The sequence below is a fragment of the Mesorhizobium sp. B2-8-9 genome, assembly GCF_006439475.1.
Classification (GTDB): domain Bacteria; phylum Pseudomonadota; class Alphaproteobacteria; order Rhizobiales; family Rhizobiaceae; genus Mesorhizobium.
In genome coordinates this window covers 1-55,626 of the sequence record NZ_VFTQ01000032.1, presented here as the reverse complement: position 1 = coordinate 55,626, position 55,626 = coordinate 1, and the positions used below count along the sequence as shown (strand labels likewise).

At 63.4% G+C, this 55,626-nt stretch carries 53 protein-coding genes, 2 tRNA genes and 2 pseudogenes (1 of these 57 only partly in view); 23 read left to right on the top strand and 34 right to left on the bottom strand.

The genetic code is table 11. The annotated features are described in order from the left end of the window. Positions 1–57 carry the 3' portion of a cobyric acid synthase gene (locus FJ423_RS28090; protein ID WP_140846173.1) on the top strand. 1,419 nt of this gene lie to the left of the window's left edge, so 57 of the gene's 1,476 nt are visible here — the last part of the coding sequence; its start codon lies beyond the left edge, outside the window; it ends in the stop codon at positions 55–57. Positions 58–331: 274 nt separating this feature from the next. Here FJ423_RS28090 and FJ423_RS28085 read toward each other — a convergent pair whose 3' ends face one another. The 4 genes from FJ423_RS28085 to FJ423_RS28070 form a co-directional block, all read right to left on the bottom strand. Next, positions 332–751 (bottom strand): VOC family protein, encoded by a 420-nt coding sequence (locus FJ423_RS28085; protein ID WP_140846172.1) that lies wholly within the window; start codon positions 749–751, stop codon positions 332–334. An 83-nt stretch (positions 752–834) separates the two neighbouring features. Continuing rightward, on the bottom strand, positions 835–1,668 hold the full coding sequence (locus FJ423_RS28080; RefSeq protein ID WP_140846171.1) for an AraC family transcriptional regulator: 834 nt from the start codon (positions 1,666–1,668) through the stop codon (positions 835–837). Positions 1,669–1,753: 85 nt separating this feature from the next. Beyond that, positions 1,754–1,924, bottom strand: a complete 171-nt coding sequence (locus tag FJ423_RS28075; RefSeq protein ID WP_140846170.1) for a hypothetical protein — start codon at positions 1,922–1,924, stop codon at positions 1,754–1,756. Between the two features lie 52 nt (positions 1,925–1,976). Further along, the gene (locus FJ423_RS28070; protein ID WP_140846169.1) at positions 1,977–2,762 is read right to left on the bottom strand and encodes a TSUP family transporter; all 786 of its coding nucleotides are present in this window, start codon (positions 2,760–2,762) and stop codon (positions 1,977–1,979) included. A gap of 103 nt (positions 2,763–2,865) precedes the next feature. Between FJ423_RS28070 and FJ423_RS28065 the strand changes: the two genes are divergently transcribed. After that, entirely contained in the window at positions 2,866–3,297 is a 432-nt protein-coding gene (locus FJ423_RS28065) for a TerB family tellurite resistance protein (protein WP_140846168.1), read from the top strand. A gap of 87 nt (positions 3,298–3,384) precedes the next feature. On the opposite strand, the gene FJ423_RS28060 is transcribed toward FJ423_RS28065, so the two are convergent. From FJ423_RS28060 to FJ423_RS28040, 5 genes are all read right to left on the bottom strand, one after another. Beyond that, a complete protein-coding gene (locus FJ423_RS28060) occupies positions 3,385–5,007 on the bottom strand; it encodes a dipeptide ABC transporter ATP-binding protein (protein ID WP_140846167.1) in 1,623 nt (540 codons plus the stop codon). Beyond that, positions 5,004–5,873 (bottom strand): ABC transporter permease, encoded by an 870-nt coding sequence (locus FJ423_RS28055; RefSeq protein ID WP_140846166.1) that lies wholly within the window; start codon positions 5,871–5,873, stop codon positions 5,004–5,006. Before FJ423_RS28055 ends, FJ423_RS28060 begins: the two co-directional genes overlap by 4 nt. After that, complete coding sequence (locus FJ423_RS28050) at positions 5,870–6,919, bottom strand: ABC transporter permease (protein ID WP_246680332.1); 1,050 nt, start codon at positions 6,917–6,919, stop codon at positions 5,870–5,872. Before FJ423_RS28050 ends, FJ423_RS28055 begins: the two co-directional genes overlap by 4 nt. 28 nt (positions 6,920–6,947) lie before the next feature. Next, entirely contained in the window at positions 6,948–8,429 is a 1,482-nt protein-coding gene (locus FJ423_RS28045; protein ID WP_140846165.1) for an ABC transporter substrate-binding protein, read from the bottom strand. Positions 8,430–8,544: 115 nt separating this feature from the next. After that, complete coding sequence (locus FJ423_RS28040) at positions 8,545–9,822, bottom strand: acetylornithine deacetylase/succinyl-diaminopimelate desuccinylase family protein (RefSeq protein ID WP_140846164.1); 1,278 nt, start codon at positions 9,820–9,822, stop codon at positions 8,545–8,547. 261 nt (positions 9,823–10,083) lie between these two features. Between FJ423_RS28040 and FJ423_RS28035 the strand changes: the two genes are divergently transcribed. Further along, on the top strand, positions 10,084–10,515 hold the full coding sequence (locus FJ423_RS28035; protein ID WP_140846163.1) for a L,D-transpeptidase: 432 nt from the start codon (positions 10,084–10,086) through the stop codon (positions 10,513–10,515). 1 nt (position 10,516) lies between these two features. Here the strand turns inward: FJ423_RS28035 and FJ423_RS28030 are convergent, their stop codons facing one another. The 9 genes from FJ423_RS28030 to FJ423_RS27990 all read right to left on the bottom strand — a co-directional run bounded on the left by FJ423_RS28030 (position 10,517) and on the right by FJ423_RS27990 (position 18,093). Continuing rightward, a complete protein-coding gene (locus tag FJ423_RS28030; RefSeq protein WP_140846162.1) occupies positions 10,517–11,509 on the bottom strand; it encodes a lipid A biosynthesis lauroyl acyltransferase in 993 nt (330 codons plus the stop codon). A 6-nt stretch (positions 11,510–11,515) separates the two neighbouring features. After that, positions 11,516–12,544: a zinc-binding dehydrogenase gene (locus FJ423_RS28025; protein ID WP_140846161.1), complete on the bottom strand. Its 1,029-nt coding sequence runs from the start codon at positions 12,542–12,544 to the stop codon at positions 11,516–11,518. A 36-nt stretch (positions 12,545–12,580) separates the two neighbouring features. After that, positions 12,581–13,852 carry a beta-ketoacyl-ACP synthase gene (locus FJ423_RS28020; RefSeq protein ID WP_095764965.1) on the bottom strand — a complete coding sequence of 424 codons (1,272 nt, stop codon included), beginning with the start codon at positions 13,850–13,852 and terminating at the stop codon, positions 12,581–12,583. A 78-nt stretch (positions 13,853–13,930) separates the two neighbouring features. Continuing rightward, complete coding sequence (locus FJ423_RS28015; RefSeq protein ID WP_140846160.1) at positions 13,931–15,118, bottom strand: beta-ketoacyl-ACP synthase; 1,188 nt, start codon at positions 15,116–15,118, stop codon at positions 13,931–13,933. Between the two features lie 55 nt (positions 15,119–15,173). Next, a complete protein-coding gene (locus FJ423_RS28010) occupies positions 15,174–15,455 on the bottom strand; it encodes an acyl carrier protein (RefSeq protein WP_140846159.1) in 282 nt (93 codons plus the stop codon). A gap of 229 nt (positions 15,456–15,684) precedes the next feature. Next, positions 15,685–16,827, bottom strand: a complete 1,143-nt coding sequence (locus tag FJ423_RS28005) for a slipin family protein (protein WP_140846158.1) — start codon at positions 16,825–16,827, stop codon at positions 15,685–15,687. Positions 16,828–17,188: 361 nt separating this feature from the next. After that, positions 17,189–17,256 (bottom strand) — tRNA-Thr (locus FJ423_RS28000). Position 17,257: 1 nt separating this feature from the next. Beyond that, positions 17,258–17,332, bottom strand: a tRNA-OTHER gene (locus FJ423_RS27995). Between the two features lie 212 nt (positions 17,333–17,544). Beyond that, on the bottom strand, positions 17,545–18,093 hold the full coding sequence (locus FJ423_RS27990) for a histidine phosphatase family protein (protein ID WP_095764970.1): 549 nt from the start codon (positions 18,091–18,093) through the stop codon (positions 17,545–17,547). 174 nt (positions 18,094–18,267) lie between these two features. Here FJ423_RS27990 and FJ423_RS27985 point away from each other — a divergent pair, with 174 nt between their 5' ends. From FJ423_RS27985 to FJ423_RS27975, 3 genes are all read left to right on the top strand, one after another. Beyond that, the gene (locus FJ423_RS27985) at positions 18,268–19,218 is read left to right on the top strand and encodes an AEC family transporter (RefSeq protein ID WP_140846157.1); all 951 of its coding nucleotides are present in this window, start codon (positions 18,268–18,270) and stop codon (positions 19,216–19,218) included. A 170-nt stretch (positions 19,219–19,388) separates the two neighbouring features. Continuing rightward, positions 19,389–20,846 carry an NAD-dependent succinate-semialdehyde dehydrogenase gene (locus tag FJ423_RS27980; RefSeq protein WP_140846156.1) on the top strand — a complete coding sequence of 486 codons (1,458 nt, stop codon included), beginning with the start codon at positions 19,389–19,391 and terminating at the stop codon, positions 20,844–20,846. A gap of 184 nt (positions 20,847–21,030) precedes the next feature. Then, on the top strand, positions 21,031–22,056 hold the full coding sequence (locus tag FJ423_RS27975; RefSeq protein WP_140846155.1) for an aldose epimerase family protein: 1,026 nt from the start codon (positions 21,031–21,033) through the stop codon (positions 22,054–22,056). Positions 22,057–22,186: 130 nt separating this feature from the next. Here the strand turns inward: FJ423_RS27975 and FJ423_RS27970 are convergent, their stop codons facing one another. Beyond that, a complete protein-coding gene (locus FJ423_RS27970) occupies positions 22,187–23,104 on the bottom strand; it encodes a sugar kinase (protein WP_140846154.1) in 918 nt (305 codons plus the stop codon). A 158-nt stretch (positions 23,105–23,262) separates the two neighbouring features. Between FJ423_RS27970 and FJ423_RS27965 the strand changes: the two genes are divergently transcribed. Both FJ423_RS27965 and FJ423_RS27960 read left to right on the top strand, forming a co-directional pair. Next, entirely contained in the window at positions 23,263–23,706 is a 444-nt protein-coding gene (locus FJ423_RS27965) for a FixH family protein (protein ID WP_140846153.1), read from the top strand. 7 nt (positions 23,707–23,713) lie between these two features. Beyond that, positions 23,714–24,919, top strand: a complete 1,206-nt coding sequence (locus FJ423_RS27960) for a cytochrome c peroxidase (RefSeq protein WP_140846152.1) — start codon at positions 23,714–23,716, stop codon at positions 24,917–24,919. Here FJ423_RS27960 and FJ423_RS27955 read toward each other — a convergent pair. Next, entirely contained in the window at positions 24,916–25,368 is a 453-nt protein-coding gene (locus FJ423_RS27955; RefSeq protein ID WP_040981793.1) for an Lrp/AsnC ligand binding domain-containing protein, read from the bottom strand. The genes FJ423_RS27960 and FJ423_RS27955 overlap by 4 nt on opposite strands. A gap of 165 nt (positions 25,369–25,533) precedes the next feature. On the opposite strand from FJ423_RS27955, the gene putA reads away from it, so the two are divergent. Then, the gene (gene putA / locus FJ423_RS27950; protein WP_140846151.1) at positions 25,534–29,142 is read left to right on the top strand and encodes a bifunctional proline dehydrogenase/L-glutamate gamma-semialdehyde dehydrogenase PutA; all 3,609 of its coding nucleotides are present in this window, start codon (positions 25,534–25,536) and stop codon (positions 29,140–29,142) included. A 36-nt stretch (positions 29,143–29,178) separates the two neighbouring features. On the opposite strand, the gene FJ423_RS27945 is transcribed toward putA, so the two are convergent. The 3 genes from FJ423_RS27945 to FJ423_RS27935 form a co-directional block, all read right to left on the bottom strand. Beyond that, positions 29,179–29,493 (bottom strand): antibiotic biosynthesis monooxygenase, encoded by a 315-nt coding sequence (locus FJ423_RS27945; protein ID WP_140846150.1) that lies wholly within the window; start codon positions 29,491–29,493, stop codon positions 29,179–29,181. A 44-nt stretch (positions 29,494–29,537) separates the two neighbouring features. Beyond that, on the bottom strand, positions 29,538–30,494 hold the full coding sequence (locus FJ423_RS27940) for a TonB family protein (RefSeq protein ID WP_140846149.1): 957 nt from the start codon (positions 30,492–30,494) through the stop codon (positions 29,538–29,540). 251 nt (positions 30,495–30,745) lie between these two features. After that, the gene (locus tag FJ423_RS27935) at positions 30,746–32,962 is read right to left on the bottom strand and encodes a TonB-dependent hemoglobin/transferrin/lactoferrin family receptor (protein ID WP_181174926.1); all 2,217 of its coding nucleotides are present in this window, start codon (positions 32,960–32,962) and stop codon (positions 30,746–30,748) included. A gap of 198 nt (positions 32,963–33,160) precedes the next feature. On the opposite strand from FJ423_RS27935, the gene hemP reads away from it, so the two are divergent. From hemP to FJ423_RS27910, 5 genes are read left to right on the top strand one after another with little or no spacing between them, the layout of a single operon-like run. Continuing rightward, positions 33,161–33,367, top strand: coding sequence for a hemin uptake protein HemP (gene hemP, locus FJ423_RS27930; RefSeq protein ID WP_095765558.1), 207 nt, complete (start codon positions 33,161–33,163; stop codon positions 33,365–33,367). A gap of 46 nt (positions 33,368–33,413) precedes the next feature. Next, positions 33,414–34,475, top strand: a complete 1,062-nt coding sequence (locus FJ423_RS27925) for a hemin-degrading factor (protein WP_140846147.1) — start codon at positions 33,414–33,416, stop codon at positions 34,473–34,475. A gap of 11 nt (positions 34,476–34,486) precedes the next feature. Next, positions 34,487–35,380, top strand: coding sequence for a hemin ABC transporter substrate-binding protein (locus FJ423_RS27920; protein ID WP_140846146.1), 894 nt, complete (start codon positions 34,487–34,489; stop codon positions 35,378–35,380). 6 nt (positions 35,381–35,386) lie between these two features. Next, positions 35,387–36,484: an iron ABC transporter permease gene (locus FJ423_RS27915; protein ID WP_140846145.1), complete on the top strand. Its 1,098-nt coding sequence runs from the start codon at positions 35,387–35,389 to the stop codon at positions 36,482–36,484. 7 nt (positions 36,485–36,491) lie between these two features. Continuing rightward, positions 36,492–37,280 (top strand): heme ABC transporter ATP-binding protein, encoded by a 789-nt coding sequence (locus FJ423_RS27910; RefSeq protein WP_140846144.1) that lies wholly within the window; start codon positions 36,492–36,494, stop codon positions 37,278–37,280. Between the two features lie 330 nt (positions 37,281–37,610). On the opposite strand, the gene rirA is transcribed toward FJ423_RS27910, so the two are convergent. Further along, positions 37,611–38,072 (bottom strand): iron-responsive transcriptional regulator RirA, encoded by a 462-nt coding sequence (gene rirA / locus FJ423_RS27905; RefSeq protein WP_140846143.1) that lies wholly within the window; start codon positions 38,070–38,072, stop codon positions 37,611–37,613. A 200-nt stretch (positions 38,073–38,272) separates the two neighbouring features. On the opposite strand from rirA, the gene FJ423_RS27900 reads away from it, so the two are divergent. Then, positions 38,273–39,562, top strand: coding sequence for a DUF445 domain-containing protein (locus tag FJ423_RS27900; RefSeq protein ID WP_140846142.1), 1,290 nt, complete (start codon positions 38,273–38,275; stop codon positions 39,560–39,562). A gap of 4 nt (positions 39,563–39,566) precedes the next feature. On the opposite strand, the gene FJ423_RS27895 is transcribed toward FJ423_RS27900, so the two are convergent. Both FJ423_RS27895 and FJ423_RS27890 read right to left on the bottom strand, forming a co-directional pair. Next, positions 39,567–39,962, bottom strand: a complete 396-nt coding sequence (locus FJ423_RS27895) for a hypothetical protein (protein ID WP_140846141.1) — start codon at positions 39,960–39,962, stop codon at positions 39,567–39,569. Positions 39,963–39,989: 27 nt separating this feature from the next. Continuing rightward, complete coding sequence (locus FJ423_RS27890; protein ID WP_140846140.1) at positions 39,990–40,880, bottom strand: helix-turn-helix domain-containing protein; 891 nt, start codon at positions 40,878–40,880, stop codon at positions 39,990–39,992. A 106-nt stretch (positions 40,881–40,986) separates the two neighbouring features. Here FJ423_RS27890 and FJ423_RS27885 point away from each other — a divergent pair, with 106 nt between their 5' ends. The 5 genes from FJ423_RS27885 (at position 40,987) to FJ423_RS27860 (ending at position 44,400) form a co-directional block, all read left to right on the top strand. Continuing rightward, positions 40,987–41,280, top strand: coding sequence for a type II toxin-antitoxin system RelE/ParE family toxin (locus FJ423_RS27885; RefSeq protein WP_140846139.1), 294 nt, complete (start codon positions 40,987–40,989; stop codon positions 41,278–41,280). 11 nt (positions 41,281–41,291) lie between these two features. Further along, positions 41,292–42,416, top strand: a complete 1,125-nt coding sequence (locus FJ423_RS27880) for a HigA family addiction module antitoxin (RefSeq protein ID WP_246680331.1) — start codon at positions 41,292–41,294, stop codon at positions 42,414–42,416. A gap of 3 nt (positions 42,417–42,419) precedes the next feature. Further along, positions 42,420–42,881: a hypothetical protein gene (locus FJ423_RS27875; RefSeq protein ID WP_127239597.1), complete on the top strand. Its 462-nt coding sequence runs from the start codon at positions 42,420–42,422 to the stop codon at positions 42,879–42,881. Between the two features lie 417 nt (positions 42,882–43,298). After that, entirely contained in the window at positions 43,299–43,727 is a 429-nt protein-coding gene (phaP, locus tag FJ423_RS27865; RefSeq protein ID WP_140846136.1) for a TIGR01841 family phasin, read from the top strand. A 178-nt stretch (positions 43,728–43,905) separates the two neighbouring features. Beyond that, entirely contained in the window at positions 43,906–44,400 is a 495-nt protein-coding gene (locus FJ423_RS27860; RefSeq protein ID WP_140846135.1) for a MaoC family dehydratase, read from the top strand. 173 nt (positions 44,401–44,573) lie between these two features. On the opposite strand, the gene FJ423_RS27855 is transcribed toward FJ423_RS27860, so the two are convergent. Continuing rightward, positions 44,574–45,995, bottom strand: coding sequence for a PLP-dependent aminotransferase family protein (locus FJ423_RS27855; protein WP_140846134.1), 1,422 nt, complete (start codon positions 45,993–45,995; stop codon positions 44,574–44,576). 102 nt (positions 45,996–46,097) lie between these two features. Between FJ423_RS27855 and FJ423_RS27850 the strand changes: the two are divergent. Next, positions 46,098–46,960: pseudogene (locus FJ423_RS27850) on the top strand (DMT family transporter). Positions 46,961–47,026: 66 nt separating this feature from the next. On the opposite strand, the gene FJ423_RS27845 reads toward FJ423_RS27850, so the two are convergent. From FJ423_RS27845 to FJ423_RS27835, 3 genes are read right to left on the bottom strand one after another with little or no spacing between them, the layout of a single operon-like run. Further along, positions 47,027–48,067: a zinc-dependent alcohol dehydrogenase family protein gene (locus FJ423_RS27845; RefSeq protein ID WP_140846133.1), complete on the bottom strand. Its 1,041-nt coding sequence runs from the start codon at positions 48,065–48,067 to the stop codon at positions 47,027–47,029. 18 nt (positions 48,068–48,085) lie between these two features. After that, positions 48,086–48,736 (bottom strand): maleylacetoacetate isomerase, encoded by a 651-nt coding sequence (gene maiA / locus FJ423_RS27840; protein ID WP_140846132.1) that lies wholly within the window; start codon positions 48,734–48,736, stop codon positions 48,086–48,088. After that, positions 48,733–49,431 (bottom strand): fumarylacetoacetate hydrolase family protein, encoded by a 699-nt coding sequence (locus FJ423_RS27835; protein ID WP_140846131.1) that lies wholly within the window; start codon positions 49,429–49,431, stop codon positions 48,733–48,735. Before FJ423_RS27835 ends, maiA begins: the two co-directional genes overlap by 4 nt. Positions 49,432–49,640: 209 nt before the next feature. Here FJ423_RS27835 and FJ423_RS27830 point away from each other — a divergent pair, with 209 nt between their 5' ends. Next, complete coding sequence (locus FJ423_RS27830) at positions 49,641–50,324, top strand: response regulator transcription factor (RefSeq protein WP_140846130.1); 684 nt, start codon at positions 49,641–49,643, stop codon at positions 50,322–50,324. 117 nt (positions 50,325–50,441) lie between these two features. Here FJ423_RS27830 and FJ423_RS27825 read toward each other — a convergent pair whose 3' ends face one another. Both FJ423_RS27825 and FJ423_RS27820 read right to left on the bottom strand, forming a co-directional pair. Further along, positions 50,442–50,786 (bottom strand): hypothetical protein, encoded by a 345-nt coding sequence (locus tag FJ423_RS27825; protein WP_140846129.1) that lies wholly within the window; start codon positions 50,784–50,786, stop codon positions 50,442–50,444. Further along, positions 50,776–52,014, bottom strand: a complete 1,239-nt coding sequence (locus FJ423_RS27820) for an RHS repeat-associated core domain-containing protein (RefSeq protein ID WP_140846128.1) — start codon at positions 52,012–52,014, stop codon at positions 50,776–50,778. Before FJ423_RS27820 ends, FJ423_RS27825 begins: the two co-directional genes overlap by 11 nt. 12 nt (positions 52,015–52,026) lie before the next feature. Here FJ423_RS27820 and FJ423_RS27815 point away from each other — a divergent pair. Continuing rightward, positions 52,027–52,398, top strand: a pseudogene (locus FJ423_RS27815) (response regulator transcription factor); the annotation flags it as partial. Positions 52,399–52,633: 235 nt separating this feature from the next. Here the strand turns inward: FJ423_RS27815 and FJ423_RS27810 are convergent. Continuing rightward, positions 52,634–53,098 (bottom strand): Imm26 family immunity protein, encoded by a 465-nt coding sequence (locus FJ423_RS27810; RefSeq protein ID WP_140846127.1) that lies wholly within the window; start codon positions 53,096–53,098, stop codon positions 52,634–52,636. A gap of 11 nt (positions 53,099–53,109) precedes the next feature. After that, positions 53,110–55,626: RHS repeat-associated core domain-containing protein (locus tag FJ423_RS27805; protein ID WP_140846126.1), on the bottom strand; the 2,517-nt coding region annotated here is incomplete at its 5' end.

Here is a 55,626-nt window from a genome sequence, read left to right as displayed (position 1 = left end):
GCGGCCGAGCTGGAGAGGCATCTCGACTGCGACGCGATTTTTTCGCTGGCGCGCTAGGTTCTCCTGCCGAACCGCACACGTTTGCGATTGGCGAAAACGTCCACCCAGTCGTCATCCACGGGCGGAGCAAGGAGCGAAGCGACGCGCGTAGACCCGAGGATCCATTCCGTGACGTTCAGGCGCTGCTACCGTGCAGAATTCTGCTCCGCTGCGCTCCTCGATCGAGGCCACGGAATGGATCCTCGGGTCTGCGCGTCCGCTTCGCTCCCGCTCCGCCCGTGGATGACGAAGTTCGGACGCATCGGCTAATCGCGAGCATCGGCAATGATTGCTACGCCTTTTCCCCCGCCTTCGGCCAATAGGTGCCGAACGACCAGACATTGCCTTCCGGGTCGAGGCAGATGAACTCGCGGCTGCCATAGTCGCGGTCGACCAGCTCCTGGATGATTTTCGCGCCTGCCTTCTTCGCCTTGGCATAGGCCGCGTCGGCGTCGTCGACGGCGATGTAGATGGACTTGCCGCCGCCACCGCCTGGATCACCGACCATCTTGCCGTAGTCGTCGTCGCGTGCTGTGCCCAGCATGATCATCGAGGATCCGAAGGCCATCTCGGCGTGGTGAACGATGTCGCCCTCGCCAAAGCGGGCGCGGACCTCGAAGCCGAAGGCCTCGCTGAGCCAGTCGATCATCTTGGCGGCGTTCCTGTAGCGCAGAGCCGGGTATAGACGGGGTGCTTCGTTTGCTGTCGGCATGACAATCTCCCTGGTCGGTTGATGAATGCCAGTCTGTGCAAAGGCGGTCTCGGCGTCTTGAAGAAATGTTACCTGGGTCAGGCCTACATCGACGCCGCGAGACCGGTCGGCGTTTCGCCGGCCAACTGACGGAACTCGCGCACCAGATGCGCCTGGTCGGCGTAGCCGCAATCGGCGGCGATGCCGGCCCAGTCATCGTCCTGCCGCTTCGACAGGGACAGCGCGCGATTGAAGCGTACGATGCGCGACAATGTCTTCGGGCCGATGCCGATCGCGTCGGTGAATCTCGCCGCCAGATGCTTGCGGCTCCAGCCGATCTCGCCGGCGAGCGTCGAAATGCGGGTGCGGCCGCCTGACGCAATGACCGCCCTGTAGGCCCAGGCGATTTCCGGTGAAAGCGCATTCGCCTCGACAAGGCGGCTGGTAATGAATCCCTCGGCAATGTCGAAGCGCGCGTTCCAATCCGATGCCTCGCCGAGCCGTTCGCGCAATGCGATGCCGTCAAAGCCCAGCGCATCGTCCAACCCGACCATGCGATCGCGCAACTCGCTCATCGGCAGGCCGAAGAACTGCCTGGCGCCAAGCGGGGTGAAATTGACCTGAACGCAGCAGGCGCCGCCAAAGGATTCGATCATGACCGGCCCGGCATAGAGGCCGGCGGCGAAGCTGGCGTAGCGATCGTTGTCGCCCGGGCTGTGGCCGAGCCCGATGGCGAAGGCTTCGGCGAAGCTGATCACCAGCGGCACGGTCAGCGAAGCATATTCGACGATGCGGAAATGGCCGGGACAGGTCTCGCGATAGCCGCAGGAATCCGTGACGACGCCCGCAAGCGAGGCGGCGGGCTTGCGCCGCACCATCTCGAAATGGAGGGCGGGAGAGCGATTATCCTGGCGATGGCGCTCTGGCTCGTCGGACATGACGCGAGCCTAGCAGAACAGGTTCGTAAAAATCAAAAGCGCCCGGCAGGGCCGGGCGCTCCGAGTTGCCTGAGATCTGCGAATTTCAAGCGCCCCGCATCAAACAGCCGGCGGCGAGCACGATGTAGGCGATAAGCATGATCCAAACGGACGCAAGCGGAATGAATGCGAGAACGCCAAGCGCGGCGAGAAGGCCGATGACGGCGATGACCAACGAAATAATAAACACAAGCTGGGTGGGTGCACTGAGATTCATTTCTGTCCCTCCAACATGATTCGCAACACCAGAACTCTAACAGGAGGGGGCCTCACATACCAACCAGTTGGCGTAAGGGATTGGCGGGGTCGGCCAAGAGCTTGATCGCGAGCGCCATGCACACGACCACCAGCAGCGGCTTGATCAGCTTCGCGCCGATGCGGATGGCCAGGCTTGCGCCGACGCGGGCGCCGATGAACTGCGCCACGCCCATCATCAGGCCGATCTTCCAGTCGATGACGCCGACGGCGGCGAAGACGACGAAGCCGCCGATGTTTGAGGCGAAATTGAGCAGCTTGGTGTGCGCCGTCGCCTTGAGCACGCCGTAGCCGGCAAGGGTGACGAAGGCGAGCATGTAGAAGGAACCGGCGCCCGGACCGAAGAGCCCGTCATAGAAGCCGATCAGCGGCGGGACGCTCAGTCCGAACAGGAAGGGCGACAGCCGCTCGGCGCGGTCGACGTCGCCCATGTTCGGCTTCAGTGCGAAATAGAGCGCGATGGCGATCAGCAGCAGCGGCAGCAGGGCACGCAGGAAATCGCCCGGCACGACGGTCGCCAAAAGCGCCCCGACCGCGCCGCCGACAAGCGCCAGCAGCGCCGACGGCAGCTGGCGGCGCAGGTCGACCTGGCCGTTGGCGGCATAATGAATGGTCGCCGAGCCGGAACCGAACATGCCTTGCAATTTGTTCGTGCCGAGGGCGGCGACCGGCGAGAAGCCGGCAAGCAGCAGCGCCGGGATCGTGATCAGCCCGCCGCCGCCGGCGATCGAGTCGACGAAGCCGGCGGCAAAGGCGGCAGCAATGAGGATGAGGACGGTCTGCAGGGTAAGCTCGATCATCGGGAAGAGCGCGGCGAGGGAATGCAGCTTCCATCACGCTCGCCCCGTTTGCGCAAGAGCGATTCCAAGCTAACAATCAGATCAGACTCGCAAAGGGAGCTTGGTGGCGATGGCGTTGCTCGACCAGATACGTTCGATCTTCGACGGTGACCCGGGTGTGCGCAAGGTGGCGGACGACCCTGTGCTGTCGGCGGAATTGCTGATGCTGTTCCGCATGATCCTGGCCGACGGCTCGGTCTCGGAGAGCGAGATGGTCGTCTTCCGGCATATCTGCAAGGAAGCCTTCGGCATTCCGGAGGCCAGCATCGACAGTGTCATCGAATATCTCAACGATTATGGCTACGAGACCAACGGCTCGCAGGCGATCGCGCTGTTCCGCGACCTCGATGTCGAGCGCCGGAAGCTGCTTGCGCGCCACATGGCTGAGATCGCCAAGGCCGATTCCAAGCTGGCGGAGAGCGAGGTGAAGCTTCTGCGCCGCACGCTCGACCTGCTCGACATCAGCCCCGTCGATTTGGTGAAGCCGGAGCGCTGAAGCAATTCCAGGAAAAGGGTGGCGCGTTTAGGCTCGGCGACTTCGCCATAGCCTTCGTCGGGAATTGCCTCAAGCAAGGAAGTTGGCTCACCCCTGTTCCTGCATTTTGCGCGCGATAGCGCGGTGAAGGTCGGGTGCCGCCGCGACCAGCGCCTGCGCCGCCTCTGAGCGCGGATGGTCGAGCACCTCGGCCGCCCGGCCGCGTTCGACGATCTTGCCTTCATGCATGACCAGCACCTCGTCCGCCATGGCGCGGGCGACCGTCAGGTCATGGGTGATGAAGAGATAGGCGATGCCGAGCTTCTGGTTGAGCTCGGCGAAAAGGTCGAGGATCTGGGCGCGGATCGAGACATCCAGTGCCGAGACCGGCTCGTCGGCGACCACCAGCTTCGGGCGGGTGATGATGGCGCGGGCGATCGACAGGCGCTGGCGCTGGCCGCCGGAGAATTCATGCGGGTATTTGTCCATGTCGCGCTGGCTAAGGCCGACTTCCTGCAGCGCATGCGAGACCATCTCGCGGCGCTCGGCTTTTGCCGGCTGCTTTTCCAGAAGATGCAGCGGCTCGGCCACCAGCTTCTCGACCTTCTGGCGCGGGTCGAAGGAACCGTAAGGATCCTGGAACACGACCTGCATGTCGCGTCGGGCCGGCTTCAGCGTCGACTCCGGCTTGCCGGTGATGGGCTCGCCGCGAAAGCGGATCGTGCCCGCCGTCGGCTTGTCCAAGGCGAGGATCATGCGGGCAAGCGTGGACTTGCCGCAGCCCGAGCGGCCGACGAGCGCCACCGATTGCGCGGGCTCGATGGTGAGCGAGACATCGTCGACGGCGCGGATCGGTTGCGCCGGCTGGAACAGCGATTTGCGCCGCCCCGGATAGTCCCGGCCGACGCCCTGGACTTCGAGCAAGGGTTTTGCCGATCCGGCAAGGTGCGGTTTCGGGCGCGCCGGCACGTGCGTGGAGGCCAGCGCCAGCTCGCGCGTGTAGGGATGCTGTTGCTCCGACAAGGTCCGGGCGGTGTCGCCGGCTTCCATCACTTCGCCGTTGCGCAGGATGATCAGGCGATCGGCCATCTCGGTCACCACGGCGAGGTCGTGCGAGATGAGCAGCAACCCCATGCGGTTCTCGCTGACCAGGTCGCGCAAAAGATCAAGAATCTGCGCCTGCAGCACCACGTCGAGCGCCGTCGTCGGCTCGTCGGCGATCAGCAGCTTCGGTTTCAGCGCGCAGGCGATGGCGATGACGACGCGCTGGCGCTGGCCGCCGGACAGTTCGTGCGGGTAGCGCGACAGCGGGAATTTGGCCTCGGGCAGGCCGACGCGGTCGAGGATTTTTCGCGCGCGCTCCTCGGCCTCGGCGCGGCTCGCTTTGGTGTGCCAGCGGATGCCTTCGGCGACCTGTTCGCCGATCGTCTTGACCGGGTTGAGCGCCGTCATCGGCTCCTGGAAGACCATGCCGATATCGTCGCCGCGCAAGGCGCACATCTGGTCCTCGCTCGCGCCGAGGATGTCGATGCCGTCGAAGGCGACGCGGCCCTCGGCGCGGGCCAGATGCGGCAGCAGCCGCATGATTGTCAGCGCCGTCATCGACTTGCCGGAGCCGGATTCGCCGACCAGGCCGACGACCTCGCCCGGTGCGATTGTCAGCTCGACGCCTTTCAGGATCGGCGTATCGCCGATCGAAAGCGACAGGTTTTCGATCTCGAGCAGGTTCATCTACGCCGCCGCGATTTCGGATCGAGGATGTCGGCAATGCCGTCGCCGAGCAGGTTCAGCCCAAGCACGGTGATCACGATCGCCATGCCGGGGAAGATCGCCATCCAGGGCGCGGTCACCATGCGCGTCTGCGCGTCAAACAGCATGCGGCCCCAGCTCGGCATCGGCGGCTGGGCGCCGAGGCCGACATAGGAAAGCCCGGCTTCGGCGAGGATGCCCAGCGCGAACTGGATCGTGCCCTGGACCAGCAGCAGCGTCGCGATGTTGGGCAGGATGTGCTCGACGGTGATCTGTGTCATGCCCTTGCCGGCGGCGCGCGCGGCAAGGATGAATTCGCGGGGCCAGATGGCCAGCGCGCCCGCGCGGGCGACACGCGCGAACACAGGTATGTTGAAGATGCCGATGGCGATGATGGCATTGACGGCGCCGGGACCGAAGATCGCGGTGATCATGATTGCCGAAAGCAGCGCCGGAAAGGCAAAGACGAGATCGTTGAGGCGCATCAGCGCCTCGTCGACTATGCCGCCGCGCGCCGCGGCGACGGCGCCGAGCGGCACGCCGATGCCCATGCCGATGCCTACCGCGACCAGCGCCACGGCGATCGAGTTGCGGGCGCCGACCATGACCATCGACAGGATGTCGCGGCCGAAATGATCGGTGCCGAACCAGTGTGTCCAGGAGGGCGCCTGCGTCTTGTCGGCGATCACCAGCCTGGTGACGTCGTAAGGCGTCCAGGCAAAGGAGAGGAGCGCGACGGCCACAACCAGCAGCGTGATGATCAAACCGATCAGGAAGGAGCGGTTGCCGAAGGCCTTGGCCAGCACGCCGGCAAGCGTTTCCTCGGGCAGGTCGACGCGCATGGTCATTGCCGGCCTCTCGAGCGGTTCCGCGTTTCGCGGAATCGCTGAACCGCTCTCAGTATTTGTTTTGGCGCAATTCCGGACGGAAAACCGCTACGCACTTTTCCTGGAATTGCTCTTAGGCGCGGGTCGACGAGGGCGTAGGAGAAATCGACGAGGAGGTTGATGAGGATCACGGCGGCGACCAGCAGCATGACGATGCTCTCGACCACGATCAGGTCGCGCTGGGTGATCGCCTGAAAGATCAGCCGGCCGAGACCAGGCAGGTAGAAGACATTCTCGATGATGATGGTGCCGGCAAGCAGGAAGGCGAATTGCAGGCCGAGGATGGTGAGCACCGGGATCATGACGTTGCGCAGCGCGTGGCGCCAGAGCACGGCGCGGTAGGGCAGGCCCTTGGCGCGCGCGGTGCGGATATAGTCCTCGTTGAGCACCTCGATCAGCGCGGAGCGGGCGACGCGCGCCAGGATCGCCGCCTGCGGCAGCGCAAGAGCGATGGCCGGCAGGATCAGGGATTTCAGCGCCGGCCAGATACCGGCCCCCCAGCCCGGAAAGCCGCCGGCCGGCACCAGCCGGAGCCAGACGGCAAACAGGTAGATCAGCATCAGCGCGAACCAGAAATTCGGCACCGCGACGCCGAGCTGGGCCGCGCCCATGACGAGCGTGTCGCCCGCGCGGCCCTGACGGCTGGCCGAGAACACGCCGACCGGAATGGCGATGATGGTCGAGAGCGCCAGCGCGATCAGCGCCAGCGGCAGGGAGACGACGACGCGTTCGCGCACCAGGTCGATGACGGACACCGAATAGGTGTAGGAGCGGCCGAAATCGAGGCTGAGCAAGCCTGCCGCCCAGTGGAGATAGCGCAGCACCAGCGGCGCGTTCAGCCCCATCTGGTTGCGCAGCACCTCGACCTGATCGGCGCTGGCATTGAGGCCCAGCATCAGGCGCGCCGGGTCGCCGGGCAGGATCTCCATGACCGCGAACACCACGATCGAGGCCAGCACCAGGGTGAGGGCGGCGATGATGATGCGTTTCAGGAGATAGGCGGTCATGGGAGGCGATCGGGCGATCGCGCCGGCCTCAATCCGTCCACTTCACCTTGGTCAGATCGTCAGCCTCGATCGGCCAGTTCGTCCACATGCCCTGCAGCTTGGCATCCCAGACGCCAATCTTGGGCAGCTCGAACAGGTAGACGGCGGGCACGTCGTGCGCGAGAATCTTCTGCGCCTCGCCCAGCAGCTCCAGCCTCTTGTCCTTGTCGACCGTGGTGCCGAGCTCCTTAATGACATCGTTGAACTTCGGATTGTCATACTGGAAATAGTAGTCGGGCCGCGAATAGATATCGATGTCGTTTGGCTCGACATGGGAAACGATCGTCAGGTCGTAGTCCTTGTTGGTGAAGACCTGGCTCAGCCACTCCGCCCATTCGATCGGAATGATCTGCAGATTGACCCCGATGTCCTTCAGTTGGGACTGAATCACCTGGCCGCCGTCGCGTGCGTAGGGTACGGGCGGCAGCTTGATCGTGGCCGAAAAGCCGTTCTCCAGCCCCGCTTCCTTCAGATACTCCTTGGCCTTTGCGATGTCGTGCGGATAGACGCCGGTGAGATCGACATAGCCCGTATCGCCTGGCGAGAAATGAGACCCGATCGGCTTTCCAAGACCGTTCGAGGCCGCGGCGATGATGGCACTGCGATCGATTGCGGAGGCGAGCGCCTGCCGCACCGCGAGCTTGTCGAAGGGCGGCTTCTTGTTGTTGATCGACAGGATCGTCTCGCCCTCGGTCGAGCCGATCACGACGCTGAAGCGCGGATCGGACTGAAGTTGCTCAAGCGCGTCTTGTGCGGGCATGTTGGCGAAAGCCTGGATGTCGCCCGAGAGCAATGCGGGGACAGCCGCGGCCGCGTCCGGCACGATACGGAATGTCGCCTTGTCGAGCGCAGCGGGCGTACCCCAGTAGTCCGGATTCTTGACCAGCGTGATCTCGGAACCCTTGGCCCAATGATCCAACTTGAACGGACCGGTACCGATCGGCTTGTCCTTGTTGCCGTCGGCCGACCCCTTCGCCACGATCACCGCCGCAACCTGGCCCATATCATAGAGGAAATCGCCCTGCTGACCGTCGAGCGTGACCTTCACCGTCGCCGGATCGACCGCCGTGACATCGGTGATATGCGCAAAGAGCGGCTTTTGCGGGTTAAGCGAATCCTTGGCGCGCGCCCGGTCCAGCGAGAATTTCACGTCGTCGGCGCTGAAGGCCGAGCCATCGTGGAACTTCACGCCGGAATGCAGCTTGAACGTGTAGACCTTGCCGTCGTCGGAGACGGCCCAACTCTCGGCGAGACCGGGCTGAACCTGGCCTTTGTCGTCGATGCGCGTCAGCCCTTCAAAGACATTGGCATAGGTGACTTCGCCGATGGCCGCGGCCGCGCCGGCGGTCGGATCGAGATGCGGCGGCTCAAGCACGATGCCGAGCGTGAGGTCGGTGCGTGCGGCAAGGGCCGACGTGGCGGCGGCAAGCGACAGGGTAGCCGCGGCCAGGATGGTCTTCCACAATTTCATCGCTGAACTCCCATTGCTCAAACGTGCTCAGGCTGGCGGATAGAAGCGTGATTTGGCCTGCGAGTAAATTGCGTTTCGTGCTGCCGGGCGGCGCCAGGCAGAATGTTTTTGCGGATCAGCCGGTTGTACCGCGCAAGAGCACATTGAGGCCGATAGCCATCACCTTGGCCGATTCCAACATGTCGGCGATGCCGACCCATTCGTCCGGCCGGTGGGCGAGGTCGAGAATGCCCGGGCCATAAGCGATGCAGTCATAGAGGTGGCCGATGCGCGCGACATGCTTCTGGTCGTAGGTGCCGGGCGAGATCACATAATCCGGTTCGCGGTCGAAGACCTCCATGATGCCCTTCGCGACGGCCTTCACCACCGGCGCGTCGCGCTCCGTCATCAGCGGCAGCACCTCCATCAGATCGCGGATCTCGTAGTCGAATTTCTCGCGCTCGCGTTTCAGCCGTTCGAGGATGCCGGTGACTTCGCCTTTGACGGAGGCGATGTCTTCTTCGAGCAGAAAACGCCGGTCGATGGTGAGCCGGCACCAATCGGGCACGTTGGGCGAGGGGAGCCCCGGCCGGAAATCCTCGGTCTGGCCGCCATGAATGGAATTGATGTTCATGGTCGAGCGCCTGGCGCCTTCCGGAACCACCGGCATGCGCGTCATCTTGCGGTCGAGCGCCGGGAACAATTCCTCCTCGAAGGCCCGCAGAACGGCGCCCATGTGGCGTACTGCATTGTCGCCGAGGAACGGCATCGAGCCATGCGCGATCTCGCCCTTGGTCTCGATCTCGGCCCACCAGACGCCCCGATGGCCAAGGCAGATGCGATCCTTGTTCAGCGGCTCGGGGATGATGACGTGGTCGACTCTCGGCTTCGAGAAATAGCCGAGCCTCGCCAGATGGGCGACGCCGCCGAAACCGCCCGATTCCTCGTCCGCCGTGCCTGATATCTCGATGGCGCCGGGAAAATCGGGATAGACTTCCACGAAGGCTTCGACGGCGATGACGGAGGCAGCCAGGCCGCCCTTCATGTCGCAGGCACCGCGGCCATAGACCTTGCCGTCCTTCACCACGCCGGCGAAGGGATCGACGGTCCAGCCGTCGCCGGCCTCGACCACGTCGATGTGCGAGTTGAAATGCACGCAGGGGCCGGGCGAGCGGCCCTCGAAACGGGCAACGACATTGACGCGCGGGTAGCGGTCGCTGTCGCCTGGCGCGCCTTCGGCACGAATAAACTCGGTCTCGAAGCCGAGTTTCTTCAGGCGCGCGCCGAGAAACTCGGCGCATGGCCGGTAGGCTTCGCCCGGCGGGTTTACGGTCGGAAAGCGGATCAGGTCGGCGGTCAGCGCAACGAGGTCGTCGGCCCGATCCTCGACCGCCTTGAGAAGTCGTTCATTCATCCGGCGGATTGAAGAAGGAACGCAGCACTTTTGCAAGCGACGAGTCGCTCATTGCCACACAACGACCGAAGCATGGACCAACGCCTCGCCTAAACTTCAGAGGGTGCGTGGTGCGGCAGCAACTATACCGCGAAAATCGTTCAAATTCACCGCGTTGCATTGGCGGATTCGTCAAGGAGTGTGTGGTACTTAACGCATCTGCCGGCGAAAAGATGGAAGAACCGCGCGAACGGCAGGGGGCAATCAAAGGGGTTTGATCGCATGAAAAAGTTCGTTCTCATGGCAACCGTGCTGGCAACCGCGTTGTTCGGCATGTCCATCGCAAGCCGGGCGGCTGCGCTGGTGGCCAATATCGACGTCTCGTCGCAGACCATGACCGTCAGCAAATACGGCCAGGTGGTTTATCGCTGGAGCGTGTCGACCGCGCGCAAGGGCTATTTCACGCCGCGCGGCAGCTACCGGCCGCAATGGACTGCCCGGATGTGGTATTCGCGCAAGTATGACAACTCGCCGATGCCCTATTCGGTGTTCTTCCACGGCGGCTACGCCATTCACGGCACCGGGTCGGTGAGAAATCTCGGACGACCGGCATCGCATGGCTGCGTGCGCCTGCATCCGGCTAACGCCGCGGCCTTTTATTCGATGGTCAAGGAAGTCGGCTTCGGCAACACGCGGATTGTCGTGACCAACTGACCTAAAGGCCGACCGTCGCCTTCGACTGTCCGCGCTTACGGCGGCGGCCGCTGATTTCCCAGCGTTTGTGGAACCACATCCACTGGCCGGGGTCCTCGCGCACCCAGCGCTCGACCACATCGGTGAGCAGCTGGGTGGTGGCGCTGACATCGACGCTACCGCCTTCGGTGCGCGGCAAGGTCAGCCTGTCCTCGATTTCCAGGCGGAAGCGGTTGCCCGGCAGCCTGACGCAGCGGGCGGGGTAGACACCGCAGTCATAGTGGCGGGCGAGCATGCCGAGCATCGGGTTGCTCTGGCATGGGCGGCCGAAGAAGGTCGTATCCACGCCGCCCGAGAATTTCTGATCGACCAGCACGCCGATATTGCCGCCCTTTTCGAGGATGGCGGCAAGGGCGAAGGACGCGCCAGCGGCGGAGGGCAGCAGGGCGCCCATCGAGGAGCGGCGCGTCGAGTGGATGTAGTCGGCGAGATAGGGGTTGTTCGGCGGGCGAAACAGCGCCGTGATGTTCATGCCGAAGGTGGCCGCGGCCACCGGCAGCAACTCGAAATTGCCGAGATGGCCGGTGAACAGGATATGCGGCTTCTTCTCGCCGGCGATCTCGTGAAAATGCTCGACGCCGCCTACCTCGACCCGGCCCGGCTCCGAAGCGTTCGGATCGAAGTCGAACAGCGCGTCGAGGAAGATGTATTCGGCGGCAAGGCGGGCCATGTTGCCCCACATGTCGCGCGCGATGGCTTCGATCTCGGCGTCGCTCTTTTGCGGATAGGCAAGGCGCAGATTGTTGACCGCAACGCGGTGGCGCCCGACCATCGGGCCGATGCGGCGGGCGACACGGTCGGCGAAGTTGAGCGCGCTGTCCGGCGGCAACAGGCGCAGCAGCGAGAGCAACACGATGGCGAGCTTGGCGACCAGCCAATGCTCCAGCTGGCGCAGCCGTCGGCCGTAGCGGAACATGAAGTCCCGGCGGGCTTTCCTGAACACCTTGCCGACCATCCTGTCTTAGGAAACGCGCAGGATGATCTTGCCGAAGACGTCGCGGCCTTCCATGCGCTTCAGCGCGGCGTCGATGTCGTCGAAGCCGACTTCGGTATCGATGACCGGCGCAACGAGGCCGGCCGCCATCTTCTGCATGGCGTTGGCCATGTTCTCCATGCGGCAGCCGAAGGAGCCGAGCAGCTTCAGCTGCTGCTGGAAGAGCTGCATCAGGTTGACCTGCGTCGACACGCCCGAGGTCGAGCCGCAGGTGACGAGGCGACCGCCACGCTTCAAGCACAGCATGGAACCGGCGAAGGTGTCGGCGCCGACATGCTCGAACACCACATCGACACCCTTCTTCCTGGTCAGCTTGCGCACAACGCCTTCGAAACGGTCCTCGCGGTAGTTGATGACATGGTCGGCATCAAGCGCCTTGGCCTTGTCGATCTTGTTGTTCGAGCCGACCGTGGTGATGACAGTGCAGCCCATCTTCTTTGCGAGCTGGATGGCAGCGGAGCCGATTCCGGAGCCGCCGGCATGGACGAGGATGGTTTCGCCTGGTTCCAGCCTGGCGTTGTCGAACAGCATGTGCTCGACCGTGCCGAAGGTGACAGGCGCGACCGCCGCGCCGATCTCGGTGACGCCGGGAGGCGCGGGCACCAGAAGACGCGCCGGCAGGTTGATCTTTTCCTGGGCAAAGCCGTCGAGATGGAAGCCATGCACGCCGGAAACATGCTCGCAGAGATTATCGCGGCCTTCGCGGCAGGCGCGGCAAAGCCCGCAGGTGCGCGCGCCGTAGATCGACACCAATTGTCCCGGCAGCAGGTTGGAGACGCCGGGGCCGACCGCCTCGACCTCGCCGGCGGCCTCGGCGCCGACGACCAGCGGCAGCTTGCGCTTGGCAAACGCCATGCCGCGCCAACCCCAGACGTCGATATGGTTGAGCGCCACCGCCTTGATGCGGAGCGTCACTTCGCCCAGCGAAGGCGGCGGGGGAGGCGGCAGGTCCACCGTTTCAAGGCGGCGGTCCTCGATAAGTTGCAATGCGCGCATGTGGCCTGTCGGGTCTGTAAGAGCGGAAAAGTCCGCTTAGACCGGTTCCCGCGCCATGACAAGGCAGGTGTTCTGGCCGCCGAAGCCGAAGGAATTCGACAAAACCGTGCCCACTTCGGCATTGCGCTTCTTGTTCGGCACGACGTCGAGCACGATGGCCGGATCTGGATTGTCGTAATTGATCGTCGGCGGGATGACGCTTTCGCGCATGGTCATCAGCGAGAAGGCGGCCTCCACCGCGCCGGCGGCCGACAGGGTGTGGCCGATCATCGACTTGTTCGACGAGATCGGCATCGAGCCGATGCGCTCGCCGAAGACGGTGGACAGCGACAGGTGCTCCATCTTGTCGTTCTCGGGCGTCGAGGTGCCGTGCGCATTGACGTAGTCGATCTCGTCTTCCCCGAGGCCCGCATCGGCAAGAGCGGCGCGCACCGCCGCGATCGCAGGCGAGCCGTCGGGCTTGGAGCGGGTGCGGTGAAAATCGTCGGCCTTCTCGCCGCAGCCGCGCATGATGCCGAGGATTGTCGCGCCCCGCGCAAGGGCGCCTTCCAGCGATTCCAGCACCAGCGCGCCGGAGCCTTCAGCCAGCACGAAGCCGTCGCGATCCTTGGAGAAGGGCTTTGAGGCCTTTTCGGGGATATCATTGTGGGTGGAAAGGGCCGAGAGCAGCGAGAAGCGGATCAGCGCTTCGGCGGTGGCCGAGCCGTCGGCGCCGATCGACAGCGCCTTGTCACACTCGCCGCGCCGGATCGCCTCGACCCCGAGCTGGATGGCGGTGGCGCCCGAGGCGCAGGCGGTCGACAGCGTGATCGGCAGACCACGCGTGCCGAAGCGGTCGGCCAGGCGATCGGCGATCGAGCCGAACTGCGTGGTCTCGAACACATCCAGCTCCTTCAGCCCGCGCGCCACGCGCAGCAACCTTTCGGCACCGGCGTCCTGCTTGTCGGAATTATAGAGCGAGAAGCGGTCGATCCAGTCGAGCTCGACCGGCGGCGAGGCCAGGAACAGCGGGCCGCCGAAATCGCCGGACTCCAAACCAGCTTCCGAGACGGCCTCCTGGGCCGCCGTCTCGGCCAGTTCGTAGGTGAGGTGGCTGGCGCCCTTCGAGCTCGAGGGCAGGAAGTCGACCATGCCGGAAATGCGGGTGTTGAGGTGGTCGACCGGAAAGCGGGTGATCGGATGGATGCCGGATCTGCCCGAGGTCAGCGCCGCCCAATTGTCGGCCTTGCCGACGCCGAGCGAGGTCACCACGCCGATGCCGGTAACGGCGACGATAGGCCTGCCCATGTGGTCGCGAAGATTGGCCATGCTTTGTCTGCCTCGTTATCGAGCAATTCCAGGAAAGGTGTGTAGCGGTTTTCCGCCCGGGAATTGCGAAAAACCGATCTAAGCGGCTTTAACCAGCCCCAGGCCCTCGAATTGGTGATAGCCGATCGCGGTTGCAAGAACGGAATTGGGGGCGCCTTCAAATGAGCGCTCCATCGTGGCATCGAAGGCAGGATAACCGGCCGCGCGGTCGACAGCCATTGCCGCTAGCGCAACCGCAAAGGGGAATTGAGCCTCCTTCATATGGCCGGTCAGCGTCGAGAAGGCGCGCACGGCCAAAGCCGAATTGGCATCGAGAACGGCCTTCTCAGCCGCCGTCGCGGCGTGGGCGCCGGAGGCGGCGGAAATCGTGAGCAGATCCCCGTCGGGAAGGGCAGCCTGCTTCAGCAGCGCAGCAATCTCTGAATTCAACTCGCCTTGCCGGCGCCTGGCGCGGCCGGAGACGACGGGGCCAAGCTCGGCGTAGATCTTGCGGCCGCGGTTTTTTGCGTGCTCGCGCTGCTCGAGCACCAGGAATGCGCCGCCGGACCCCGTCACCACACCGCCGCCTTCTAAGCCCTGGCGTTGCCAGACCGGCTTCCATGGGCCGCGATGCAGGTAGCCGGCAAGCTCATAGCCGAGCAGCATGTCGGAATGCTCGGTCTGGAAGGCGCCGCCGACCAGAACATGGGTCGACTGTCCCGAGCGGATGCGCGCGGCCGCCGTCTCGACGGCCGAGACGCCGGCGCCTTCCTCGCCCATGAAGGTGCGCGACGAACCGGTGACCTTGTGGACGATCGAGATGTTGCCGGCGAGCAGGTTGGAGAGCTGGGCGAGGAACAAAGTCGGCCGCAGTTCCGTCGTCAGCTTCTCGTTGAGCAGCACGTCGCGGTCGTTGCGGCTTTCGGAGGCTGCAAGGATCGCGGCATCGACGGCTTCGTCGCGTTCGCCGCCGCCGGCCGCCACCACCATGTCCATGGTGGTGCAAAGCTCGTCATTGCCCTTGATGCCGGCATCGTCGAGCGCCAGGCCGGCGGTATAGGTGCCGAGACGCTGCCAGGTTTCCATCTGACGCTGGTCGCCGCGCTTGGCGATCTGCAGGTTCCAGTCGATCTCGGGCAGGGGATGGATGGTGTAGGGCGCGAAGCGCTCTGCCTCGAGCACCGGCTCAAGGCCCGGTCGGGTGAGCTTCTGCCAATGCGCATCAGGACCCTCTCCAAGCGAAGAGACCAGGCCGATGCCGGTGATGACGACGTCGTGAGAACTCATGGGCGGCCGTTGTGGGTCAGCTGGCGGGGCGCGTCAAGACCGCTCCCGAGCCGGCTCAGGCGGCCTTGGCCGCGACCAGCGCGTCGATCTTGGCGCACAGGTTCTTCATGACGAAGTAGTCGTCGGTCGAGGCCTTGCCGTCATTGACCTCCTGCGTCCACTTCTCGAGCGGCACCTTGATGCCGAAGTCCTTGTCGATGGCAAAGACGATGTCGAGGAAATCGAGGCTGTCGATGCCGAGATCGTCGATCGTGTGGCTCTCGGGCGTGATGGTGTCGATATCGATCTCGCTGGTGTCGGCAATGATCTTGGCGACTTTCTCGAACGTGGTGGACAAGGGCTCTTCCTTCGGTTGCGGGCGGAATCTGTCCGCATCTTGTTTGGGCGCTGTCTAATCGGTTTTTCCCGGCAGGAAAAGGCCTGACGCGCCGGGGCAGATGGGATGTCGGCTTTGGGAGCGCAAGAAGGGCCGCCGGCCTGCCCGGCGGCCCCTCCCATTTGACGTCGCGTCAGCTTTGTGTCGCATGCCGTCTTCCCAAAGCCGGAACCACGTTGGGCGACATGCATCAGTCGCGGAGCTTGACCAGGTCGTTGAGCAACCCGCCCGTCCCGTTGTGGACGGTGAGCCGCTCGACTTTGCCGGCGATGGCCTCGAGAGCCTCGAGCTCCTTCAGTCGCAGCATCACCGGGTTCTCGGCCATCACCTTGGCCGTGTTGAGCAGCGAACGGGTGGCGTTCGTCTCCTCGCGGCGGCGGATGACGTTGGCCTCGGCCTGCTTCTCGGCCGAAACCACCTGGTTGAGGATCTCGCGCATGTCGCCCGGCAGGATCACATCCTTGAGAGCGATATCGCTGACCTCGACGCCGATCACGGCCATGTCGTCGCGCACCTTGGCAGCCGCGTCCTCGTCGACCGTGACCTTCTTGTCGAGGATCTGGTCGAGCGTGAGCGCGCCAAGCGTCTTGCGGAAGGCATACTGCAGGGCGCGGTAGAGGGCTTCGGAGAAGTCCTTCACCGTGCTCACCGCCGTCACCGGATCGACGACTCGGTATTCGGCGGCGACGTTGACGCGGATCGTCACGCGATCCTTGGTCAGCATTTCCTGCCCGGCAACATCGAGCGACTGGCGCTTGACGTCGACAACCTTCACCTGGACCATGCGCCCGACATTCCAGAAGGCGTGCACACCCGCGGCAAGCGTGCGGGTGTAGACGCCATCCACGAACAGCAACCCGACCTGGCCGTCCACGACCGGATAGAGGAACACATGTTCCGTCTTCCGGGCCTGGCCGATCCGGCGCATCAAGGCCGGATCGACGGCGAGATCGGCCGCCGTGTCGACGGACGTAACCTTCCACGGGCCGGCATCCGTCCACAGCACGAGCTTGCGATCCGGGTTGAGCACGGCATGCAAGGCGCCGTCGCGCTCGACGACGGCGACGTCGGTACGCCCGGTGCGGATGACGGTGAGGTGACGCGCGGCCACATCCGGGAGCTTGTCGAACAACGCCTTCTCGTAAGCCGAAACGAATTCCGGGTTCTTCAGGTCGTACCTGGAGATTTCCAGGTTGCCGCGCCGGTTGGCGAGCCAATGCTCGCCCGGCATCAGGATCGCCCGGATCTCACCCTTGTAGAGGGCGACGGCACGTTCATTTTCCTTCACGAGGACGCGCTGGCGTCCAAGAAGCTTTTCGAGAATGGTCTTCATTGTCTTACTCCTGTCGGGCATGGCCCCATGTGAGGCGTCACGTCATGCGTCGATCATCCTTTCGTTTCTCGTTTCACGTCGTCGTACTGTCCTGGGCACGAATGATCCGGGGACCGGTGGCATCGATCCGCGGCGGGCCTTCGGGAGCGGATCGCGGGGCGACGAAGCGGGCGCCGGAAGCCGAAGCTTCCTTTGCCGGCCGCGTCGCGCCTTGATCGTCACCGCGGGCCTGGCCGCGAGCCGATGGCGCAGGACGTCGCCGCCCGGCGAGGCCGAAACCTTGCCGTCCGTGAAGTCCTCGCATTCCGGTCCCCGGACCGTTTTGGATAACACCACCTGAAGGTGTCGGCTTATCAGGCCGTTGGAGAAGGAATCGAACCTTCGACAGTCAGATGACAAATCTGATGCTCTAACCAAACTGAGCTATCCGTGGTGCTGATGAAGGGACTCGAACCCTCGACCTCCGGACCTAAATCCGGCGCTCTAACCTCTGAGCTACATCGGCGATCCCAACACCCGAAACGGCGCCGTACACAGCGCGGCAGAGCCGGCTGCGCGGGCGGAGACGAAAGCTCCAACCGTTGTGCTCGCTTCGGTTTTCGTGACCGGGAGCGCGCCTATAGACCCTGCGACGGGTTGTCGCAAGCGGCATTGTCGCGGCGGATTTGCGGCTTCTTCCGGGAGTTGCATTTCGGCAACACCGGCGGGCGCGGCGTCTTAGAACGTGACCCGTCCCAGCACCTTGAGACCATCACCGTCCGGCGCCACCACCACGGCCTCGCCCTCGCGCGGCGCTACGCCGGTGAGCGCCTCGATGTTTTCCACATGCGTGACCAGCACCAGATTATCGGAGCCGGAATAGCCACGGATCTCCTTCATGATCGCGGCCATTTGCGCGGCCTTTTCGGCCGGGTCGGTTTTGAGCAGATCGAGCGGCGCGAAAGGCTGCGGCTCGGATTCGAAAGCGATGCGGGCAGTATCAAGGCAACGGCAGTAGCGGCTGGAGAGCACATGATCGATCGGCGCCGAGCGCGCCGCGAACAGCGCGCCGATGCGGCTTGCCTGCTGCTTGCCGCGCTCCGACAGGTTGAGCTGCGTGGCGCAATTGTCGATGTCGAAATTGGCCGGGTCGGCAGCTCCGGTGACGAAGGCATGGCGAAGCAGAACGACATGGCCGCCGTCGCGCAGCAACGCCCAGCCCGCATCGGTCGCGTGGGCCAGGGTGGGAACGGCAAGCAGGAAGAGCGCCAGGGCAAGTCGCAGCATCGGAAGTCCTATGGCAGCCCGCAAAGGCAAGGTGGTGATTGGCATATAGGGACCGCAAAGCAGGCTGAAAGACAAGCAGCGGGGCAGCAGAGCAAATGGAGCGCCGTTCCGTTCGGTGCGATTGCGCCGCAGTCAGGGCCCGCCTATCACGGGAAAAATGTCTCCGCCCAAGAAATGACGCCGCTTACCGAAACCGTCCTCTTCGTCTTCAGCCTTGTGGCGCTCGGCTATCTGACCGGGCTCACCTTCTATCTGAAGCCGGCGAGCGGGGAGGGCATTTCGGAATTCGCCGTCAGCGTGGCGATGCCGCTGCTGCTCTTCCGGACCATGGTCAAATCGGATTTCCATGGCGTAACGCCCTGGTCGCTGTGGGGCGCCTATTTTGCGGTCGCCGCCATCACCTGGACCACGGGCCATCTGATGATGACGCGCGTTTTCAAGCGAGATGCACGCGCGGGCATCGTCGGCGGCGTGTCCTCGGCTTATTCCAATGTGGTGCTGCTCGGCGCGCCCTTCGTCCTCGGCATATTCGGCGCCAGCGGCTTCGAGGTGCTGTCGCTGCTGGTCTCGGTCCACCTGCCAATCATGATGATGGCCTCGATCGTGCTGTTCGAGATGTTCGGGCGCGGCAGCGGCGAGACGGTGCATCCGCTGCGCGTCGTCAAAAACTTCCTCAGGCGCCTGTTCCTCAATCCGCTGATCATCGGCATCCTGGTGGGGCTCGCCTGGCGCCTCACCGGCGCGCCGCTGCCGGACCTGGTCGAACGGTTGGTCAATACGCTCGCGGACACGGCCGGTCCGGTGGCGCTCTTCGCCATGGGGCTCAGCCTGCGCCGCTTCGGCATCTCCGGCAATATCAGGCCGGCGCTGGCGCTGTCGGTGCTGAAGCTGTTCGTGATGCCGGCGCTGGTGCTGGCCTTCGTCTGGCTGCTCGGCCTGCCGCCGCTGACGGCCAAGGTCGCGGTGGTGGTTGCGGCGCTCCCTTCGGGCATCAACTCCTATCTGATCGCCGTCCAGTTCAACACGGGCCAGGCGCTGGCCTCGAACCAGATGACGCTTGCCACCGCCAGCGCGGTGGTGACCACGTCGTTCTGGCTGACGGTGGTGATCCACGTCTTCGGATAGAGCCGCTGAACGCGGCTCGCTTTTGCTGGCCCAACCCCTATATACCATCTTGTGATTGCTTGCCCGCCTTTCCCTAGGTAAGAGCAATGCGCCGGCGTGCGGCTCTTGAAGCACGCTTTAACGGATATCCAGAAAAACGGCCGATCAGCGCGCCGAACGGAGGCCAGACCATGCTTCAGAAAACCAGCCATTTCATGCGCCAGGCCAACCTCATCAATGGTGAATGGGTGCAGGCCGACAGCGGCCAGACCATCGACGTCAACAATCCGGCGACCGGCCTCAAGATCGGCACCGTGCCTAAGGCCGGCAAGGCCGAGACCCGCCGCGCGATCGAAGCCGCAGAGGAAGCCTTCAAGGGCTGGCGCAAGACCACCGCGCTCGAGCGCTCGAAGCTCCTGCGCAAGCTGCATGACGCGATGATGGATAATCAGGACGTGCTCGCCGAATTGCTGACCATCGAGCAGGGCAAGTCGCTCACCGAATCCAAAGGCGAGATCGGCTCTGCCGCCAGCTATATCCTCTGGTTCGCCGAGGAAGGCCGCCGCGTCTATGGCGACATCGTTCCGTCGCCATGGGGCGACCGCCGCATTCTGGTGACCAAGGAGCCGGTCGGGGTGATCGCCGCCATCACGCCGTGGAATTTCCCGTCCTCGATGCTCGCCCGCAAGATCGGCCCGGCTTTGGCCGCCGGCTGCACCGCGGTGGTCAAGCCCGCCTCGCAGACGCCTTACTCGGGCCTCGCCTGGGGTGCGCTCGTCGAGGAAGTCGGCTTTCCGAAGGGGGTCGTCAATGTCGTCACCGGTTCGGCCGGCGAGATCGGCGACGAGATCTGCGCCAACCCGCTGGTCAAGAAGATCACCTTCACCGGCTCGACCGAGGTCGGCAAGATCCTGATCCAGAAGTCGGCCTCGACGGTCAAGAAAGTGTCGATGGAGCTTGGCGGCAACGCGCCGTTCCTGGTCTTCGACGACGCCGATGTCGATCGCGCGGTTGCCGGCGCCATCACGGCCAAGTACCGCAATTCCGGCCAGACCTGCGTGTGCACCAACCGCTTCCTCGTGCAGGCGGGCATCTATGACAAATTCGTCGAGAAGCTCGCCGCCGCCAGCAATAACCTCAAGGTCGGCTCGGGCCTCGAGGAAGGCGTGCAGCAGGGGCCGCTGATCGACGAGAAAGCGGTCGAGAAGGTCGAGGAATTCATCGCCGATGCGACGTCGAAGGGCGGCAAGGTCGTCGCCGGCGGCAAGCGCCATGCGCTGGGCGGCTCGTTCTTCCAGCCGACGGTGATTTCTGGCGCCACGCCGAACATGCGCTTCATGAAGGAGGAGATTTTTGGGCCGATCGCGCCTGTGTTCAAGTTCGAGACCGAGGAAGAGGCGATCGCGCTGGCCAACGACACCGAGTTCGGCCTTGCCGCCTATTTCTACACCGGCGATCTCGGCCGCGCCTTCCGCGTCATGGAAGGCCTGAAATACGGCATGGTCGGCGTCAATGAAGGCCTGATCACCACGCCCGAGGCGCCGTTCGGCGGCGTCAAGGAATCCGGTCTCGGCCGCGAAGGCGGGCATCAGGGCATCGAGGACTATCTCGACACCAAATATGCCTGCTTCGGCGGCCTAGGGCTCTGATATCGATCCCCGGAACAGGGGCAGGCGCGCCCAGCAGTCCACCGTTTCAGACAACGGTGGACTGCTCTATCGCCTTGTCTTGGCGCAAAGCCGCTGCGCACTTTTCCTGGAATTGCCTTAGCCTGCGCTTGCCGGATGATACGCAGCCGGCCTAAATCCACGGATCGGAAATGACATTTCGGGCATGGCAATGAAAGACGGCGAGGTCTTCGGCACGACGCAGGCGGGCGAGGCCGTGCGCCGCTTCACCATTCGCGGCGGCGGCATCACGGCCAACATCATCGGGCTCGGCGCCATCATTCAGGACCTCAGGCTGAGCGGCCATGACGCGCCGCTGGTGCTGGGCTACGACCGATTCGAGCCCTACGAGACCGACCGCGCCTTCTTTGGCGCCGTCGTCGGCCGCTTCGCCAACCGCATCGGCGGCGGCCGCTTCACCATCGCCGGCAACCGCTTCCAGACCGAGCAGAATTTTCTCGGCAAGCACACGCTGCATGGCGGCTCGGAAGGCTTTTTCCGCCGGCCATGGGCCGTCTCGCTGCATGGCCGCGATTTCGTAACGCTGACGCTGCACGATCCGGACGGCGCGATGGGCTTTCCCGGCGCGCTCGACGTCACCTGCACGTATCGGCTGAAGATCCCAGGCACGCTCAGCATGGAGCTGACCGCGACCTGCGAGGAGCCGACGCTCTGCAACCTCGCGCAGCATTCCTATTTCAATCTCGACGACGGCGGCGCCGGCGACATCCTCGACCACCGGCTGATGCTCAACGCCGGCGCCTACACGCCGGTCGATGATGAGATGATCCCCACAGGTGTCGTGAAGCCGGTCGACGGCACGCCCTACGATTTCCGGCAGGCGCGGCCGCTGCGCATGGAAATGGAAGGCGAGCAGCTTCGCTATGACCTGAATTACTGCCTGGCCTCTAGCCGCGGGCCGCTGCACCAGGCTGCCTGGGTGCAAGGCGCCAATTCCGGCGTCGAGATGGAAGTGTGGACCACCGAACCGGGACTGCAGCTCTATAGCGGTCAGTTCGTCGCGCCGACATCGCCGGGGCTCGACGGCCGCCGCTACAAGGCGTTTTCAGGCCTCTGCCTCGAAGCTCAGACATGGCCGGACGCGCCGAACCGGCCTTATTTCCCGCAGGCGACGCTGTGGCCCGGGCAGATCTATCATCAGGTCACAGAATACCGGTTCCGCCTGCCCTAGGATTTAGGTGAGGCCGGCCTGCAAATGGCGGCTTCCTGCGCTTCCGGTGCTCACGTACGTTTAAGTACGCTCCGCTCCGGTTCTCGGAAGCCACCATTTTCGACTCGGCCTGACCTAAATCTGAAAGGTCCTAGCTATCGAAAGCAGTCCTTAGCGTCTCAAACGGCGCCAGCGCACCGCGAACCTGCACCACCGCGGCGGCGACTTTGTGCGCCCGGCGTGTCGCGTCGGCAGGCGCGTGGCCGGCAAGCCGGGCGGCGAGATAGCCGCCGTTGAAGGAATCGCCGGCCCCCGTGGTATCGACGGGGGCCGCCACATGCACCGCGTCGACAGCTTGTGAAGCGCCGTTCAGCGCAATCAGGGCCGGCTGCTCGCCATTCTTGACCACGACCTCGCCGGTCAGCTTGCCCAGGCGCTTGGCTGTGACCTCCGGGGTCTCATCGCCGAACAGCATCTGCTCGTCCGGAAAAGTCGGCAGCGCAATGTCGGCCACCGCAAGCGCTTCCAGGATCGCGGCCTGCGCCGCTTCGCGGCTCGGCCACAGACGCGGCCGGTAATTCGGGTCGAAGGCGACGAGCGAGCCGGCCTTGCGGGCAGTCGCCACGGCCGAGAGGAGGGTTTGGCGCGCCGCCGGGTCCAGAATTGCCAGGGTGATTCCGGAAAAATAGACAAGCGCCTGGTTTTCAAGGCTTTTTGCCAGTGCTGTCGGATCCGAGGCGAGCTGGCGCGCGGCCGCGTCGCTTCGCCAGTAGGTGAAGGCGCGCTCGGCTCCTGTAAGCGTTATGGCGTAAAGGCCGGGGCGCGCGCCGGCAATGACCGGGCTGTTGCCTATGCCGATGCCGTTCTCGGCAAAGAAAGCGATCTGGTCGTGCGAGAAGGGATCGTCGCCGAAGGCCGTCACATAGGTCGCGGGCCGATCCGGGCTCAAGGCGTGCAACGCCCACAGCGTGTTGAAGGTATCGCCGGCAAAGCCCATGCGCCAGTTCGGGCCTGCCTGGCCGGACAGTTCCAGCATGCATTCGCCGATCGATGCGATACCATTGGCCATGCGGGCTTATCCCTTCCTAACATCTTGTTGCTGTAGCTTTTTGCGGCCGGCAGCGCCATGCTTGGCTACCGGCGAATTTTGCGCCAGAAGCGATTTCCCACAGGCAGGGCGGGACGCGGCAAGCGGCCCGCGACGTTAGCAGCCGAAGAGGAACGGGTTTGGCATCGATATGGCGTTACATTCTTGCGGGCCTCGGTCTGGCCGCTCTGCTGGTCGGCATCGTGGCCGCCATCTATCTGACGCTGCCGCAATCGGCGCCCGGACCGGACCTGTCGCGCTCGAAGAAGACGGCGAACGGCCTGTTTGTCGCGAGCTTCGAGCCGGAGCGCGGCGTCGTCCGGCAGGGCGAGCTGCAGTCCTGGCTGCTGACGCTGAAGACCGCCGCCGGCGCGCCGGTGGAGGGAGCTGCCATCACCGTTTCCGGCGGGATGCCGCGGCACGATCACGGCCTGCCGACCAGTCCGCAGGCGACCGACTATTTGGGCCAGGGGCGCTACCGCATCGACGGCGTGAAGTTCACGATGAGCGGCTGGTGGCAGCTGCACTTCGGTATCTCGGCGGCGGCGGGCTCCGACTCCGTCGTCTTCAACATCGTTTTGTGAGCGGGCAATGAGGCGGCTGATCAGCGTTGCGAGCCTCTTGGCTTTAGCCGCTCTCGCCTTGGGCGGCTGCGGCGAGCCGCAGTTCAGCGACGCCGAGAAGAAAACCATTGCGTCGCTGGCGCTGAACACGCTGCCCTCGCCCAAAGTCGACACCACCAACCAATATGCGGATGTGCCGGCGGCTGCCGCGCTCGGCTCGACGCTGTTCTTCGATGCCGGCATGAGCCGCGACGGCACGGTGTCCTGCTCGACCTGCCACAAGATCGACCGTCAGTTCCAGGACGACCTGCCGCAGGCGGTCGGCGTGGGCCACACCAACCGCCGCACGATGCCGCTGGCGGGCGTGGCGCGCAATCCGTGGTTCTTCTGGGACGGCAGGCGCGACAGCCTGTGGGCGCAGGCGCTGACGCCGCTTGAAAACCCGCTCGAGCAGGCCGGCAATCGAGCCGCCTTCGCGCATTATATCAAGAAGCGGTTCGGCGAGCGCTATGAGCGCATCTTCGGACCGCTGCCGGACCTTTCCAGCGTGCCGGCCAATGCCACCCCGCTCGGCAGCGATGCCGACAAGGCCGCGTGGAACGCCATGCCTGCCGGCCGGCAAGACGACGTCAACCGCGTCTTCGCCAATATCGGCAAGGCGATCGCCGCCTTCGAGCGCTCGATCGAGCCTGAGCAGACGCGCTTCGACCGCTTCGCCATCGATCTGGCGACCGGCGCCAAGCCGGAAGGGGACGCGGCATTCTCGCCGGAGGAAGTCCTTGGGCTGAAGCTGTTCATCGGCAAGGCCAATTGCGTGACCTGCCACAACGGCCCGCGCTTCACCGACAACTCCTTCCACAACACCGGCGTGCCGCCGGTCGACGGCCTGCCGCCTGACCGCGGGCGCGTCGATGCCGTGGCGCAGGTCGGGGCCGATCCTTTCAACTGTCTCGGCAAGTTCCGCGACGGCGACGAGAGCGCCTGCCGCGAGCTGCGCTTCATGGTCAAGGACGGGCCGCAAATCATGCGCGCCTACAAGACTCCGTCGCTCAGGGGCGCCGCAAGTCGACCGCCCTACATGCATGCCGGCCAGTTCGCGACGCTCGATGAGGTGGTGGGGCATTATTTGAAAGCACCGCCCAGCGTGGAAGGCGTCTCCGAAGTGCACCCGCTCGAGCTGTCCGAGCGCGAGCGGGCCGCGCTGGTGGCGTTCCTGAAGACGCTGTCTGATTAGCGATCCTTCACCGTCTCCATCGCCACGAAGGTCGACGTCTGGGCAACGTGGGGCAGGGCGGAGATGCGCTCGCCGAGCACCCGGCGGTAGGCGGCGATGTCGGTGGTGCGGACCTTCAGCAGATAATCGAAGCTCGACGCCATCATGTGGCATTGCTCGATCTCCGGCACGCCCTGCACCGCGCGGTTGAAGGCGTCGAGCGCTGCCGAGCGGGTGTCTGACAGCTTCACCTGGACGAAGGCGACATGGCCTTCGCCCATGCGCTCGCGGTCGATGACCGCGCGATAGCCTCTTATGTAGCCGTCCTTCTCCAGCCGCTTCACGCGCGCCTGCACCGGCGTCTTCGACAAGCCCACCTTCAAAGCGAGTTCAGACATCGAAAGCCGACCGTCGCGCCCGAGCGCGGACAGGATGTTGCGGTCAATGCGGTCCAATTGGTCTTCGGTCATCAAAATTGCAGTCGAAATGATGGGACTAGTCGCTATATGTTAGATCGATCAGTCTGTCATGTCGATTTCTTTGGACCGACTGGAATCCGCAGCTGTGCTAGCTTGCGCCATTCGGTCCGGCGACCGCCAGACCGTTCGCTCACGCTCGCTTTCATGGACCCCGACATGCCGCTCGACGCCATCCGCCAGCAGATCCGCGCCAATTATTTGCCCGACGAAGACGAGGCGGTGAAGCGCCTATCGGCGGCGGCGGGCTTGTCAGCCGAAGAGCGCAAGGCGATCTCGGTGCGCGCGGCCGATCTGGTGCGTGCGGTGCGCGGCTCGACCGATCCAAGGCTGATGGAGGTCTTCCTCTCGGCCTACGGCCTGTCGACCAAGGAAGGCGTGGCGCTGATGTGCCTGGCCGAAGCGCTGCTGCGGGTGCCCGATGCCGAGACGATGGACGATCTCATCGCCGACAAGATCGCGCCGCATGACTGGTCGGCGCATTCGGGCGGCTCGAGCTCCATCTTCGTCAACGCCTCGACCTGGGCGCTGATGCTGACCGGCCGAGTGCTCGACGAAGGCGAGGGCGGCATCGAAGGCACGCTGCGCGCCATGGTGCGCAGGCTTGGCGAGCCGGTGATCCGCAAGGCGGTCGCCGCGGCAATGCGCGAGATGGGCGAGCAGTTCGTGCTTGGCCGCACCATCGCCGAGGCCGTCAAGCGCGGCCGGCCGATGACGCAGAAGGGTTATCTCTATTCCTTCGACATGTTGGGCGAGGCGGCCCGCACCGAAGCCGACGCGCTGCGCTACCACCGCGCCTATGCCGACGCGATCTCCTCGCTCGACGCTGGGTCGAACGGTCCCGACATCCGTTACAATCACGGCATTTCGGTCAAGCTCTCGGCGCTGCATCCACGCTACGAGGTGGCGCAGCGCGAGACGATGCTGCCAGTGATGGCCGAGCGGCTTCTGTCGTTGGCGCTTGCCGCCCGGCATTCACGCATGGGCCTCAACATCGATGCCGAGGAGGCCGACCGGCTCGACCTGTCGCTCGACGTCATCGAACGCGTGCTGGCAGAGCCGGAACTTGCCGGCTGGGACGGTTTCGGCGTCGTTGTCCAGGCCTATGGCCCGCGGGCGGCTTTCGCCATCGACTGGCTCTATGCGCTTGCCAGGAAATACGATCGCAAAATCATGGTGCGGCTGGTGAAGGGCGCCTATTGGGACACCGAGATCAAGCGGGCGCAGACGCTCGGCCTGTCCGGCTATCCGGTCTTCACCCGTAAGGCCAACACCGATGTTTCGTATCTCGCCTGCGCGAAGAAGCTGCTGTCGATGACCGACCGCATCTATCCGCAATTCGCCACACATAACGCGCACACGGTTGCCGCCATCCTATCGATGGCAAAGGACCGCGACAGCTTCGAGTTCCAGCGCCTGCACGGCATGGGCGAGGCGCTGCACGAGACGGTGCGGCAGGCCGAGGGCACGCGCTGTCGCATCTATGCGCCGGTCGGCGCGCATTCGGACCTTCTCGCCTATCTGGTGCGCCGTCTGCTGGAAAACGGCGCCAACTCCTCCTTCGTTCACCAGTTGACCGACGAGGAGGTCGAGCCCGAGGAGATCGCGCGCGATCCGTTCGCGGTGGTCGAGACGCAGGGGCCGGCCGCCAATCCGGCGATCGCGCGCCCGGCCGCGATCTTCGGCGCCGGGCGCCGCAATTCCAAGGGCTTCGACATCACCGATCCGGTGACGCTCGCGGCTATCGAGAAGGCGCGGGCGGCGTTCGCCGGAACGGATCGCTGGCACGCCAAGCCGGTGACGCGCGCCGCGGGCTACGGCCAGCCGCGCCAGATCGTCAATCCTGCCAAGCCCGACGAAATCGTCGGCACTGTACATGAGGCGGCGGTCAAGCAGGTGGCGACCGCCGTGCGCATCGCCGTCGACGCGCAACCCGCCTGGGCGAAGCGTCCGGTTGCCGAGCGCGCCGCGATCCTCAACCGCGCCGCCGACCTCTATGAGGCCAATGCGGTCGAGTTCTTCGCTCTCGCCACCCGCGAGGCCGGCAAATCGCTGGCCGACGGCATCGCCGAAGTGCGCGAGGCGGTCGACTTCCTGCGCTACTACGCGGCCGAGGCGGCCAATGCCGAAGCCGGCACGCAGGCGCGGGGCGCGATCGTCTGCATCTCGCCGTGGAATTTCCCGCTGGCGATCTTCACCGGCCAGATCGCGGCGGCTTTGGTTACCGGCAATTCGGTGATCGCGAAGCCGGCGGAGCAGACGCCGCTGATCGCCTTCCGCGCCGTGGAAATGCTTCGCGAGGCCGGCGTGCCGGAAGACGTCATTCAGCTTTTGCCGGGCGATGGCGCCTCGGTCGGTGCGCCGCTGACGGCCGACCCGCGCATTGCCGGCATCTGCTTCACCGGCTCGACCGAGGTCGCCAAGCTGATCGAGAAGCAACTGGCCGAGACCGCGGCGCCCGATGCGATGCTGATCGCCGAGACCGGCGGATTGAATGCGATGATCGTCGATTCCACCGCGCTGCCGGAACAGGCGGTGCGCGATATCCTCGCCTCCGCCTTCCAGAGCGCCGGCCAGCGCTGCTCGGCGCTGCGCGTGCTCTACGTCCAGAAGGACGTCGAGAAGAAGATGCTGGAAATGCTGAAGGGCGCGATGGAAGCGCTCAATGTCGGCAATCCTTGGGCGATTTCGACCGACGTCGGCCCCGTAATCGATGATGAGGCGCAAGCTTCGATCAGCGACTATTGCAAGAAGAAGGGGCTGGAAGGCAGGCTGATCGCCAAGCTCGAAGCGCCGGCGACCGGCCGTTTCGTGGCGCCGCATGTGTTCCGCGTCAAAGGCATCGAGGAAATGGAGCGGGAGGTGTTCGGCCCGGTGCTGCATGTTGCGACCTTCGATGCCGACGAGACCGACGCGGTGATCGCCGCCATCAACCGCAAGGGCTATGGGCTGACCTTCGGTCTGCACACGCGCATTGAAGGCCGTGTCCAGCATTTTGTCGATGGCATCCATGCCGGCAACATCTATGTCAACCGCAACCAGATCGGCGCCGTCGTCGGTTCGCAGCCCTTCGGCGGCGAGGGGCTTTCAGGCACCGGCCCGAAGGCCGGCGGACCGCATTATCTGCGCCGCTTCCGCAAGGGGCCTGAGGCCGGCACCGAGCTTGGGGAAGGCCACAAGGTGACCGCGACCGAGCTTGCCGACAATCTGCCGGATCCGGCGCTGGGCGGCTGGTCGACGCGGCCGGACCGCGTGGCGATCCTGAGGAAGCATCTGCGCGGCAAGGGCGCGGCGGCGATCGCCGCAGCTGCCAGCCTCGATTTCGGCCAGGTCGACCTGCCCGGGCCGACCGGCGAGGCCAACACGCTGTCGCTGGCACCGCGTGGCCGAGTGCTGTGCCTCGGTCCGGATGCCGAGACGCTGCTTGCCCAGACGATCCAGGCGCTTGCGGCCGGCAATGCCGTGCTGGCCGTGGCGCCGGGCGCGCCGGCGGCGCTATCGGCGCTGACCGGCAAGGGCCTGCCGCTGGCGGCGATCGACGGCCGGCCCGATCCGGTCGAGGCGCGTTCGCTGCGCGTCGATGTCGTCGCCTTCTCCGGCACGCCGGAGGCGGCGCGCATCGTGCGCAAGGTGATTGCCGAGCGCTCCGGGCCGATCGTCCCGCTGGTCAGCGAGGTGCTCAACCCGGCGGCCTACGCGCATGAACGCGCGGTCTGCGTCGACACCACGGCGGCGGGCGGGAACGCCAGTTTGCTCGCCGCAGCATAGTCAGCTCGAGACGGGCTCTTTTGGCGGAGGCGCGTTTCAGGCGCCTTCGACGACCGAGAAGCCTTCGAACTGCGGGTGGCCCAGATAGTGCACCTTCGAGCCGCCGGCATTGCGATGGGCGGTGCGGAAGTTCTCCGATTTCGTCCAGGCGACGAAATCCTCCTCGCTTGCCCAGACCGTGTGCGAGGCAAACAGCGTATAGCCCTCGGTCTCGTTGACCGGCCCGCGCAGCAGGTGGAATTCCCTGAAACCCTGCATTCCGGAGAGGCTTGAATCGCGGTTCTTCCAGACATTCTCGAAGGCTTCTTCCGAGCCGTTCTGGACCTTGAAGCGGTTCATGGCGATATACATTGGTTTCCTTTCGAAATGCACGAATTCTTGAGATGGCGAAAGTTTTAAAAAGGGCCGATCCGCGCCTTGAACACCCAGCTCGATTTTCCGGTCTCGGGTGGAATGGGAGGGAACGGTGCCTGTTTGCGCACCAGCGTCAAGGCGAACTGATCGAGCTCGGCGGATCCTGAACTTTCGGCGAGCTGCAGGTCGCTGACGCTGCCGTCGGCCGCGACGACGAAAACCACCCTGGCATTGTTGCGAGCCTTGGCCTGGATCGATTTCGAAACGCGACGGTTGGCGCGGGCAAGCTTCTTCTGGATTTCACCGCTGTAGCGGGATTCGAGGGCATTGCCGGCGGCCTGTTTCTTGCCCTTGCTGGCGACGACCGGCGCGTCGCGCGTATCGCCATCCGCCGTACCTCGCTGTTCAATGGTTTCGCTTGGCCCCGCCGGCGCGGCTGATGCGCTCGATGTCGCGCTCGGGGCCGGCGATTGCTCGGGCTCGGCAGGAGGCGCTTGTGGGCTTTGCGGCTCGATCGCAGGCGTCGGCTTGCTGTCCGTGGGGACGCTCTGATCATCCTGGCGCGGTGTGGCGGCCGCCAGGATATCCGAGGCCGGCTCGTTGACGGCTTCCGGCGGAGGCTGGCGCGCCACTTGCTCACTTGCCGGCTGCGTCGCCTCGGCCAGCGGAGCGGGTTTCGCGGCCTGGCGCTTCACCGGCTGCGGATCCGGGACCAGGGTAACATCCACCGCGCCGGACGCCTGGTCGTCCAAGGCGCTGCCGATGACGTTGGCGCCGGACTGGTCGGCGCCCTCGGCCCTGATCGCGTCCGCGGAAACGAATGTCCCCGCGGGTGCGATCAGAAACGCTGCCGCGGCGGCGCCATGGAGCAGGCCGGAGGCGATGATCGCCACTGCCCATCTGCGGTCTCCCGCGGATTGCCGCGTCTGCATGAGCGGCGCGTCCGGCTTGATCGCCGGTTCATTGCCTGCATCGGAAGGGTGATTGATGTCCTGCATGTCTGGCGCCGAGACCTGCCGCACGCGAGAAGGAATTGTCAAATCAAGATCGGTTGCCGCCCATGGCGCTGGACCGGAGGCAGGCCACGCCACGGCGCCATGCGGAATGGCCGGATGCAATCCCATCCCTATACGCCGAAAGCGCCTCGGGCCGGAGTCGGCGCGGACTGGGCCCACGCCGGCGCCAGGCCGAGCGACATCGCCAGCGCCGAGGTCAGCAGGCGAGGCGATGCCGTCAAGCTTTCCATTCCTCAGCCGCCAAAACGCATGGTTGCCGCCAGCTCCAGCGTGACGCCGGGTTCGTACAGAACAGCGGTCGTGCTTCGGTTGAGCGGGTTGGTGTATTTGACGTCGAACAGATTGTCGGCGCGGAAGTCGAGCTTGAGATTGTCGGTCGCCTGGTAGCTCGCGAAGGCGTTGACCAGTGTAAAATCCTTGGCAACCGGATTGCCCTTCGGCTTGCCGTTGTACTGGACCTCGCCGCCGACGGTCAGCTTGTCCTGGAGGAAGCGCAGGCCGAGCTGGGCCGTCACCTGCGAGGAGGGGATGGTCGCGAGGTCGGCGCGCTCGCCTTCATAGGAGATGGTGTGGCCGTCGATGATGGAGGCCGACAGGCCGGCATAGCCCCAGCCGGCGTCATAGACGCTTTCCACCTCGAAGCCATCGATCTTGGCCTTGGCGAAGTTCTGGTATTGGAAGCAGATCGGAATGCCCGGACCGAACGGGCAGCCGCTGGTTGGATCGAAGGGCGAGAGCGTCACGCCGTCGATGTAATCGTCGACATTGTTGTGGAAGTAGGCTGCCTTGAGCCGCAGCGCGTCGCCGCCCTCGATGATGTCGTTCTGCTGGTAGTTGACGCCGAACTCGACTGTCTTGCCGGTCTCGGGCTTCAGGTTCGGGTTGGGCAGGAACGGAAAGCTGACCCCGGCCGGATGGTTGCCGCTGATCAGCGTCTCGGTCAGCGAGGGCGAGCGATAGCCTTCGGCGTAGGTGCCGTAGAACTGCAGGCCGGCCAGACCGGCGCTTTCGAAGGGCGAGACGCCGACCGTGATGCGCGGCGATACTCGGTCGCCGGAGGTCTCATTCGTGTCGTCCTTCAGACTGTAATGGTCGTAGCGCAGGCCGCCAATGACCTCGAGCCACTCCCAAGTCAGCTTGTCCTGGATGTAGGCGCCGGAGACGTTGCGCTTGCCCGACGGCGTGTAGAAGGAGTCGCCGCCGGCCGTGCCGCCTGTATCGACGTCGTCGCCGACCCAGTCACCGCCATAGGTCAGTTCGTGGGCGACGCTCGCCGTCTCGAAGCGCGACGTGTTCCAGATGTCGATGCCGGTCGTGCCGACATCGAAGGTCGACAGCGAGCCGGCGGGCAGCAGCACGGGCAGGCCGGTCACCGGATCGAAGCGGTTCTGCGCGGTAAGCGTCGTCAGGTCGAGATTGGTTCTGTTGTAGGAGGCGTTGATGTGGAGGTCGAGCCAACTCCTGGCATCGTCGGTGATGTTGTAGCGGGCCGTGAACGTGTTCGACTTCAGATCGACGTCATTCGCCGGCACGCCGCCGCTGGTCTCGGTCCAGCCGTCCTTGGAGCCGACCCAGCCGAGCTTCAATTCGCTGTTTTCGGTCGGGCGTATGGTGGTCTTGAGCAGGCCGCTCAGCACATTGAAACCGGTGCCGGCAACGGTGTCGCCGCCGCCGTTCTTATAGTCGTCGTAGTCGCGGTAGACGATGTTGCCGAGAACATCCCAGTTCTCGTTGATCCGGTAAACGCCGGTCGCACTGGTGGTCCAGCCCTTGCCGTTGCTTTCATAGCGCCCGGTCAGCGAGCCGGCCCAAGTCTCCTCCGGCGTGAGGAAATCGGCGGCGTCCTTGGTGTCGAAGAAGACGACGCCGCCGATGGCGCCGGAGCCATAGGTGTTGGCGGTCGGGCCGCGGATGATGTCGACGGATTTGATCAGCTCGGGATCGACATAGAAGGTCGACTGCGTGCCATGGTCCGAGCGCTGGAAATCCTGCCTTGCGCCGTCGACGATCACCGCGACGCGGCCGAAATCCTGGAGGCCGCGGATGTTGATGCTCGAAGAGACACGCCGCGCGTCGGCCTGCACGGTGACACCGGGCACGCCGAGCAGCATCTCGTTCGGCGTCGTCGCCATGCGGCGGTCGAGCTGCTCCTGGTCGACATGGCTGGCGGAAGCCAGCGACTGGATCGCGGTTTCGCCGGTGCGGCTGATGACGAGGATCTTGTCGAGCAGCGTCCCTTCGGCCGCGGCCTTCTCGTCAGCCTTCTTTTTCTGATCGGCCTGCTGCTGGTTGACCGGCTGCGCGGCTTGCTGCGCTTGCGCGGCGGGCGCGCTGAGCGCGATCGCCGCCGCTCCGGCCATCAATGCGGCGATTGTCTTTGCAATCGATCGAAAGCCCGGCCCCGCACTATTGCCTGCAAGGCCCGTCCGTCCCCAAGTCGCCAACCCCATTGCCCCAACTCCAGATTTCAGCTCGCAGCTGGCTGGCCGGTGGCTCGCTCGCATTTTTGATCACATCCGGCGTCTTAAATCTTGACTCATTTACTCCGGTAATGCACGACTAGTAAACATGACTGTTAGAGTCAAGAATTCAATCGGCATTTTATGAGGCTGCGGCCAAGGTGGCCGTCAGAGGAAAGGACCGACCCGATGAACACGCACAATCCCAACGATTTCCGCTATCGCGTCCGCCGCCCGGAAGACACGCAGATGCATTACGAAAGGGTACCGTTGGCGGTGAGGACGCTCTCCAGCAACACGCTGTTCCAGGGCGAGCACGAGATCGGCATCGAGCATCATGGCGCGCTCTACCGCCTGAAGATCACCCGCCAGGGCAAGCTGATCCTCAACAAGTGATCGGAACCGGCGGGCGAGCAGACATCAGACAATACGGGTGGACGAAATGGACCAGCGCGTTAAGCCGTCGCCGGAGGAAATCCGGCGGGCGCGAGAAGAAAATCCGAAAATACGCGAGCGCGATCTCTCGGCGCAACTGGGCATTTCGGAAGCGGAACTGGTTGCAGCGCACTGCGGCTTCGGCACTGTCCGCGTCGAGCCGCGCGTCAACGACCTTTTGACCGGCCTCGAGGCGGTCGGCGAGGTGATGGCGCTGACCCGGAACGAAAGCGCCGTGCACGAGAAGATCGGCGTCTACGACAAAATCGTCACCGGCAACCACAACGCCATGGTGCTTGGCGAGAACATCGACCTGCGCATCTTCCCGAAGGTCTGGGCGCATGGCTTTGCCGTCGAAAAGCGCGACGGCGGCGAGATCCGCCGCAGCCTACAGTTCTTCGACGCGGCGGGCGAGGCAGTGCACAAGGTGCATCTGAGGCCCGCATCCAATCTCTATGCCTACCAGAAACTGGTGGCGAGCCTCGAATCGTCGAACCAGGAACCGACCGTCGCGATCCTCCCAAGCGCCGCGGAAGGAGAGGATGAAGGGCAGGGCGCGGCTGCCTCGATCGGCGATCTGCGCGACCGCTGGAGCCGGCTTACCGACGTGCATCAGTTCTTCGGCATGCTGAAGACACTGAAGCTCAGCCGCCGCGAGGCCGTGCGCATGGTGGGCCAGGACTATGCCTGGCTGCTCGACAATGACGCGGTCAGCGCCATGTTGCACCACGCTGCGGCAGGCGAGATGCCGATCATGTGCTTCGTCGGCAACCGCGGCTGCATCCAGATCCATTCCGGCCCGATCAAGTCGGTCAAGCCGATGGGTCCGTGGCTCAACGTGGTCGACCAGACTTTCCATCTGCATCTGAGGACCGACCACATCCGCGAAGTCTGGGCGGTGCGCAAACCCACCAAGGACGGCCATGTCACCTCGCTGGAGGCCTATGACGCCAATGGCGGCATGATCATCCAGTTCTTCGGCAAGCGCCATGAAGGCGAAGGCGAGCGGGAAGACTGGCGTTTTCTCGCCGAGAACCTGCCCCGCATTCCCAATCCGACCGCTGCATGAGGTAGCACCCAATGCGCTTTGTTCTCAGTTTCCGCGCAGCGCTCGCGCCGATGCTCGGCGTCCTGCTTGCCGTCGCCCTCCTGCCGGCCAAGGCGGACGAAGGCATGACAGTCTTTTCGGACAGCTCGCGGATCGTCTCCATAGGCGGCTCGATCACCGAGATCGTCTATGCGCTCGGCGAGGAAGGCCGCCTCGTCGCCCGCGACTCGACCAGCAGCTATCCCGAGGCGGCGGCGAAGCTGCCGGATGTCGGCTATATGCGCGCGCTGTCGCCCGAGGGTGTCCTATCTGTCAATCCGACCGGGATCCTGGCGCTGCAGGGCAGCGGCCCGAAAGAAGCGGTCGACGTGCTGAAGAAGTCGAGCGTGCCTTTCGTCGAGGTGCCGGACAACTACAATCATGAGGGCATTCTCGAAAAGATCCGCCTCGTGGGAAAAGCGCTAGAGGTCGGGGCCAAGGCGGAGAAGCTCGCCGTCGAGACGGACGCGAAGCTGACGGCGGCCGAAAAGCAGACGGCTGCGATCAAGGATCGCAAGCGCGTGCTGTTCGTGCTGTCGACGCAGGGCGGCAAGATCCTTGCCGCCGGCAGCGACACGGCGGCCGACGGCATCGTCAAGCTGGCCGGCGCGGTCAATGCGGTCGAGGGTTTTTCCGGCTACAAGTCGATGACCGACGAGGCGATCGTCAGCGCCAGGCCGGACGTCATCCTGACGATGAAGGGCGCCGGACCACCGATCTCGGAAGAGGAGTTGTTCGCCAACCCTGGCGTCGCTTCAACACCGGCGGGCGCCGACCGCAAGATGATCAGCATGGGGGGCGCCTACCTGCACGGCTTCGGGCCGCGCACGGCCGAAGCCATCCACGATCTTGCCGTTTCGCTCTACGGCAACCAGGTCCTGGACTGAGCGGCGATGGCCGAACAATCCATTGCCGGCGCGGGCAGGGTGATGACGGCCGATGGCGACCGCTCGGCCCGGGCAAGGTTCGTCAACGCGCTCTTGTGCCTGGCGCTGGCGCTCTGCGTGTTCCTGTCCCTGACGTCGGGCGCTTCCGACGCCTCCGCAGTCCGCGTCATCCGCGATTGGTTTACGAGCACCATGCCTGCCGACGCGGCGCTTGCGGCGCGCGACCGGCTGATCGTCTATGACATCCGCATGCCGCGCGTGCTGCTCGGCGTGCTGATCGGCGCAGCGCTCGCCGTCTGCGGCGCGGTGATGCAGGGGCTGTTCCGCAACCCGCTTGCCGATCCCGGCCTTATCGGCGTCTCCGCCGGCTCCAGTCTCGGTGCGGTGGCGATCATCGTGGTCGGCACGACCTGGCTTGCGCCCGTCACGCTTGCGCTGGGCACGCTGGCTTTGCCGCTCGCGGCATTCTTCGGCGGGCTCGCGGTGACATTGCTGCTTTACGCCATCGCCACGCGCCAGGGCAGGACGTCGGTCGCCACCATGCTGCTTGCCGGCATCGCCATCAGCGCTCTTGCCATGGCGCTCACCGGCATCCTCATCTTCATGGCCGACGACCGGCAGCTGCGCGACCTGACGTTCTGGCAGCTCGGCTCGCTGGCTGGCGCGACATGGCCGAAGATCGGCACCGTGGGGCCGGTGATCGCGCTGGCGCTATCGGCAATGCCGTTCCTGTCGCGCGGCCTCAACGCGCTGGCGCTGGGCGAGGCGACCGCGGGCCATCTCGGCATTGCGGTGCAGCGGCTGAAATACACGGCTGTCGTCGCGGTGTCGGCGGCGGTCGGCGCTTCGGTCGCGATCAGCGGCGGCATCGGGTTCATCGGCATTGTCGTGCCGCATGTCCTGCGGCTGGCGATCGGGCCGGACAACCGTTATCTGCTGCCGGCCTCGGCCCTGCTCGGCGCATCGCTGCTTCTCATCGCAGACGCGGTCGCCCGCACCATCGTCGCGCCCGCCGAACTGCCGATCGGCATCGTCACCGCGGTCGCCGGCGCGCCGTTGTTCCTGTGGATCCTGCTGCGCAAGCGTGGCGTCGTTGATCTATGAGCTCGCCATGATCGAAGCGCGCGACATTTCGGTGGCGATCGGCGGCAAGCGCATCGTGTCGCATGTCGATTTCGCGGCGCGGCCCGGCGCGGTGACGGCCGTCGTCGGACCGAACGGATCCGGCAAGACGACGCTGCTCAAGGCACTGACCGGCGAGCTTGCCTATACCGGCACCGTCACCCTCAACGGCCGCGATCTGTCCGCGATGAAGCCGGTCGAGGCAGCCACACTGCGCGCGGTGCTGCCGCAATCGACAGCTCTGTCCTTCCCGTTCACCGTGCGCGAGATCGTTCGCCTCGGCCTGGTCGGCGGTCGATCCGGCATGCTGCCCGGCGAGGATGCGCGTTTGCCCGAGCGGGCGCTGGCGCGTGTCGACCTCGACGGTTTCGCCGGCCGTTTCTACCAGGAACTTTCCGGCGGCGAGCAGCAGCGCGTGCAGCTTGCACGCGTGCTGTGTCAGGTCTGGGCGCCGGTGCTCGAAGGGCGGCCGCGCTATCTGTTCCTCGACGAGCCGGTCTCCAGCCTCGACATCAAGCACCAGCTCATCATCATGAACATCGCGCGCGATTTCGCCCGGCGCGGCGGCGGCGTGGTGGCGATCCTGCATGACCTCAACCTGACGGCCATGTATGCCGACCGGATTTTCATGCTGCATGGCGGCCGGCTGGCGGCTGCGGGGTCGCCAACGGACGTACTGAACGACGAGATGATCGAAAAGGTGTTTGACTGCAGGCTGAAGGTTGGTGCTCTGCCCGCCGGCAGCGTGCCGTTCGTGCTGCCGCAGTCGGCGGCTTAGGTCTGGCGGCAAGGGGCGGTTTCCCGCCTTCGTCATCCACGGGCGGAGCGGGAGCGAAGCGGACGCGGAGACCCGAGGATCCATTCCGTTACATCAGCCGAAGAATGCGGCGATCCAGAACGAGCGTTGGCGCCAACGCCAGTTCTGCATCGCTGTAGGGCTGAAACGTCACGGAATGGATTCTAGGGTCTGCGCTGCGTCGCTGCGCTCCTTGCTCCGCCCTAGAATGACGAAGCCATGGGGTGGCGCCCCACCCGGGAAGTCACGGGCGGCGTCGCACCAGGGAAGGCGTGGGGTGGCAGCCTCGAGAACCAAGCCGCCAGGGCCCGATCACGCCGCTGGGGCGCGCTGCTCCAAGAGGTCGATGCCGAGCAGGCTGCGCACATTCGGGCGCGCGGCGACGAGATCGGCGATCGTGTAGCGGGAAAGCACGGCGAAGAAGGCGTTGAGCGCCTCGCGCAGCGCCGAATTCAGGGCGCAACTGTCGACCAGCGGGCATTCGGCTGCGTCGTTCTCGAAGCATTCGGCCATGGCGAAACTCTCTTCGGTGACGCGCACGACATCGAACAGGTTGATCTGTTCCGCCGGACGGCCGAGCCGCACCCCGCCGTTGCGGCCGCGCACGGTCTCGACCAGGCCGGCCTCGACCAGCGGCTGCAGGATCTTGAAGAGGAACAGCTCGGACACCGAATAGGCGGCGGCGATCTCGGGGATGCGGCTCAGCCTTTCGGTGTTAGCGGCGCAGTACATCAGAATGCGCATCGCATAATTGGTCTGGCGCGTGAGCCGCATGATATCCTCGCGAAATATTAGCTTGAAGCCGAATATGGCCCATAGTTTGGAACAATTCCAGACTGGACCGGCACATAGCTGAATAATCGTGTCAACTTTTTGTGCATGCCGGCGCAGATTGGTGCTCCCGCGCTTCGAACGAGCGTTTTGCCGGCGCAGCCACTAGATAGAAGCGGGTGCAAACAGGAAACGGCCTTTCCATGCCACAGTCAGCTTCGGCCCCCGCGCCGGTTCGATTCGACGCCGATGCCAAGGCGAAGCTCTCGGCGTTGCGGCGGACCAAGTTCGTCGCCGCCGCGGCGCTCGCGCTGTGCATCCTCGTCTTTGCGCTCGCCAAGTCCTTCGAGGGCGGGCATCCGTGGCTCGGCTTCGTCGCGGCCTTCTCCGAGGCGGCGACCATCGGCGGCCTCGCCGACTGGTATGCCGTGGTGGCGCTGTTCCGGCGGCCGCTCGGGCTGCCGATCCCGCACACGGCCATCATTCCGGAGAACCAGCACCGGATCGCCGACAATCTCGGCCGCTTCATCGAGGCCAACTTCCTGGCGCCGGAGCCGGTGCGCGAGAAGCTTGCCGAGGTCGATTTCGCCGCTTTGGTCGCCGACTGGCTGGCCGACGCCGAACGCGCCTCCGATCTGTCGCGATTCGTCGTACGCCTGGTGCCGCAGACATTGACGGCGGTGGAACAATCAGGCCTCCGTGACTTCGTCACCAGCCGCATGCTGGAGCAGATCGAGAAGGTGCCGCTGGCGCCGCTCGCGGCCGATCTTTTGTCGGCGCTGACCGACGATCGCCGCCACCAGAAGCTTTTCGACGAGTTCATCCGGGTCGTCGGGCGTTTCCTCAACGACGAGCAGGCGCTGGCGACGATGCGTGAAAAGATTCGCGAGGAACTGCCGTCGCTGTTCAACCTGTTTCGCGCCGACGCCTATCTTCTGAAGAAGATCGTCGCGTCGGCGGGTTCGCTGCTCGATGAGGTGCGGGCCGATCCCGACCATCCGATGCGTGCCGAATTCGACGGCTTCGTACTTGGCTTTATCGAGCGGCTCAGGACCTCGAAGCAATATGCCAGGCGCGCCGAGAAGCTGAAGCGCGATTTCCTCGGACGTCCGGAGGTGCGGGCGCTGGCCGGCGATGCATGGACAAGCCTGCGCCTGTTCATCGAGCAGGACGTCAATGCGCCGAATTCGACGATCCGCGAGCACCTCGCCAACATGTTCGTCGAGGTCGGGAGGCATCTGGCCGAAGACGCCCAGATCAGGGCCGATATGAACCAGGGTTTTGTCGTGGCGCTGGCTTCGTTCGTCGAGAGCCAGAAGAGCGGGGTGTCGACATTCATCGCCGATCAGGTCAAGCGCTGGGACCTGGCGCAACTGACGCGGCTGATCGAGCTGAACATCGGCAGGGACCTGCAATATATCCGCTTCAACGGCATGATCGTCGGCGGGCTTGCCGGGCTGGCGCTCCATACGGCGGAGCGGCTGTTCCGGTAGTGGGTCAGTTTGAAATCTTGCGCCTTGCGCCTGTCCAGAAAGCATAAACCTCTTTTGCTTGCTCGATCCAAAATCTCGTTTGGTCTTTCGCGTCAAAACCAAGATGTTGAGCAAGCACGAAGAACCCGGCACCCGGTTCCATGTCACCGTGCTTATGGACTACTACGGCGCTCAGCATGCCGCGCCCTGCCTCGTGTTCTTCGACCGATACTTCACCAAGCAGATGGAAAAGCCGCGTATCAAAAGCGTCGAACCGCACGGCAGAAATTTTGGTGACAAGGTCCGAATATGTGATCTGCCCTCGAACTTTGGCCCTCCCAATCATGGCCTGGCGGGCCTGTTCCTTCGCCGACTTCCAATTTCCTGCGGATATGCCGAAATCTGATGCTGACCGTAGCATGGTGTAATCTGCCCCGCCCTACAATGCCTAACGTATCAGGGTGCCTCGCTTCTTGTAAGGCCCGCGCACCATCGGCTTCTCTGCCTCCTTCGCTTCGATCAGCGCCACGATGTCGGCGATCTCCCAAAGCTTGTCGGTCACGCCAGCGGCCATGGCCGGGGTAACGCGCAACGTTTTATGAATGCGGACGAAGTTGTAATACATGAAGTGGAGCGCGACCGCGTTGGCGTGGGCTTCCACCTTCTTTGAGAAGCCGTTGGTCAGACGGGTGAAGCGGCGCATATGCATCCGCATGGTGAGGTTCTGGCGTTCGGCAAATGACGTGCTGACGTGCTTGGGATCGGGATTGCCTTCGATGGTCTCTTTGCGTGCGCCAGTGCATTCGGCGGGGCTGTAGCGGCCCTTGGCGCTATCCGGCGACGTGCCATAAATCTTGACCAGCATGACGTAATCAACATCGCCACCGAATGCGCCTTCGACCGCTTCAAGATAGGCCCTGTGACCGTCGCTAGTGAGCTGCACACGGTTGGCGAGGCGGCGGGAAAGATCGTCAATGAACGCCATCGCGTATTCGCTGTCGCGGCCACCAACCAACCACGACATGACAAGCTTGGTGTCGGCATCGATGGCCGTCCAAGTCCAGGTATCCCCAGCCCATTCCGGCGCTGATTTGGCGGCCGGGACATTCTTTTCCTTGGCGTAGGTGAAGCTCCAGATTTCATCGACCTGAACGCGCTTGCTGGTCAGATTGCGAAGGGCTTCGTCCTGATATTGTGCGCAAACTTCGCCAGCGTCCGAAAGAAGCTTGGCGACAGTATTTTTGCTGATACCCATGATGCGGGTGATCGCGCGGATAGACTGACCTTCGCAGAGCATGTGAAGGATTTGAGACCGGGCTTGGGCGTCCAACTTATTCATACTGACCACTATGCATAAGCGCTCTTGCTTTGCAACAATTATTACGCTATCCGGGATAGAGGGTATTGAGATATTTTCTCCGGCGCTATATAAAGGGACGTGAGGCATGGAGATCGAGTTTGCCGATGATGACCTCGACAAATTGGAGGTGGACCCGCGTCTCAACGCCGGCTTCGGGCCAGACGTTGTTCGCGGGTTTCGTAAGGCTTTGTGGGCCTTGCGCGCGGCTGTTGACCAGCGAGACCTCTATCGGGGCGGGCTTAGATTCGAAAAGCTTCAGGGGAGAAGGGGCCACCAACATTCGGTGCGGCTGACCAAGCAGTGGCGGCTCATTGTTGAGATCGTCACCGACAACGAAGGCACCCGACTGCGGGTAATTGAGATAGCGGATTATCACTGATGCCAAGGACAATGACCGATAGAGTACCAGCCGAAGCTTTCCCGCCGGGCGAGTTCCTGAAGGACGCGCTGGAGGATTTGGGCTGGTCTCAGACAGAGTTTGCAGAGATCATCGGCCGCAAGGCTAACGTGGTGAATGAGATCATCGCGGGGAAGCGTTCTATTACCCCGGACACGGCTCGGGAGATCGCTGCGGCGCTTGATACGACTCCGCAGTATTGGCTGAATTTGGAATCTGCTTATCAGCTGTCGAAAACATCGCCGGCTGACGAACGCATAGCGCGCGAAGCAGAGATGCGGAAGCGCTTCCCGGTGCGAGACTTGACCAAGCGCGGCTGGCTTCCGCAGCGGCCGGGCGAGAGCATGGAAGCATCGGTTTGCCGCTTCTTCGGGATCGCCTCAATTACTGATCCGCTCTCCAGTTCATTCGCCGCATGGAGGAAGAGGAACAACGAAGAGATTTCCACCATCCAACTGGCCTGGCTCATTCGGGTGAAGCGCCTTGCGGAAACGATGGTCGTGCCGAAGTTTTCGGAAACGCTCCTGCGCGATGCGCTTGTACAGCTTGAAACTTTGATGGTTGATCCCGAAGAAGTTCGCCATGTGCCGCGTATTTTGCATGAGTGCGGGGTGCGGTTCTTGGTCGTCGAACCGCTTCCCGGTTCGCGTATTGATGGGGTGTGTTTCTGGCTGGATAAAAACAGATCTCCGGTCATTGCCCTGTCCCTGAAGGGCGGCGATCAGATCGACCGCTTTTGGTTCAATCTGCGGCATGAGATCGAACACATTTTGCGCCTGGAAGGCCGTGATAATCCGGTCATCGACAACTTCGAAGATGATGACCGGTTAACTGATGAATCCGAACGTGCGGCGGATGCGGCGGCGGCGGATTTCTGTGTGCCGAAACTGAAAATGGAAAGCTTCATTCGTCGGCACGACCCGATTTATTCCAAACCAGGGTTGATAGGATTTTCGAAAATAGTGAAGCGCCATCCCGGCATCGTGGCCGGGCAAATACAAAAGCACCTCAACAGATGGGATCTATTCAAGCAGTACCAAGCCAAGGTGCGGCATGTCCTCATACGTACGGCTATGACCGATGGGTATGGGGTGACACCGCATCTGAAGGAGATTTGAAGCATGACTTACAGTAAGCAGATGCAGAAAATCGTTGCAGAGTACCGCATGTCCGGCGAGCCGTGGCCGGCAGGCACCAGAACAATGGCCGCTTGGGCCATCCGTACCGGACGATGGGAACTGCCGGAGTCGGCGGCCATCTCTAAATGCGCCGAAGATTTACAGTCGGCCATGCGCGAAGAGTACATCACCGATAAGCGCGGAAGGAAGGTTCGGAAGCTGCATCCCGCCACGATCAAATCTGGCGGCCAACAGATGGTCTTGTGGGACGATATTCGAACCGCCCCACGGCACCACATGCAGATGTCATTCCAGCAGCGCCGTCGCGGAATCGTCGGTGACGTTCGGCAGCTGAAGGTTGATGTCGATAGCTACAATGATGCGAGGTCGGACGAAGAGCCTATCCAGATGGATTTCGACTTCACGATGGACTTGGCGGAAATCGAGGCAGCAGAAGCCGCCTAGTCGCCGCGCTTTCTCCAGCGGGCCGATGCGGCTAGCCGTGCTGCTTCGGCCCGTTCTTCTGCCGACATCCGGTCGGCTCTCACGCGGCCTCCAATCTTTCCGCCACGTCGGCCAAGCTCTACAGCGGCCTTGTTCTTGCTGTCCTCTTCGGCAGGCGCGTCGCCAGTCGCCAGATCGACAATCGACTTCGCCAACTGGTTAGGATCGCGCGGGCGCTTTGGGTGCTTGTCTGTCATGGCTTGAAGATGGCATGCGCTTCCGCCTATTTCCAGACTGCGGCTAGGCGAAAGCGCCTATTGTGATCGGAGCGGAATTTCAAACTGACCCACTACCGCTGTTCCTCGTCAATTGACGCCGGCCCAAGGAGCACTATTCTCGTTCAAGGGCGCCCTATGGCGGCCGGCAGGGAGGCAGGGCATGGCAAGACAACCGGAATCGGACTCGTTCCTCGACATGTTCAGCAGGTTCGGCCGCGACCTCAAGCTACCGAATGTCGACATCCAGGCGATCCTCGACCATCACCGCAAGAACCTCGAAGCCTTGGAAAAATCGGCGAGGGCAAGTGCGGCCGGCGCATCCTCGGTGCTGGCGAGGCAGCATGAGATGGTCCAGAATGCCATGCATGAGATCACGCGGATGGCGCAGAACTATCAGACGCCCGGCAATCCGCAGGACCTGATGAGCAAGCAGGCGGAGTTTGCCCGCAGGTCGTTCGAGACGACGCTGAAGAATGCCAGCGAAGTGGCCGACCTTGTGCGCAAATCCAGCACCGAATCGGTCGAGATCCTGCGCGACCGGATCCGAGATGCGATGGCGGAAATCCGCGCCGGCTACGAAAAGAAATAGGCTACCTGGCGATTTCGGACCCATCACCGACCGACATGCGATGCAACCGGCGCAGGCATCCGAGCGTTCTCGGCCTGCCCCAAAGCATCAACTCTACCGGCGAAAATCGCGGGGCGGCGAATTGACAGAGGCCGCCGCTTCATGGTCGGGAGACAGCAAGAATGATGGGAAAGCCGGAATGACGGAAACACGGCTGAGAACGCCGCCGACCTTCGAGCAGTTGCGCATGATGTCCGGGCAGGAGCTCGGCGTGTCCGACTGGACGACGGTCGACCAGCAGCGCATCGACCAGTTCGCCGAGTGCACGGGCGACCACCAGTGGATCCATGTCGATCCCGAAAGGGCGAAACGGCAGAGCCCATTCCGCACCACGATCGCGCATGGCTATCTGACCTTGTCGATCATCGGCGCGCTGGCGCTGGAGATGGGCATCGTGCCGGAAAACACCCAGGCCGCCTTCAACTACGGCTTCGACAAGGTGCGCTTCCTGGCGCCGGTCAAGGCCGGCGCGCGCATCAGGCTGCGCACCACGCTGCTTTCCATGGAGGACCGCGGTCCCGGCCAGTATCTGATGAAGGCGGCCAACACCGTCGAGATCGAGGGCGAGCAGAAGCCGGCGCTGACTGCCGAAACGCTGGTGATGATGTACGAGCGCCGCAAGCGGGCAGGTTAGGTCCGCCGATATTCAGGTGAGGCCGGTCTGCAAATGGCGGCTTCCTGCGCTTCCGGTGCTCACGTACTTCAAGTACGCTCCGCTCCGGTTCTCGGAACCCACCATTTTCGACTCGGCCTGACCTGAATCTCGACAGACCTGGCGGCGTCGGTTCACCAGGCTGATCAAGTCATCTATGCAGCTTTGTTGCGGCGCGATGCCGACATCGCTTTCTCAAGCGCTCCGAAGATGCGCTGATCCCAGCATTGCGCGACGTTGAAGCGCATGAAGCGGGCGGCGGTGTGCGACAGGCTGAAGGCATTGCCGGGCGCCAGCACGACATTGTCCGAGAGCGCATGGCGCGCGATGTCGGCGGCGTCGATGCCGTCGGGCAGGCGGCACCAGAGAAACATGCCTGCAGGCTGGTCGATCCAAGGCACGATGCCCATCGCCTTCAGCCTGCCGGCGGTCTCGGCCATGGCGCGCGACAGGCGCGTGCGCAACTGCTCGACATGCTTGCGGTAGCTTCCGTCCTTCAACAGAGTCAGCACCAGTTCGGCCGCCAGCCGGGTGCCGCCGAATGTGGTGGCGATCTTGAGATCGGTCAGGCCCTCCATCCAGTCGGGTGGCGCCGCGATGAAACCGCAGCGCACCGAGGCCGACAGCGTCTTCGAGAAGGAGCCGATCTGGACGACGCGCTGCAGCCCGTCGAAGGCCGCGAGCCTCGGAGCAGGGCTATGCTCGAAGTCGGCGAAGATATCGTCCTCGACAATGGTGAGGTCCGCCTGGTCGGCGAGTTTCAGAAGCCGATGCGCGGTGACCGGCGACAGGATCGCGCCGGTCGGGTTGTGGATGCCGGAATTGGTGATGTAGAGGCGCGGCCGGTGCTCGGCGAGCGCCTCGGCGAATAGCTCGATGTCCGGCCCCGAAGGCGTATAGGGCACGCTGACAACCTTGGCCTGATGCGCGCGCAACAGCGCATGGAAGTTGAAATAGCAGGGGTCGTCGACCAGGACCGCATCGCCGGGCTCGATCAGGAAGCGGCACAAAAGATCGATCGCCTGGGTGCCGCAGTCGGTCAGCATGATCTGGTCCGGCGAGACCTCGACGCCATGCTCGGCCACGCGCCTTGCCAGCAATTGGCGCAGCGGCGGCAGACCAAGCGGCGTGCCATAGTCCGCAAGCGTCACGTCGTCCGCACGGGCTGCGCTGCGCAGCGCCCGGCGCAAGGCGGCCTGCGGCATCCAGGACGCCGGTAGCCAGCCGCAGCCAGGCTTCAGCATCTCCTCGCCGGCTTCGAGCGACTGCCGTGAGACCCAAAGCGGATCGACGGCGCGGTCAAGCCGAGGACCGATCTCGGCTAGTGACAATGGCGCGAGCTGGCCGGCGGCGTAGAAGCCGGAGCCAGGCCGCGAACGGATCGCGCCTTCGGCTGCAAGGCGCTCATAGGCTTCGACCACGGTCGATTTCGAAACCTGCATGGATTTGGCCATGGCTCGTATCGACGGCAGGCGGGCTCCGGGCGTCAGCGTGCGCGCCGCGATCCGCTGGCGGATTGCCGTCATGACGGTTTCGACGAGTGTGGCGCCACTGGCATTTGGGCCTGATGCGTCCATCTGTACTTCTCTGTAGGCCATTACAGTTTTGTCGAATTGTACTCCATTGTATCTGGCAACACCATGGCCCGCGCCGGTACGGGAGCACAAACGGAGCGGATGATGGAAAAGAGTTTCGACGGCTGGCTCAGCGGCTTCATCGGGGTGCTGATCTTCAGCGGGTCGCTGCCGGCGACGCGGGTGGCGGTGATGGATTTCGACCCGACCTTCCTGACGGCGGCCCGGGCGGCGATCGCCGGTCTGCTCGGGATTGCGATGCTGCTGCTGTTCCGCGAGAAGCGTCCGGAGCGCAGCGATCTGATCTCGCTCGTCGTCGTGGCGCTGGGTGTCGTGGTCGGCTTCCCGTTGCTGACGGCGCTGGCGCTGAAACATGTCACCTCGGCGCATTCCATCATCTTTGTCGGCCTGCTGCCGCTGGCCACTGCGATCTTCGGCGTGCTGCGCGGCGGCGACCGTCCGCGCCCGGCCTTCTGGCTGTTCTCGTGCCTAGGAAGCGCTTTGGTCGCGGGGTTCGCCCTGGCGCAAGGCGTGACCGCGTCGCCGGTCGGCGACGGCCTGATGCTCGGCGCCATCATCGTCTGCGGGCTGGGCTACGCCGAAGGGGCCAAGCTGTCGCGCAAGCTCGGCGGCTGGCAGGTGATCTGCTGGGCCTTGGCGCTGTCGCTGCCGGTCATGCTGGCGTTGAGCTTCGCGACGCTGCCGCCATCCTTCGCCGGTGTCGGCTCAAGCGCCTGGATCGGCCTCGGCTATGTCTCGCTGTTCAGCATGCTGATCGGTTTCGTGTTCTGGTATCGCGGCCTGGCACAAGGCGGCATCGCGCCGTCGGGCAGCTGCAGCTGCTGCAGCCGTTCTTCGGCCTGGCGCTGGCGGCGAGCCTGCTGCACGAAAAGGTCAGCCCGATAATGGTGGTCGTCACGCTGGGCGTCGTGGCCTGCGTGTTCGGGGCGAAGAAGTTCGCGCGGTAGGCGCCTACGGATTTGTTTTGACGCAATTCCGGACGGAAAACCGTTTCACACTTTTCCTGGAATTGCTCAGAACTTCGTCACCACCCCGATGCCGATGCCCTCGAAGCCGCCCATCGCCATCAGCGCGGCGGGCGCCTCTTCGAGACTGATCTTCTTGCCCACCAGCAATTCGGGCTTCAGCTTGCCGGTGCGGATCATCTCCATCATCGCGGAATAGCGGTAGGCCTGCATGCCGTGGCTGCCGAGGATTTCGAGCTCGAAGGCGATCACCTTGTCCATCGGCACCTGCGGGCGGGCATGCTCGCCCAGCATCAGCCCGACCTGAACGTGGCGGCCGCGCCGGCGCAGATTGGCGATCGAGTTGAAGGACGTAGTCGGGTGTCCGAGCGCGTCCATCGACATATGCGCGCCGCCATTGGTGATCTGCTTGACGGCCTTGACGACGTTCTGCGTCGTCGAGGCATTGATGGTCGCCACCGCGCCGATCTTTTTGGCGAACTCCAGCTTCTCGTCGGTGAGGTCGATGGCAATCACATTGGCGCCCATGGCGCTGGCGATCATGATCGCCGACAGGCCGACGCCGCCGCAGCCATGTACCGCGACCCATTCGCCGGGCGTCACTCGGCCCTGGTCGACGATGGCGCGGAAAGAGGTGACGAAGCGACAGCCGAGGCTGGCTGCGGTGGCGAATTCCATCTCTTCGGGCAGGCGCACCAGATTGGTGTCGGCGTGCTCGATGCCGACATATTCGGCGAATGAGCCCCAGCCGGTGAAGCCCGGCTGCGTCTGGTGCTCGCAGACCTGATGGTTGCCAGACGTGCATTCGAAGCAGCGGCCGCAGCCGACGGCGAAGGGGACCGTGACGCGATCGCCGGCCTTCCAGCGGCCGACCTGCTTGCCGGCGGCGACGACGACGCCAGCCAGTTCGTGTCCGGGGACGTGCGGCAGCGTGATGCCGTCATCATGGCCCATCCAGCCGTGCCAGTCGCTGCGGCACAGGCCGGTAGCCTCGACCTTGATGACCACGCCGTCCGGGGCGGGTTTCGGATCGGGCACGGTCCGTATCGTCGGCGCCTCGCCGAACTTTTCAAAGACGACAGCTTTCATGGGGGGTCCTTCAGTTCGTTACTCGGCATCAATCTGGTTCTGCGGGGCAGCCCTCTGGAACGCCGGCAGCGTCATGCAGGCGGCGTTGATGCGCGCAATCACCGGGTAGGGCGCCATGTCGACGCCGAAGCGGGCATTGTTGGTGACCTGCGCGGCAAGGCAGATGTCGGCAAGGCCAGGCGCATCGCCGTGGCAGAAGGTGCCGGTCTCAGGCGACGAAGCCAGAATCTTCTCAAGCGGCTGGAAACCTTCGTTCACCCAGTGCCGGAACCAGTTGACGACGTCCTCGTCGCCGGCGCCGAACAAGCTACGAAGGGAGGTCAGCACGCGCAGATTGTTCACCGGGTGGATGTCGCAGGCGATCATCTGCGCCAGCATCCTGACGCGAGCCCGACCCAGCGCATCCTTCGGCAGCAGCGGCGGCTCAGGCTGTATCTCGTCGAGATATTCGATGATCGCCAGCGACTGGGTCAAAAGCGTGCCGCCGTCCAGAACCAGCGCCGGCACCAGCCCTTGCGGGTTGACGGCGCGATAGGCAGGCTCGAGATGCTCGCCATGGCGCAAGTGGTGCGGCACATAAGTGTAGGTCAGGCCCTTCATCTCCAGCGCGATCCGCACCCGGTAGGAGGTAGAGGAGCGGTAGTAGTTATGAAGGACGAGGTCGCTCATGGCCTCGGCTGCCCGATGGTCACTGCGATCTCGCCGATGCCGTCGACGCCGCCGGTGATCCTGTCGCCGGCCTGGACCGCGCCGACTCCGGCAGGCGTGCCGGTGAAGATCAGGTCGCCGGGTTGCAGCTCGACCGCTTCGCTGCAGATAGCGACGATGTCGGCGATCGGCCAGATCAGCTCGGCCAGGTCGCCATCCTGCTTCACCGCGCCGTTGACGGCAAGCCAGATGCGGCCTTTTTCCGGATGCGCGGATTTCGCGGCCTGAACCAGCGGCCCGCAAGGCGCGGATTGGTCGAACGCCTTCGACCAATCCCAGGGGCGCGCCGCTTTCTTGGCCTGATCCTGCAGGTCGCGGCGGGTCAGATCGACGCCGACGCCATAGCCCCAGACATGGGCAAGCGCATCGCCGCGCGGAACGCGGAAGCCGGCCTTGCCGACGGCCACAACCAGCTCGATCTCGTGGTGCAGGTTCGAGGTCAGCGGCGGGTAGGGGATCTCGGCGCCGCTGTCGACCACCGCGTCGGCCGGCTTGGTGAAGAAGAAGGGCGGGTCGCGCTCGTCATTGCCGAGCTCGCGCGCATGCGCCGCGTAATTGCGGCCGACGCAGAAGATGCGGCGCACGGCGAACCGCTCCGCCGAGCTTGCGACGGCAACCGAGGCAATGGCCGGCGGCGGAAGGACGAATTCGGGCATGGGCGGTCTCCGTGCTGGCATGAATCGTCCGCACCTTCAGCCGATTTCGACGGGCGAGCAAGGCTCTATGGCCACGAACATGTTGGCCCTGTCGCTTCACCGACAATGCCGTATACCATTTGGGCGATATACTATTTGCCAATAATCTGGCCAGGGCCGCGAGACTATGCTGTGCCGGCCGAAACCGAACCGATGCCTGATCCTGAGCAATGACCGCCGTCAACGATCGCGCCCGCTTCCTGATCATCGACGACCACCCGCTGTTTCGCGAGGCGCTGCACAGCGCCGTGCAGATGGCCTATCCGGACGTCGACACGGTCGAGGCGCGCTCGATCGGGGAAGCGATCGAGCTTCTTGCCGACGCCAAGCCGTTCGACCTCGCGCTGCTCGATTTGAGCATGCCCGACGTGCATGGCTTCGAGGGGCTGTTGCAGTTGAGGACCCGCTATCCGCGACTGCCGGTGGTGATCGTGTCGGGCTATGAGGAGCCGAAGATCATCTCCGAGGCGCTGTCCTATGGCGCCGCCGGCTTCATCCCGAAATCGGCCCGCAAGAGCGATCTTGCCGCCGCCATCCGTTCGGTGATGGATGGCGCGGTCTATGTGCCGGAAAATTACGAGGGCCAGCCGCCCGACCCCGACAGCACCGACCGCGCCGACATGGTGCAGCGCCTTGCTAGGCTGACGCCGCAGCAGCTGAGAGTCCTGCAGATGCTGCGCCAGGGCATGCTGAACAAGCAGATCGCCTATGAGTTGCAGGTGGGCGAGACCACCGTGAAGGCGCATGTCTCGGAGATATTGCGCAAGCTCAACGTCTACAGCCGCACGCAAGCGGTGATCGAGGTCTCGAAGCTCGACAATGCGGAGTTGTTCAGGGATCAGGCGGGGTTTTGAGGCAGCGCTCGATCAGCGCGCACGTGCACTGTCATCGCAATTCGTAATTCGATCCCGATTCTGACCATTATCCGAAGTTAGCGCACAGTTCCGAAATTCCAGAATCCTGAGAGAAATTCATCTGACGTGAATATTATCAAATTCAACTCGATGTCCTTTTCTACCGAAAAAAATAGTCATTTCAATTGATAAGTCTGACCTAGTTCCATCAGTTGACCAAAGATCGTATACGACCGAATAGCTAGGGATTGCTTCGGCTTCAATTCTGACTATATCGACGTCAGTCGGCATTCCGGCTGGCGATCTTCCAATTTCAAGGCCGCTATGCAGTACGGCATTCTCAATATCTTTCGCTCTTAGCCTGACGCCGTAAGTTATATTCTCAATACCTTTATAATCTTTTTCGAACAGCATTTTCTCGATATCCCGGACTATGCTTACTATTTCTTCTTCAGTCGTCATCGCCCATTTTCCTGTTTGACGGCGTCCTTGTGACCGTATCTGGCGTCACTCCAAGCGTAGCGAAATGTCGATCTGCGTTTTCGATTTCGGCCCGCGCTTCTTCACTCGTGAGTCCAGCCGCTCTTAGCGCCTTGTACGCGATTTGTCGTTCTACTCCATAGGTACCAGCTTTATTGACCCTTTGCGCCTGTGTTGCGAGGAAGTGAGGTGTGCCAGGCACGTTCGAAGGTCCTTTCAGTTGTACCCCTGGCGCCTCATTTGTCTTATATCCTGGTATGTCTCTCATGGCCGCATCTTGAACGACATGGTGCGCGTCTTTAAGGCCAGCTTTCCTAAGGTCACCGACTGTTTTGAATTCGCGTACTGCAGTTGTTACGGCCCTCTCTTCGTTTAAAAGCGCTCGAGTCTCTTGTACTGCATCGATACCCGCATTGATATAACTGGCGCTTTTGCTTAAAGGAACCCCGGCGACTGCTCCCACTCCTGTGGCTTGCAAACCTTCTCCTACGGCATCTGCGAAGTCTAACGCATCCTGTATGCGATCCGAGACCCAGTTTCCAATCGGATCTTTTTCGGTGTCGTGAGACATAGCTTCTGCCTGTGCTTTTTCATTGTCTTCCGAACCATCGTTGTCGCCCATTGCAGTCGTGTGGCCATTAGGATCACTCTTGTTAACTGGATCGTTCTGAGCATAGGCGTATCGGTTCGTTCCGACGCCTTCCTTTGTTGGATCCCAATCGTCCGGCGAGATGAACCTTCCCAGCACGGGATCCATGTATCTTGCATTGAGGTAGAGCAGGCCTGTCTCGGGATCGAAGCGCTCGCCGATGTAGGACTTCTGGGTCTGGAAGCCCGAGTTGAGGCGCTCGCCATAGGTGGCGTAGTTGGTGGCTTCGGTGACGGCGCCTGAGCTGTCGGTGACCATGCGCACCGAGGCCAGGTGATCGCGATGCAGGAAGTATTTTGCTGCCCCCACCACCTTCACGTCGGGATGCGGATAGCGGGTGTAGACCTCCGAGCCCGGGATGGCCGGGTCGATCTCGACCGAGGCGTCGGGATAGAGCGTGGTGGCGAAGGCAGAGGCCTTCTTCACCCGCGCGCCGTCAGGGCCGTAGCTGAGGTTGACGGTGTTGGAGGCGAGCGTGACGGTCTTGAGCCTATTGGCCTCATCCCAGGTGAGTGTGCGGCTGCCGTCGGAGGTGAGATTGCCGTTGGCGTCATAGGCCATGGCGTTGGCGCCGCCGCCGGCTTCATCCCGAAATCGGCCCGCAAGAGCGATCTTGCCGCCGCCATCCGTTCGGTGATGGATGGCGCGGTCTATGTGCCGGAAAATTACGAGGGCCAGCCGCCCGACCCCGACAGCACCGACCGCGCCGACATGGTGCAGCGCCTGGCCAGGCTGACGCCGCAGCAGCTGAGGGTCCTGCAGATGCTGCGCCAGGGCATGCTCAACAAGCAGATCGCCTATGAGCTGCAGGTGGGCGAGACCACCGTGAAAGCGCATGTCTCGGAGATATTGCGCAAGCTCAACGTGTATAGCAGGACGCAGGCGGTGATCGAGGTGTCGAAGCTCGACAATGCGGAGTTGTTTCGAGATCAGGCTGGGTTTTGAGGCGGATCAGCTGGCGCGCCAAAATTAGTGCACTGTCGCCGTAATTCTTGAATATACTGATTCGACCACTATATCGTACAACATTCTAAAATTTCTAACAGAAATACCCGCTTTCGTTAGTTGACTTTAAATTCCACAATCTTATATCTCGCTCCTTCACTAGAATCTTTCAGCTGTTCTTCGCGGCTGATCCGGCTGGAGTGATGAAAGAAATGCTGAGGTTGACATTCTTCGGCTAGTGCGGTTTCAACTGCTCTGTCAGAATTAATTCGACCATCTCATACCCGTGTAATCCGTCCGGCTCTAAATCAACTGCCGAATCTACAATAGCCTGGCCCTCTAGCTTTGATGGATCAGAATCAGAGTATTTTCGAATGAGAATTCGGCCGGAAAGACTTTCTTTGTGCACGAAGGGGGGGGTAGGCCATTTCTCTCGCTCCCATCTTTTCAGTTGCCCAATAATTGGCCAATTTCCATTAATTAAGCCGAGATCACCGCACCGTAGACATCTGATCGCATCGTGCGGACTCATCATATCTAATTCGTCCACCGTCGGTAATTCCAAGCGCCTGGGCCCAAATAAATATACTAGAATAATCTTTCCGGTTGGAGTCGCGCGAGCCACCAAGCCAACTCCGTAGCCGCCAGATTTCAAAGGAATAGCAAATAACGTACCTTCTCTGTATGGCATTTTTCTCATAAATAAACCTCCTACTCTCCACTCAATTGCCTACTTAGAAAATCGCGGGCGGCATTCATATAGGAATTTAGATTTGGGTTTCTCTGGCTTATCGGCGATACCTTGTTCATGGAAGGATTGTAGCTTTCATGTAGCATTTGCTCCAGCCCTCTCTGCTCCTTCAGTGCGTCAGTGAGATGCTCTTGTGTGAATGTGAGGCCTTTGGTTGCGTCAGCGCGGGCATGCTCAGCAGCACGTCTGGCAAGATCGTTTGTCCGCCCCGTCCTCACAACCTCACCAGCGCTATTTCTTAGCGAATATGTGCCTCCTTTGGGAACCTGTGTCGTAGGCGGTCCTTCAGCTGGGACATTCGTGAAGCCTCCAGGCATTTCTTGGGCATATGGCCCAGGCCCCATCTCCAATCCGGGAGGCACACAACCGCCACCACAAATTGGCGCAGCACCTGGAGCAAGAAGCCCGCTATTGGGTGATACGTAACCTGCCGGCATGTCGATACCGTCTTCGGCTACCTGATAGGTTCCGTCCGCTTTTTTCTTGTCCTTGGCGGTGCCCGTCAGGCTTTCTTGAGCATGGCTGGCTTGTCTCTGCGAATCAGCGTTTTGGCCATTGGCAGGGCTCGTTTGATTGCCGCCTCCTCCAAGTTGTGCTGTCGGGGCATCGGCATCGGAGTCTCGTGGAGATAGAGAATGCCCATTCGGATCACTTTTATTGACCGGATCGTTCTGGGCATATGCATACCTATTGGTGCCAACGCCATCCTTGGTCGGATCCCAATCATCCGGCGAGATGAACCTGCCCAGCACTGGATCCATGTATCTGGCGTTGAGGTAGAGGAGTCCTGTCTCGGGATCGAAGCGCTCGCCGATGTAGCTCTTCTGGGTCTGGAAGCCTGAGTTGAGGCGCTCGCCATATGTGGCGTAGCTGGTGGCTTCGGCGATGGCGCCGGAGCTGTCGGTGACCATGCGCACCGAGGCCAGGTGATCGCGGTGCAGGAAGTATTTTGTCGCGCCAACCACCTTGATGTCGGGATGCGGATAGCGGGTGTAGATTTCCGAACCCGGGATCGCCGGGTCGATCTCGACGGAAGCGTCGGGATAGAGCGTCGTGGCGAAGGATGAGGCCTTTTTCGCCCGCGCGCCGTCAGGACCATAGGTCAGGTTGACGGTGTTGGAGGCGAGACTGACCGTCTTCAGCCGGTTGGCTTCGTCCCACGTCAGCGTTCTGCTGCCGTCGGAGGTGAGATTGCCGTTGGCGTCATAGGCTAGTGTCTTGGCGCCGACCGATGTTGGCGCATGCGGCCTTGGCGCTGTCGCCGCCGGATAGATATAGGTGCCGACAACACGGCTGCGTGAGGTGAGATTGTCGTTGGCCGCGTAAACAAACGTCTCGTCGAGCGTGTTGTTGCCGAGATTGTCGGACGACGTCAGGCGGCTAGCATTGTCATAGCCATAGGCCCAACTGTCGGAGGCAGTGAGCCCCGTCGTGCCGGTGATGCGGCCAAGGTTGTCGCGGGCATATTGATCATCGAGAAGGATGGTTGCGCCCCTCGACGTGGTGACGCGCGTCACCCAGCGCCGGGTTGGCGAATAGGTGAAGGCGGTTTTTACCCCGTTGGCGTAGTTGATCTCCTTGGTTTGCCCATCGGCCTCATAGAGCGTCGAGGTGATGAAGCCGGATGCGGAGGCGAGCTTGTTGCCGGCTGTGTATTGCAGCGGCGCTGCGGCCGTGCCGAAGTCGAGTTGCACCGGCAGATATTGCGTGGCGATCGGCTGGCCGGAGGCATCGCGAGAGGTGATGATGGTGTGGGTAAGCGTGCCGATGGTGGCATCCTGGCGCGCCACCTTGCCGAAGCCGTCATACTTGTAGCTTTGCGTGGCGGCCGGATTGGTCGAGGTGGTGAGCTGGCCGATGTTGTAGGAACCGGCAGATGCCTGATCGTAGGTGTTCTGGGTCAGCGTCACCGCGCTGCCGCCCGAGGCCGTTGCCGTCTTCAGCGTCAGCCGGTCCATCTGGTCGTAGCTCAGATTGGTGACGGTGCCCCTGGCGTCGGTCTGGCTGACGAGCCGGTTGGCGGCATCGTAGACGTAAGCCCAGGTGCCGAGATCGGGATCGGTTGCCGACAGCCTGTTGCCGAGCATGTCGTAGCTGTAGGACCAGGTCGAGCCGCCGGGGTCGGTGACCCCGATCAGCCGGCCGAGCACGTCGTAATTGCGGTACTCGGTCAGCGCCATGCCAACCACGTCACGCACCACTGCTGTGGTATCGCCGCGCGTCGAGGTTACGGTCTCGGTCTGGTGGCCAAGCTCGTCGGTAAGCACCACGCCAAAAAGCCACGGATTGAAGGTGCCTGTCGCGGTGGCGAGATAGTGCAGGTAAGTCCGTTGGCTGGCATCCGGATTGACCGTCGCCACCAGCCGGTCGGCCCAGTCATAGGAGTTGGTGGTCCACTGTGCGGCATCGCCGACGAACCTTGGGAAGGCGGTGCGCAGCACATTGGAGCGCTGATCGTAGTCGGTGTCGGCAATGCG

Coding starts and splice junctions, on each gene's coding strand:
- FJ423_RS27880 (WP_246680331.1), top strand. CDS start 41,292: ATGACCGATAGAGTACCAGCCGAAGCTTTCCCGCCGGGCGAGTTCCTG.
- FJ423_RS28070 (WP_140846169.1), bottom strand. CDS start 2,762: ATGATCGAGCTTACCCTGCAGACCGTCCTCATCCTCATTGCTGCCGCC.
- FJ423_RS28035 (WP_140846163.1), top strand. CDS start 10,084: ATGAAAAAGTTCGTTCTCATGGCAACCGTGCTGGCAACCGCGTTGTTC.
- FJ423_RS27835 (WP_140846131.1), bottom strand. CDS start 49,431: ATGCCCGAATTCGTCCTTCCGCCGCCGGCCATTGCCTCGGTTGCCGTC.
- FJ423_RS27890 (WP_140846140.1), bottom strand. CDS start 40,880: ATGAATAAGTTGGACGCCCAAGCCCGGTCTCAAATCCTTCACATGCTC.
- FJ423_RS27990 (WP_095764970.1), bottom strand. CDS start 18,093: ATGCTGCGACTTGCCCTGGCGCTCTTCCTGCTTGCCGTTCCCACCCTG.
- FJ423_RS27975 (WP_140846155.1), top strand. CDS start 21,031: ATGGCAATGAAAGACGGCGAGGTCTTCGGCACGACGCAGGCGGGCGAG.
- FJ423_RS27925 (WP_140846147.1), top strand. CDS start 33,414: ATGGACCAGCGCGTTAAGCCGTCGCCGGAGGAAATCCGGCGGGCGCGA.
- FJ423_RS28040 (WP_140846164.1), bottom strand. CDS start 9,822: ATGAATGAACGACTTCTCAAGGCGGTCGAGGATCGGGCCGACGACCTC.
- phaP (WP_140846136.1), top strand. CDS start 43,299: ATGGCAAGACAACCGGAATCGGACTCGTTCCTCGACATGTTCAGCAGG.
- FJ423_RS27935 (WP_181174926.1), bottom strand. CDS start 32,962: ATGGGGTTGGCGACTTGGGGACGGACGGGCCTTGCAGGCAATAGTGCG.
- FJ423_RS27895 (WP_140846141.1), bottom strand. CDS start 39,962: ATGCTACGGTCAGCATCAGATTTCGGCATATCCGCAGGAAATTGGAAG.
- FJ423_RS27825 (WP_140846129.1), bottom strand. CDS start 50,786: ATGACGACTGAAGAAGAAATAGTAAGCATAGTCCGGGATATCGAGAAA.
- FJ423_RS27940 (WP_140846149.1), bottom strand. CDS start 30,494: ATGCAGGACATCAATCACCCTTCCGATGCAGGCAATGAACCGGCGATC.
- FJ423_RS28025 (WP_140846161.1), bottom strand. CDS start 12,544: ATGCGCGCATTGCAACTTATCGAGGACCGCCGCCTTGAAACGGTGGAC.
- FJ423_RS28005 (WP_140846158.1), bottom strand. CDS start 16,827: ATGAAGACCATTCTCGAAAAGCTTCTTGGACGCCAGCGCGTCCTCGTG.
- FJ423_RS28020 (WP_095764965.1), bottom strand. CDS start 13,852: ATGGCCAATCTTCGCGACCACATGGGCAGGCCTATCGTCGCCGTTACC.
- FJ423_RS27855 (WP_140846134.1), bottom strand. CDS start 45,995: ATGGACGCATCAGGCCCAAATGCCAGTGGCGCCACACTCGTCGAAACC.
- FJ423_RS27915 (WP_140846145.1), top strand. CDS start 35,387: ATGGCCGAACAATCCATTGCCGGCGCGGGCAGGGTGATGACGGCCGAT.
- FJ423_RS27845 (WP_140846133.1), bottom strand. CDS start 48,067: ATGAAAGCTGTCGTCTTTGAAAAGTTCGGCGAGGCGCCGACGATACGG.
- FJ423_RS27985 (WP_140846157.1), top strand. CDS start 18,268: ATGACGCCGCTTACCGAAACCGTCCTCTTCGTCTTCAGCCTTGTGGCG.
- rirA (WP_140846143.1), bottom strand. CDS start 38,072: ATGCGGCTCACGCGCCAGACCAATTATGCGATGCGCATTCTGATGTAC.
- FJ423_RS27820 (WP_140846128.1), bottom strand. CDS start 52,014: ATGGCCTATGACGCCAACGGCAATCTCACCTCCGACGGCAGCCGCACA.
- maiA (WP_140846132.1), bottom strand. CDS start 48,736: ATGAGCGACCTCGTCCTTCATAACTACTACCGCTCCTCTACCTCCTAC.
- FJ423_RS28085 (WP_140846172.1), bottom strand. CDS start 751: ATGCCGACAGCAAACGAAGCACCCCGTCTATACCCGGCTCTGCGCTAC.
- FJ423_RS27860 (WP_140846135.1), top strand. CDS start 43,906: ATGACGGAAACACGGCTGAGAACGCCGCCGACCTTCGAGCAGTTGCGC.
- FJ423_RS27810 (WP_140846127.1), bottom strand. CDS start 53,098: ATGAGAAAAATGCCATACAGAGAAGGTACGTTATTTGCTATTCCTTTG.
- FJ423_RS27900 (WP_140846142.1), top strand. CDS start 38,273: ATGCCACAGTCAGCTTCGGCCCCCGCGCCGGTTCGATTCGACGCCGAT.
- FJ423_RS28060 (WP_140846167.1), bottom strand. CDS start 5,007: ATGAACCTGCTCGAGATCGAAAACCTGTCGCTTTCGATCGGCGATACG.
- FJ423_RS27875 (WP_127239597.1), top strand. CDS start 42,420: ATGACTTACAGTAAGCAGATGCAGAAAATCGTTGCAGAGTACCGCATG.
- FJ423_RS27885 (WP_140846139.1), top strand. CDS start 40,987: ATGGAGATCGAGTTTGCCGATGATGACCTCGACAAATTGGAGGTGGAC.
- FJ423_RS28045 (WP_140846165.1), bottom strand. CDS start 8,429: ATGAAATTGTGGAAGACCATCCTGGCCGCGGCTACCCTGTCGCTTGCC.
- putA (WP_140846151.1), top strand. CDS start 25,534: ATGCCGCTCGACGCCATCCGCCAGCAGATCCGCGCCAATTATTTGCCC.
- FJ423_RS27980 (WP_140846156.1), top strand. CDS start 19,389: ATGCTTCAGAAAACCAGCCATTTCATGCGCCAGGCCAACCTCATCAAT.
- FJ423_RS27970 (WP_140846154.1), bottom strand. CDS start 23,104: ATGGCCAATGGTATCGCATCGATCGGCGAATGCATGCTGGAACTGTCC.
- FJ423_RS28015 (WP_140846160.1), bottom strand. CDS start 15,118: ATGAGTTCTCACGACGTCGTCATCACCGGCATCGGCCTGGTCTCTTCG.
- FJ423_RS27830 (WP_140846130.1), top strand. CDS start 49,641: ATGACCGCCGTCAACGATCGCGCCCGCTTCCTGATCATCGACGACCAC.
- FJ423_RS28050 (WP_246680332.1), bottom strand. CDS start 6,919: ATGACCGCCTATCTCCTGAAACGCATCATCATCGCCGCCCTCACCCTG.
- FJ423_RS27945 (WP_140846150.1), bottom strand. CDS start 29,493: ATGTATATCGCCATGAACCGCTTCAAGGTCCAGAACGGCTCGGAAGAA.
- FJ423_RS28030 (WP_140846162.1), bottom strand. CDS start 11,509: ATGGTCGGCAAGGTGTTCAGGAAAGCCCGCCGGGACTTCATGTTCCGC.
- FJ423_RS28075 (WP_140846170.1), bottom strand. CDS start 1,924: ATGAATCTCAGTGCACCCACCCAGCTTGTGTTTATTATTTCGTTGGTC.
- hemP (WP_095765558.1), top strand. CDS start 33,161: ATGAACACGCACAATCCCAACGATTTCCGCTATCGCGTCCGCCGCCCG.
- FJ423_RS28055 (WP_140846166.1), bottom strand. CDS start 5,873: ATGACCATGCGCGTCGACCTGCCCGAGGAAACGCTTGCCGGCGTGCTG.
- FJ423_RS27955 (WP_040981793.1), bottom strand. CDS start 25,368: ATGACCGAAGACCAATTGGACCGCATTGACCGCAACATCCTGTCCGCG.
- FJ423_RS28080 (WP_140846171.1), bottom strand. CDS start 1,668: ATGTCCGACGAGCCAGAGCGCCATCGCCAGGATAATCGCTCTCCCGCC.
- FJ423_RS27910 (WP_140846144.1), top strand. CDS start 36,492: ATGATCGAAGCGCGCGACATTTCGGTGGCGATCGGCGGCAAGCGCATC.
- FJ423_RS27920 (WP_140846146.1), top strand. CDS start 34,487: ATGCGCTTTGTTCTCAGTTTCCGCGCAGCGCTCGCGCCGATGCTCGGC.
- FJ423_RS27960 (WP_140846152.1), top strand. CDS start 23,714: ATGAGGCGGCTGATCAGCGTTGCGAGCCTCTTGGCTTTAGCCGCTCTC.